This window comes from Neobacillus sp. BP17, from assembly GCF_059579525.1.
This window is the reverse complement of the sequence record NZ_CM184198.1, coordinates 3578753-3636423: the sequence shown is the minus strand read 5'-3', so window position 1 is coordinate 3636423 and position 57671 is coordinate 3578753. Positions and strand designations below refer to the sequence as shown.

Here is a 57671-nt window from a genome sequence, read left to right as displayed (position 1 = left end):
TGATTTTACAGGTGACTTTTCCTATAGAGTTCCAGGGAATCCTTTACGGGCGAAAAAAAATCTTAGCTTTTCAAGTAATACAATGAATCGGCTGGCTGCAGCTAAAGGAGGGGTCGAACCTCAATATTTACATGCTATATCGGAAAAATTCGCATTTAAAATTGAGGCAGCTGTGACGATGTCCGATTTAGATGCAATAAATTTCAGTATGGTGGAAGAATATTGTGATGCGGTTAAAAATTTTGCAGTTAAAGGATATAGTACTGTTGTCAAAAAAGCGTTAATGTATATAAATGTCTACTTTAAAGAATCGATCAATGTACAATCTATTGCAGATGAAATCGGTTTTAATCGATCCTATCTTGCCAGGAGATTTAAAGAAGAATTGAAGGTTAGTGTGATTGATTATATCCATAATAAGCGGATCAAAGAGGCAATATTTCTTATTGAACAAGGGCGGTTATCTATTACAGATATTAGTATTCAAGTCGGCTTTAGCAGCTATAATTACTTTTGTAAAGTATTTAAAGAAGTAAAAGGTATGACGGCTACAGAGTATAGAGATTGCAAATAGAAAGAAAGGTGGGGCATGATAAATTCATGTCCTTTTTTTATTTTAGGCGAAATGGCGAATGAAAAAAATATCATTAAAAGCACAATATTATATAAAAAATATCAATAGTGTGTGTGGATATGGCCTGAAATTGCTAAGATGAAGTTGTACTTACTATTACTAGTGCTTACAAGTTTAGGAGGCATTAAAATGAAAGAAAACCATAAACAGCCGATTTTAGAAGTAAGAGTCAAGAACATCATTGAAGTGGATGGATTAAAATTTAAAGATTTAAATAATAGTGGGAAACTAGAACCATATAAGGACTGGCGCTTAAGCCCGAAGGAACGTGCGGAGAATCTAGTTTCATTAATGATTATCGACGAAAAGGTCGGAATGATGCTTATAAATACGCGTCAAATGGGACTTACTCAAAAAGATAAGAGTAAAACAAGTCATGATGGCGTGTTAGATGAAGGTATTGTTGAAAAAGGCGAAACTATTTTTGCTTTGGCGAAAGTATATGGCACAACGCATACAATTGAGAACATGCATCTGCGCCACTTCATTCTCAGAGATAACTGGAGCCCGGCACAAATGGCCGAGTGGGTCAATACCATGAATGAAGTATGTGAGGGAACACGTCTGGGTATTCCTTGCTTAATCGCATCGAATTCCAGAAACGAAAACACAGAATTCATTTTTGGGATGAATGATGCAGCTGGGATTTTTTCTACTTGGCCAGGAACGTTAGGACTTGCAGCTGCAGCTAAAGGCGATATAAAAAATGGCGGCGATGCCTCCCTTTTTAGCCAATTTGCCGAAATCGCCCATGATGAGTGGGATGCTGTTGGGTTAAGAAAAGGATATATGTACATGGCGGATACTGTTACGGACCCGAGATGGCAGCGGATCTATGGTACCTTCGGGGAAGACCCGGAATTTATCTCGGATGCCATCGGCCGCATAATTGATGGCTTTCAGGGGAAGGCCATTGGAAACCATAGTATCGCGATGACCACTAAGCATTTTCCTGGTGGTGGACCAAGGGAAAATGGATTTGACCCACATTATGAAGAGGGGAAATGGAACCTATACCCAACACCTGGAAGCTTAGAAAAGTATCATATGCCTCCGTTTAGAGCAGCAGTAGAGCATGGGACTTCATCGATGATGCCATATTATTCAATCCCTAGCATCAAGAAAAGTGCAGTACAAGAATTCGAAGGTGAAAGCATTCCATTCGAAGAGGTTGGTTTTACCTTTAATGATTATTTCTTAAATTCAATCCTTAGAGAAAAATTAGGCTTCAAAGGCTATATCAATAGTGACAGCGGAGTCACAAGTAAAATGAGCTGGGGCGTTGAAACCTTAAGCGAGGCGGAACGTTTTGCAAAAGCAATTAATGCGGGTACAGATCTTATTTCTGATACGAACGATATTGAAAACCTTAAAAAAGCGATTGAAAATGGCTGGATTAGTGAAGAGCGGATTAATGAAGCAAATGTAAGACTGCTTACTGAAATGTTTGCGTTAGGATTATTTGATGATCGTACCTATGTTTCACCAGAGAATGCTGCTTCAGTAGTTAATAATCCTGCTTGCTGGGAAGCCGCATATGAGGCTCATAAAAAATCAGTAACCGTTCTAAAAAATACCAACCAGACCTTACCTTTAACAGCAGATATGCTTGGTACTAAGAAAGTTTATGTGGAAGTTTTCCACAAAGAACCAGAGCGGGCTGCAGCTTATACGGAAAATGCAAGAAAGGAATGTCAGGAGCTTGGTCAATTTATCTTGACGGATAACTATGAAGAAGCTGACATTGCTATTCTCTTCTTAAGTCCAAAATCCGGAGCATATTTCAATGCAACCCCAGGATTGTTAGAACTTGAAATCTGCGAAGATAAGACAGAAACGGCATTAGATGGTACTACCTATCAGGAAACCACCTTAAGTGGAATGGCCCATCTTAAAGAAGTGGCAGACAGTATCCATATCCGCGGCGGAAAAGTGATTATGAGTGTGAATGTCATTTTGCCATGGATCCTTGGAAACGTTGAGCCTTTAGCAGATGTTCTAATCGCGGGTTACGATACCTACTTTAAGGCACAGTATGAGGTTATGGCAGGTAATAGCCGACCAGTAGGTGTTTTACCGTTAACATTGCCAGCGAGTGAAGCCGTCATTGCGGTTGATGAAGAAGGTAATTGTGTGTCAAGAAATGATGTACCGGGCTATGACAAGGATAAGTATATGCCGGAAGGTCTCCGGTACGCTTATAAAGATAGTGATGGTAATATTTATAAGCTTGGTCATGGATTAACATTTTAAGATAGTAAAACAATTATAAATCAGAAACTCGCCCAAAAAGATTTGCGGCGAGTTTTTGTATTTTGATTGCTCCATTAAGGTTTTCTTTTGGTGATGCTGCTAAAATCAATTATAATACTAAGGAGAATAAAGATGGTTAAAGGACGGATACGATGACTTTTTTAGAAAAAATAGAACCACATGTAATTAGCCAGGATATCTTAATTCAAGAAATAGTGCTTCATGCCTTACACGATTATCCAAACGTTCCTGAAGAATGGACGTTAAGATTATTGAAGGAAGCGTTTACGAACGAGGACAAGCAATCGTCGATACTAATTTACATTGATAACATGAAGATCAATGAAGAGGGTGTCAAGCTTCTGTTAGAGAATATCCCAAAGATGGATAAGACCCAAATCCACTTGGCAGTGAAGTTATTAGAACGGATCGAACCCATGCTAAGCCTCAAATATAAAGAACCGATCCAGAAATATCTTAATGAAGAGCATTGGTCTTTAGCTGAACTGATCGTAAATGGGGACGAGGAAGAAGTTTGGGAAGAATTTGCACAAAGAATCAATGCTCTCGACAAAGCCAAAACGTATGAACATTCACAATTTATTGAAGCGAAAAAACTTGCTGCCTGTATCGTTCAAAATGGCTGGATCACAGAAGAGGATATCGAGGAAATTCTGCAAGAGGAATTAAACGAAAAATGGTTTTCGTTTCATGGTATCTTGGCTGTATATATGATTGGAATACTGAAACTAGAAAAGCATATCCCCCTCTTAGCTAGATTGTTGGACCGTGATGATGATATCTTGTTAGAAGAGGTTTCAGCCGCATTAATTGGTTTTCAATCGGATGATGTTGTGCAGGCGGTAGAACCATATTTAAAAAATTCCGATTCGATTATTTATGCGAGTTCCGTTGTTGAAAATATTAAATCTGACCGGGCAGTACAAGCTTTAATAAAAGCTTATCGGGGGACAGATGAACTAGATGAACAAGATATGCTGATTGAAGCCCTCTGTCATCAGCTATCTCGAAAAGCATTACCTGTAATAAGTAATCATATGAAAAATGAATACTTCTCTAGCCTAGTTGATATTGAACAGACTGTTTATGGGTATTATTCCATTTTAGGCGAGTCACACCTGGAACTATTGGATTGGAAACTTGCCGCACTTGCAAGAGAAATTGATTTCAGAAATGCTAGCAATCGGGGGGGCAATCCCCAAAGCAGTCCGATTCAAAAGGAAAATAAAGTTGGCCGAAATGATCCATGCCTATGTGGGAGCGGTAAAAAATATAAAAAGTGCTGTGGCAAATAAGGAGAGATGCAGGATGAAGTTGGATAAGGTTCGTTGGGGAATTATTGGATGCGGTGACGTAACGGAAGTGAAAAGCGGCCCAGCTTTCCAAAAAATCAATCATTCAGAATTGGTAGCGGTTATGAGGAGATCAGGGGAGCTTGCCGAGGATTATGCAAAACGGCATGGTGTCCCCAAATGGTACGATAATGCCGATGAACTCATTAACGATCCTGAGGTCAATGCAATTTATATTGCCACACCGCCAGGACCACATAAAGAATATACCATCAAGGCAGCAAAGGCAGGGAAACTTGTTTATGTAGAAAAGCCAATGGCTCGCAATTATGCTGAATGCCAAGAAATGATTGCGGCTTGTGAGGAAGCTGGCGTGCCCTTATATGTGGCGTATTATCGCAGGGCACAAGAGCGATTTTTAAAAATTAAAGAGTTATTGGAAGACGGTGCGATTGGAGAGGTCCGTTTTGTATCGTCTACCCAATATCAAAAGGCTTCTGAAGACGTGTTGGATCCGCAACATCTTCCTTGGAGGGTACAACCCGAATTGGCCGGTGGGGGACTTTTTTTTGATTTAGCCAGCCATACGCTTGATCTTTTAGATTTTCTGCTTGGACCGATTACGTCCGTTCAAGGTTTAGCTTCCAATCAAGCTGGGTATTATTCGGCGGAGGATATTGTAACGGGTACATATAAGTTTGAATCTGGGATCCATGGCGTAGGAAATTGGTGTTTCACGGCTTTTGAAGATGTCGATTTGAATGAAATCGTGGGGAGCGAAGGGAAAATCAGCTTTTCCACCTTCGGAAACGAGCCCATCGTTTTGACGACAGCTGGCGGAACAGAACAGTGGAGTTTCGAACGGCCACAGCACGTTCATCAACCACTTGTTGAAACAATTGTTGCAGACTTAACAACTGGTGGCTCCCAGTGCCCAAGTACAGGGGTTTCAGGTGCGAGAACGAACTGGGTCATGGGAGAAATGGTGAGGAATTATTACTAAACTAGTAATGAACTTTAGTTGAAAAGGATATAGACTCAATGAAGATGCAGTATGGTTTTAACCATGCTGTATTTTTGTACATATGAAAAATGACACGGGTACTTTTATTTATTTTTCCAGTGTTTTTCATGTATGTAAGCGCATACATTGGTAGTGAGCACTGGAGGTGATGTTGATGATCTATCCTTATGGGAATGATTATATCAAGTACTTAAACGATAAAGATTCACATGGCATTACGTATGAACAATGGAAATGTAAAAATGGGAAAAAATACTCAGACAATTGCAGACAATGCGGACATGGTAAAGACCGCTTTCAACCTTGTCCAAAGTGCAATTATTAAGCGCCTTTAGGCGTTTTTTTATTGATTTTTAAATGGATTTTTTGAAAATAATAGGATGGAGTGCATTTCTAGGAAGAAGGGAAGTTCCAGAATGGGAAATACAATTGATAAATTACAAAAGCTGCATGATTCTGTACAAAAATTAGAAGCAGTTTTACAAGAGGTTTGGAGTTTGGTGGATGAAATTGGTGAAGATGAACAGTTTACCGACCTTTTAAATAAAGCCAAAAAATTTCAATCAAAGAAACAAATGACAGATAAGAGTGTGGAGGAACTGGTGATTAGGCTTAATGAATATGAACAATGCATGGAGGAGATTCCTGAAGACGGGACGGCAGCAGTGGATTTTGAAGACGCAATTGCAGAACTAATCGATTGGATGAGAAATAATCAATAACAATAAAATTGGATTGTGAAACCAGGGGCTAACTAATGAGGTTGGTCCTTTTTTTGGGGATTTCACTAAATATCGACTTCGCTGATTTGACGTGGAAATTCGCTGATAGAACTAGGATTCTTTGAGAGAGATTTCGCTATTCGCTCATTGAAGGGGAGAATTCGCTCAATAGATGCTAGAATTCGCTCATAAAATGCAAATATTCGCCCAGTAAATCTAAAACCATCCAATCCTATAACTATAGAATTGGAAAATCATATAAATTTAAACTCAATTTCCCGTGTTTTTAAATAATTTTCTTTTATTGTCAAAAATGAGGTAACTTTTTCATCCAAATACATGATATTTTAAGAAAATCAGGATTTAGGAAATACTATTCAAGCAACAAATCGGAACAAGGAGAACATAAAATGAAAGATAAAATCCCTTCGTTATCGTCCAACTCATTTTATTTAGGCATGTTGTTAGCGGTGGTTGGAGGTTTTTTAGATGCCTACACGTTTATTAGCAGAGATGGAGTATTTGCCAATGCCCAAACAGGAAATTTGGTCCTCCTCGCTGTTAAAGCAGCAAACAGGGAATGGCACGGAGCCTTGCTTTATATCCCCCCAATTCTGGCTTTTATTTTAGGTGTTTTGGTCTCAGAAATTGCTAAAATTCCCCGGATAAGACATGTCCTGCATAGCTATAGAAGGTCTATTCTTATCTTGGAGTGCTTAGTTTTAATTATTGTCGGTCTATTACCAAGCAGTATACCGAATATCGTGGTAACTGTATGTATAGCGTTTGTCTCGTCTTTACAAATTTCCACTTTCAATAAACTCGACAAGTGGGTTTACAATTCAACGATGACAACAGGAAATCTTCGGACGGCTACACAAGCAGCCTATTTGGCTTTAAAAGAACATAATGAAGAAGCAAAAAAACAATTCAAAGAATTCTTTGCAATTATTATCTCATTTTTATTTGGTGCATTAACCGGGACATTTTCCACCACCTTCATAGGGAACACATCAATCTGGATTGCTTCGGGCATCTTAGTAGTCGCGCTTATTTTGTATCATCGGGACCGGGGATATGTAAGCAAGTCCTTAACGTTTAAATAGTTTTTTGGAGGAGGCTGGAACCCAAATTGGATCCAGCCTCTGCTTTTCTATTCAGATCTTTCTACTCTAGCATTTCCAATGTATGAATAACCTCTCTCAGTGCTTCAATTTCATCGTCCCCTGAAACTTCTAAGATAATTTCTGCTTGTTTAGGAATCGCTAAAGATAACACGCCGAGGACCGATTTTACATTCACCTTTCGTCCCTTGTATGTTAGAAAGATATCCGCATTAAATCGAGAAGCATTTTGAACTAATTGATTGACCGGCTGAGCATATAAACCTGCATTTCTGTTGATAGTCACTGTTTGTTGTATCATGATTTCCCTCCCTAGTGCGCTTTTGTAAAAATTCTAAATTATGCACTTTTCTTTATGTATGAAACTAGCTCATAAAAAATGCTCTGATTAATTCATTATGGGCCATTCTTTGTGGTAGTCCTCCTGACAACAGGTTTAATCCTCCTTTTGAATACCCCTAATCCGTTAGTTTAATCAACATTTTAGGCAAAGTATTAGGAATGTCCCAATAATATGGGCTTCTGAATCAGTAGCAATACCCAGCCATAGGTCATATTTTGATGAAGAGAGTACTTGAAGTTTTATGTACTAACACAAATTATTGATATTAAATAGATGGAGGTATGAAAATGAATCCCTTACAAAATGAACTCCAAATGTTAAATGTTGGCGACTTCCAAGCGAGTCAGGCAGTTCCTTTTGACCCAAACCAATACTATCTTGATCAGTCTCGAATTGGTGGTTTTGGCGGTATAGGCGGTATTGGTGGTGTTGGTGGTATAGGCGGTATTGGTGGTATTGGCCGTTGTTTTAGTTGTTTTAGTTGCTTTAGCTGTTTTAACTGCTTTAATTGCTTTAGTTGTTTCCGCTGCTCTAGTTGCTTTAATTGTTCGCATTGCTCTAATTGTGGCGGCGGGCATCGTTGCGGCGGCCATAATTGCGGTGGAGGCCATCGCTGCGGAGGTTAATCGCTCTCTTTTTCCAATGTAAAACTGGTCGGTTAATGAGAAGAGCTTTGTAAAGGCTCTTCTCTATTAGTTTAGACATATGGGACAAATTGCGTTACATAGAATTATAGTGAAGTCATCATACAGTTTGGAGAAAAGTTAAGGCTAAGGAGGAACGAAATGACAAGTTTGAACCCTTCTATGCGACTGAAAGTGAAAAGGGATACGTTTTTTCTCCCCGATTCAAACAGAGGTGTGTATTTCCGGAACAATATAAGCTCCTTTCGTATGGAAGGCAGTACAATCGAGCAATGGGTTGAGAAGCTAATTCCAATGTTCAACGGGGAGTATACGTTGGGAAATTTAACTGAAGGATTACCTGGACCATATCGGGATCGGGTGTATGAAATTGCAGAAGTGCTGTATCGAAATGGGTTTGTCAGAGATGTAAGTCAAGACCATCCGCATCAATTGGAGGATTATGTTCTTAAAAAGCATGCTGCACAAATTGAATTTGTGGACAGTTTTGTTAATTCGGGGGCGTATCGTTTTCAAACCTATCGTCAGGCCAAAGTGTTGGCAGTTGGCTCTGGTCCCTTTTTGGTTTCGTTGGTTTCTTCTTTGATTGAATCCGGATTGCCCAAGTTCAAACTGCTAATCACCGACACCGTACCGACTAATAGACGGCGGTTGTTGGAATTAGTGGCACATGCCCGTAAATCAGACCCTGAGGTGGAGGTAGAAGAGGTCAAATTAAAGGAAGATAGAGTAAGCTCTTGGCGGGAGAGTGTGCAGCCGTTTGATTCGATTTTGTTTGTGTCACAGGAGGGAAATCTAGAGGAACTGCGACTTCTTCATACGGTTTGCAGGGAAGAAAAGAAGCTTTTACTCCCTGCTATTTGCATACAACAAGTGGGTATTGCAGGTCCGTTAGTAAAACCAGACTCTGAGGCATGTTGGGAGTCTGCTTGGCGCCGCTTGCACCAATCTGTGCTTTTCAAAGATCAACAATTATCGGCATATTCTTCGACAGCAGGAGCAATGTTAGCCAATGTGATTGTATTTGAATTATTTAAGGAGGTTACAGGAGTAACTGAACAGGAACAACAGAATCAATTCTTCTTGCTTGATCTTGATACGTTGGAAGGAAACTGGCATTCGTTTATGCCTCATCCTTTGGTGATTGGACGAATATCGGCTAAATGGGTTGAAGATTTTAATAGCCGGCTTGAACAGGGATTAAACACTGTTCAGCAAAGTGAATTGCTTCTATACTTCTACCAGTTGACATCAAAAGAGACTGGGATTTTCCATCGATGGGGGGAGGAGGAATTAAAGCAGCTGCCGCTAGCTCAGTGTCGTGTTCAGGCAGTGGACCCGTTATCGGAGGGACCTGCTGAGCTGTTAAGTGAGATTGTCTGTTCAGGTCTGACACATGAAGAGGCACGCAGGGAAGCTGGTCTGGCGGGGATTGAAGCATATGTTTCACGAATGATCGATTTGAGCGGTACAAATCTACTTCCAAATCAGAAAGTTGAGGGTAGATTACTAGAATGGGAGGAATTTGTAGGAGTTGGTGCGGGAGAAACATTTGCGGAAGGTGTTTGCCGTGGGCTGCAAAAGTGTTTGGACAAAGAATTGAACATTCAACAACGTAATCAGAGAATAAAAGTCTCCCTGGTCCAGTTGAGTGCTGTGGAGGATGAACGCTGCCGGTTTTATTTGCAGGCGCTAACTACAATACAGGGAGCACCGCATATCGGGTTAGGAGATGAAGTGTCCGGTTTCCCTGTGGTTTGGGTCAGTACGAGTGACGGATGGTATCGCAGTGTAGATTTGAATATAACAATGGCGTTACGTAAGGCGTTACAACAAGCTCTTAGCAAAGTACAAAACCCGGAAGGCGGCTCCCTAGCTAGAGCATTTGATGTATCGTCCTTTCATCTGGAAAAAAAGGTGTCGCAAAGCCTTGTCATCCCTGCTTATGAAGAGTGGATACAATCCGAGAACTTGCGGTCCGCTATGGATGTCTTGAAACAAAATCATAAGCGGCTTTCGGTATTTGAACAAGAAATTGAACCATTTTTAAAAGAAGGTTTGGCTGGTGTGTTCGGCGTGTTGCTTCGAGAGGAGGAATTTAGTTGAGCGCTGCTGTCGTTTTGGTTATAGGAGAAGGGGTGGCGGCAGACATTGTATGCGAAGAACTTTTCGCCCATTACCATGTAGTTCGCCAGACCGAATTCGAGGCGGTTGTACCGAAAAAAACTGATTTGGCTCTGGTAGTGCAGGATGCCTGGAATCCTTCTGTTCATCAAAAGGCAGAAGAGATGTTTCGACGAACAGGGACGCCTTGGCTGAGGGGCTTCGTATCATTTGGAGAGGGTGTGGTGGGGCCGCTAGTTCGACCAGGGACACCGGGATGTTCTCAGTGCGCGGATTTGAGACGTCTCATGGCTGGACGCGACCGAAAAGAGATGTGGGGGATTCAACAAAGGCTGAAGGAGTACAGAGGTATTCAGCCTGAAGGATTTGTATCGAACACAGGACTCTTGCAACTGGCATACCAACTCAGGGCGGAGGTTAAACGAATTCTACAGGGTGATTATGCTCTTTCGGACGGCCAGGTATGTATAATCAATTTGAAAACATTATCGAGTTCTTGGCATTCTTTTCTGCCTGACCCGGTGTGTCCGATTTGCAGCCAATTACCCGACGATTCGGAGGAGGCTGCCCGGATTTCATTGCAGCCAAGTCCGAAAATCAGCCCTGACAGTTACCGCTGCCGTTCGTTGGAAGAGCTGAATAAAGTTTTAACTAAAGACTATTTAGATCATCGAACTGGCCTTTTGAATGGTAAAATGGTTAATTTAGTGCCACCCTTTGCCGATGTTAGTGTAAATCTTCCTTTGTTCGACGGGGATGAGGGAACGGCAGGCAGGACAAATTCATATGAGGTAAGTGAGTTGACTGCCATTTTAGAAGGACTGGAGCGGTACTGCGGTCTAGAGCCACGCGGGAAACGTACAGTCGTTTTTAATAGTTTCCGTAATTTGCAAAATAAAGCACTCAATCCTATGAAAGTAGGTGTACATGCAGAGGGACAGTATAAGCGGCATGGTTTTCCCTATCAACCGTTTAATCCTGAACGGCCAATGAATTGGGTATGGGGCCATTCGTTTTTGGAAGAGCGTCCAATACTTGTGCCTGAGCTGCTTGCCTATTATAGCCTGGGATGCGGGCAGCGTGGATTTGTCTATGAAACTTCCAATGGATGCGCGTTAGGGGGGAGTTTGGAAGAGGCTATTTTCTATGGAATTATGGAAGTGGTGGAGCGGGATTCATTTCTAATGACCTGGTACGCGCAGCTGAAACTGCCGAGACTTGACCCATCTTCTGCTGACGACCAAGAATTGCAGTTGATGATCGAACGTATGCGGGCAGTCGCGGGATATGATTTGTATTTGTATAATTCGACGATGGAGCACGGAATTCCGAGTATTTGTGCGATTGCTAAAAACAGGAAAGAAAAGGGATTGAATCTTATCTGTGCAGCTGGCGCACATCTTGACCCGGTAAGGGCTGTTAAAAGTGCGGTTCATGAGTTGGCTGGAATGATGTTAACGCTAGATGAGAAATTGGAATCGAACCGGGTAGAGTATAGCCGAATGCTGCATGATTCATCTCTGGTGCAGCAGATGGATGATCATGGCATGTTGTACGGTTTGCCGCAAGCGGAAAAGCGACTGGATTTTTTACTTGAAGATAATCGTCCATTAAGAACATTTGCAGAGGAATTTAAATGGAAGTCAAGGCATTCAGACCTTATAGATGATTTACAAGACATTCTTCATGTTTTTCGTCAATTAAATCTTGATGTGATTGTGGTAGACCAGACGGCACCAGAATTGAAACGGAATGGGCTATTTTGCGTGAAGGTGCTGATTCCGGGAATGCTTCCGATGACATTTGGACAACATCTTACCCGCGTAACTGGGCTAGAGCGGGTGCTCCAGGTACCGATGGAACTTGGATATTCAAAACAACCGTTGACACTTGAACAACTAAACCCACATCCGCATCCGTTTCCATAAGCGGAGACTAGGAGGCAAGGAGGATGAGTCTAAAGGAGTTTTTGCTTAATCTACATTTTGACATTGATAAGGCAAGCGTACCCAATTGGAAAGTGGATTGGGATGATGCGCCACTCCCTTATAAGCTTTACCGCGGCCTGCCAGAGGTACCATTTTCTCTTGAAGTACCGCTGACACTTGAGGAGCAAGAACGGCCCACTAATCCTAATCTTCGAAAAATTGGTCATTTTCTCTGGTTTGTTTATGGCCTTACTCAAGTTAGCCAAACAGTCTTTCCCTCGGATCCCACAGCTAAGACAGCGAACCTAGTACAGTCGTTTCGGCGGTTCGCTCCTTCCGGAGGGGCACTATATCCAAACGAATTATATGTTTATCTTAAGATAAAGGATTTGCCTGTTGGGATGTACCATTATGATGCGGCTCATCACCGCTTGGTTTTGTTGCGAGAAGGAAATTTTGATTCATATATAGCCCGCGCTCTTGGTAATCGTAATGATGTATCTGCCTGCTTTGGTACAGTATTTGTGTCGACTATGTTTTGGAAAAATTTCTTTAAATACAATAACTTTTCTTACCGTCTGCAAGGGTTGGATGCCGGCGTGGTGATAGGACAGCTACTGGAGGTATCAAAACGCTTTGGCTTTGCAACGGGTGTTTACTTCCAGTTTCTTGATCGAGCCATAAACCATCTAATTGGGCTTTCCGAACAGGAGGAAAGTGTTTATGCGGTTATTCCGCTTTCAGTTGAACCTACTATCTGGTCTACTAATGGGGGTAAAATAGAAGTCACTGCCTCAGAATTGTGCCGAGAGTTGACAGCGATTCAGCCCCGTCATTACGTCCGGTCACAAAGGGTCAAAGAGTATCCGATGTTAACTAAGATGAATGAAGCGTCCTTGCTGGATTCAACGCAAATGTTTCAGCTCATGGAGGCGAAGGAGAGTTTGAATTTTGACGGTCAAGCGGAAAGTCTGCCTCACGTGAACCAGCTATCTTATGATCTGGTGTCAGTCTGTCAAAAGAGATTTTCACCAGATATGGATTTTGTTTTGGGAAAGGTGAGTCAAACTCAACTAGCTGCACTAATGCAGGAAGCGACCGCTTCGTTCTCGTATCGAAATGATTTGGATGGTGCATATCAGAAGAATGAGCCTCGTGTTTCATTGTATGGCTGTTTATATAATGTTGAAGGTATTCCAAATGGAGCCTATTATTATGACAGCACTGCTCATGAGTTGCGAAAGGTACAGCTTGGAGATTATCGGCTCCAGTTGCAATCCGGAATGTCTTTAGACAATGTTAATTTGCTCCAAGTACCGCTCTGCCTGCATGTGGCAGGAGACAGGGAATCTTTCGGAACAGCACTGGGATACAGAGGATACCGCATCCAACAAATGGAAGCTGGCATGCTCGTGCAACGATTACTGTTAACGGCGTCAGCCCTCGGAATGGGGGGGCATCCACTTCTCGGGTTTGATGCAAACTTAAGTGATAAAATTTACAAAATGGAACCACATGGAATAACCAGTCTCATCCAAATTCCAATTGGCCCCTATCGACAACGTCCATGGTTAAAAGGAAGTTTGCAAAGTTAGGATTAATAGGTTCAATTTGTCCCATACAAAAATACCTGATCACAGAGAATAGAAAAGAGTCTCCCCATTCAAAAGGAGACTCTTATTTTTCGAAATAGAATCATATAAGGGGGTAAAGTAATCAGAATTATTCCTTTGCAAACTGTAATACCTTTGACTCGGATTCCGGTATGTCACAGGTACTTTCCATGATATAATGGGTTCCCTTTTCCGATGATTCAAGCAGTCCGTGCATCGCTTCTAAAACATGGTACGCTAATTCTCCATTTGCTCGATAGTTACCGCCTCCAAGGATCGCTTTTGCCATATCAGCGACACCGAGCCCTCTGCTGTTTTGGGCGAATCCAAATGACAGCGGGACCTCGGCAAATTCTTTTTCATCACATTTTCTTATGCGAACAGGGCCCCCAAACGTATTTGGATCAGGAACGAGAATCGTACCTTGACTTCCATAGATTTCGATAGGAGGCAGGGATGTTCCTCCAAAGGCATCAAAGCTTGTTGTAATCGTTCCGATGACACCTGAGGCAAAATCCATAACACCAGAAAGATGTGTAGGGGTAGAGACGAGAATCTTCTTTCCTTCTTTAGGATTACTCCTAATAGTTCGTTCTGGATAACTAATCCGAGCAGAACCAGAAATTCGTTTGATTGGTCCTAATAAAGCGACTAAAGCTGTTAAATAATAGGGTCCCATATCAAACATTGGCCCACCCCCGATATCATAGTAGAAGGCAGGATCTGGATGCCAATGTTCATGTCCGCGGCAAATCATAAAGGCTGAAGCACCAACAGGGACACCAATTTCACCTTGTTCAATTAAATGAATCGCTGTTTGAATACCAGCACCTAAGAAAGTGTCTGGTGCACTCCCGACGAAGAGGTTTTTCCTTTTCGCTGTTTCTAACATTTGTTTACCTTCTTCGCGAGTTATCGCAAGTGGTTTTTCTGAATAGACATGCTTTCCTGCTTCAAGGGCTTGGAGGGAAACAGACGCATGCGCTTTTGGTATTGTTAAATTAATGACGAGTTCAATCCCTGGATCAGAAAGCAGCTCTTCGACTGAACATGCTTTTGGAATACCAAATTTTCCAGCTTGAGCTTGGGCACGTTTTTCATCTAGGTCTGCACAGGCAACAAGTTCAAGGTGCGGGAACTTCGGACAATTTTCCATATAAATAGAACTAATATTTCCACATCCAATGATACCGATTTTAAGCTTTTTCACGATTAGGTCCTCCATTTTAATCATTTTGGTCTCTGAAAGTTCAAGCGGCTGCTTATTACTGGCTGTCGCCCATTCCTGTGTACATCCCTGCATTACCATAAATAGAGGTTGGACCTAATTCTTCAGATCGTTTCTTTCCTTCAGCAGCCCACAGAAATCCTCGCCGCATAATAAGGGAAACCTCTGGCATGGCGATAATGTTCGCTTGGTGGCCTAATGAACTATAGAATACATTTCCCTGGCCCCAGCGTTTTGTCCAAACCACAGGCATTTCAACTGGTTTATTGGCAGCATGAGGACCATTAACAATAGGGAAGCGAGTAGTAGCTAACACTTCCACAGCAGGATCATAATGAAGGTAATATTGCTCGCTGACTACTTTAAAATCAGCCATCCCCTCAAAGAGCGGACTGGTCGAATGTTTGATATTTACCATGTATTCCACACCGTCATTTCCAGGATGAGCGACCCAATTTCCGCCGGTCATAAATTGCCAGTCCACATTATTACGGAAAGAGTCACACATCCCTCCGTGGCATCCCGCTAACCCCACACCTTGAATAACAGCTTCGGATATATTTTGAACATACTTTTGTTCAATAGTACCCATCGTCCAGTGAGGGATGATTAAATCCAGGTTTTTTAGCTTTTCAGAATCTCCATAAGACTCAAGTATATTGGAAACCTCTACCTCAAAGTTTTCTTCCTCAAGGATGCCTTTAAAAATTTCTGCCACTTGCTCTGGTTGATGGCCATCCCATCCGCCCCATACAATCAATGCCTTTTTCTTCATTATGGAAGCACTCCCTTTCGATTTTTAGACGTCAGAAATACGGATCCATTGGCGTTTTTCGATTGATAAATCAACCGCTTCCAAAACTTCTTGACACTTGACGCCATCTCGGAAATTTGGAACCGGCTGCCGATCTTCACGGATAGCCTCCATTAACTCAACCATTTCATGAATAAACGTATGTTCATAACCAATCGTATGACCTGGAGGCCACCAGTTATGCGCATAAGCGTGGGAAGGGTCTGTCGCTAATACCCGGCGGAAGCCTTGAACATCATCTCTATCATCCGTTAAATAGACCTGAAGCTCATTCATGCGTTCAAAGTCAAAGATGACACTGCCTTTACTGCCGTTAATTTCAAAGGAATTCTTGCAGCGATGTCCAGTGGCAAATCGTGTAGCTTCAAAGCTTCCTAAAGCACCGTTTGCGAACCGTGCTAGGAATAGAGTCGCATCATCAACTGTGACCTCGCCTTTTTCAGCACTCTCGCTTCCCTTCGCAGATAAGCCAGTCATCTGAGCAGGAAGTGGTCTTTCCTTGATAAACGTATCATTCATTCCAATAACCTCTTTCATATCACCAATGAGGTAGTGTGCCAGGTCGATCAGATGGGCTCCAAGATCTCCATGAGAACCTGAACCGGCGATATCTTTCTGAAGTCTCCAGGCGAGCGGGAAGTTGGGGTCAACCAGCCAATCTTGCAAAAACCAAGCACGGAAATGATAGATTTCTCCTAACTTCCCTTCGTCAAGAAGCTTTTTAGCCAGCATGACAGCAGGGGCAAAGCGGTAATTAAAGCCAACCATATGTTTAACCCCAGCGGCCTCAACGACTTCAAGCATTTCTCTAGAATCCTCAATTGTAAGCGCTAACGGTTTTTCACAAAAAACATGTTTGCCTGCTTGGGCAGCAGCAATCGTTATTTCTTTATGTACATCACTTGGTGCATTGATATCGATTAAATTGATATCATCTCTTTGTAAAAGACTTTTCCAATCAGTTGTATATTCCTCCCAACCGAATTGCTTTGCTGCTACAGCAACAGCCTGTTGGTCACGACCACAAATCACTTTCATTTCAGGATGAGTCGTATTTGGAAAGAAAAGGGGAAGATCCCGGTATGCATGACTGTGGGCCTTACCCATAAATTTGTAACCGACCATTCCGATTTTAATTGTTTCCATAGTTAATCTCCCTTCTTATTTAAGCAGTTGTGAAGAGGCCCGTTCAATCTACGTAACCGCGTTCATTCTCTCTATTTTTCAAACAATTGTCAATATTAAAATTATTAATTTTCTACTTTGAGTTTATTTTTCATGGTCAATTTTTTAGTCACTTACTATTCAATAGGAACTCTGAATAATATGAATGGGTTGTAAATATAATTGATTGGATAGATTGACGAAAAATTAAGTGATCCTTCGAATGGATAAATTCATTTATGAATCCTTCACATGACTCTTTTTCATATTCACCAGAGTGTTTCAAAAATGAATTAATTGGATGGGGGATGTTTATGGCGACCATTGATATAGAGCCGTATTTGCATGTTCGTTTTGCCAACAATCCAGTATATGCACCAACTGGACACAAGCTTAGTTTCATTGCGGATTATACTGGTTTACCGCAAGTGTGGGAATTGAATCTAGGGGAAGGGAGTGATGGATGGCCTGTCCAAACTTCCTTTACAAAAGAAAGAATCACTTTTATTAGCTATCTAAATGGAAAATCAAATTTGATTATTGGAATGGATGTTGGCGGAAATGAAAATCAGCAATTGTACTTACTTAAGGAAGAAGGAAAACTAATTGAACTGACAAACTCACCAGACCATATCCACCGTTTTGGCGGAAGCTCTCCCGATGGAAAATGGATTGCCTGGTCGAGTAACCGCCGGAATCCAGCTTTTTTTGATATCTATCTTCAAAATTTGGAATCGAAGGATATTCGTCTTTTGAATGCTGGAAATGGGGTATTTTCAGCAGTGAAATGGGCTCCGGACGGTAATTCCATTTTGATTCAGAAGCTAAATTCCCCTTTAGATAATGATTTAGGTATCATCGACCTTTCAACGGGGGATATAAATTGGTTAACAGAACATACAGGGGAAGCTAGTTTTAGAGACGCCCATTTTAATAAGGATGGGGACCATCTATATGTATTATCGAATAAAGACAAAGAATTCTATGGGCTGGCTCTTATCAATTTAAAAACCAAACAACTCGAATGGCTAGAGCAGGGAATGTGGGATTTTGAGGATTTGACTATGAATAAGGATAAAAATTTGTTAGCTTATTCGATAAATGAGGGAGGAACTTCCAGGGGGGTACTTTTAGACATAAACCGTAGTTACCTATATACGTGGAAAACTCCAATCGGAGTCATTACAAATCTGAAATTTTCCCCTGATAGCCAAAAACTAGCCTATGTGTTTAAAGGAGCGGCAAATCCCTCAGATATATGGGAACTTGACTTAAAGACTATTCAGGCGGAGAGGCTTACATATGTTTCCCGTTCACCTGTACTGGAACATAAATTAGTGGAGCCGGAACTTATCTCTTTTCGTTCTTTTGATAACCTCGAAGTTCCTGCCTTTTTTTCTAGGCCGAAAAATTCCACAGAAAAGCCCCCAGTTGTTATTTATATCCATGGCGGGCCGGAGAGTCAAGCTCGTGCGGTATACAACCCTATTCAGCAGTATTTACTAAACCAGGGTTATGCCGTGTGTACACCAAACATTCGGGGAAGTACAGGTTATGGAAAAAGGTATACACATTTGGATGATGTTCGAAAAAGAATGGACGCTGTTAAGGATCTCCTTTTTTTAGTGGAATGGCTAAAGGTGAATGGGAATATAGATTCTAAAAAAATTGCAATCATGGGTGGAAGCTATGGCGGGTTTATGGTGCTTGCTGCCATCAGTCACTATCCACATCTTTGGGCGGCTGCTATTGATATTGTGGGGATGTCCAGCCTAAGAACGTTCCTTCAAACAACCAGTCCATGGCGAAAGAAGCATAGGGAGAGTGAATATGGAACAATTGAAAGAGATGGAGAATTTTTTGATCGGATTGATCCATTGAATTTTTCAGATCGAATTACCACCCCATTATTAGTTATTCACGGGAAAGGCGATCCGCGAGTTCATATAAAAGAATCTGAGCAAATAGTTGATAAACTTAAGAAACGAAATCACGCTGTTGACTTTATTCGCTTCGAAGACGAAGGGCATACCATCATAAAACAAAAAAATAAGATTACTGCCTATAAGGAAATGGTAAGCTTTCTTGATCGTTATATTGGTAATGGATCATAACTATAAGAAATAAATGGCCAAACTGCGTTAGATCAGTACTGAAAATTCGGCAAACAACTAGTTAAAAGGGTAGTGAAATAGGTGAGAGACAAAACGGCTCCTGTAATTCGGGGGCCGTTTTGTATTTGCAGGGCTGTTTAGTAAACAATTTCCAAAAAGTATCTGATTTTAATCTTCGATTTTGTGGGTATAACAAAGTTAATTGGCTTTTTAAAGGAGGCAAAAAAATGAAATGGAAAGGAAGACGGCAAAGTTCAAACGTTGAAGATCGAAGAGGAATGGGAATGGGTGGCAAGACTGTGATAGGAGGCGGGATCGGCAGTATAATAATCGTTCTTCTCTTTACACTGCTTGGAGGGAATCCAGGAGATCTTTTAGGCAACAATCAAGCTTCTGATACGGGTTCACAAGCTCCTGCACCTTATCAAGAGTCTGCTGGGGAGAAGGAATTAGCGGACTTTGTTTCTGTCGTTCTTGCTGATACAGAGGATGTGTGGTCAGATGAATTCAAGAAGAAAGGGCTGCAATACGAGAATCCTAAGCTTGTTTTGTATACCGGCAGTGTCCAGTCTGCCTGTGGATCAGCTAGTTCGGCGGTAGGACCATTTTATTGTCCTGGCGACCACAAACTGTACATTGACTTAAGTTTTTATCAGGAACTGAAACAAAAATTCCAGGCGCCTGGGGACTTTGCGATGGCGTACGTCATTGCCCATGAAGTAGGCCACCATGTCCAGACCCTCTTGCATTCAGGAGATCAAGCTTCACAGGCACAGAAGCGTTCTAATGAGTACTCGGTTCGATTTGAATTGCAAGCTGATTACTTGGCGGGGGTTTGGGCACACTACGCTCAAGGGAAAGGCTACTTAGAAAAAGGAGACCTTGAAGAGGCAGTGAATGCAGCAAGTGCTGTGGGTGATGATAATATCCAGAAAAAATCGCAGGGCTATGTGGTGCCGGAAAGCTTTACACACGGAACTTCTGAGCAAAGAAAACGCTGGTTCACTAAAGGCTTCAAAAATGGAACCATCGAGGGTGGAGATACCTTTAATGCAGCAAACCTTTAAATAGCGTTAACCGTGTGTTTCCATTTTTTATAAGCAAAAAAGCCGTCATTCAACGGCTTTTTAAACTTTATTTTGCAAAAACATGATCACCGATCGTCTTTACAACTGTACGTGTACGAATCCATTGATCTTCTGCAATTTCCGGGTTATAGAAATAGACGGAATTATTTAATCGGTTTTTTCTGGTAAGTGCTTTTTCTACGGCTCGTTTCGATTCATCTGAGGCTGGCTTATTAATTTCACCATTTTGAACTGGTGAAAAGGCATAGGTACCCCCGACGACTTGATTAATGACACCTGTAACTGTATCTGGGAAATCAGGAGAATCAACTCGGTTTAAGACGACAGTCGCTACGGCTACTTTTCCTTCAAAGGATTCACCTTTTGCTTCAGCATTTACTAATCGGGCAAATAAGTCTTTCTCTTTATTAGAAATGGTAACGGCTGGCTTCTCTTTTTCTTTTTTTGGCGTTTTTTTATTAGGTTTGGATGCCTTTTTTACTGCTGCTTTTGGGTGAATAGGATTTTCCAATTTTTTCTCTAGATCCACCCAATTTTCGGGACGATTATTCTCTTGTTCTATATTAATTGTATTTAATCCATTTTCTTTACCAAGTTCATAGAGGTTAACATCTTTTACAAGTGGAGATTGTGTAATTGCCTCTGCCGTATTATGTTGTAGCGTTATAAATGCAAATGTAGCTACACAAGCTACAATTAACTTCTTCATGGAATTGTTTTTCATGTTGCTACCTCCTGTAAATTCGTATGTACATACTTTAGCATGTGCTAGTACACGAATTACAGAACACCACTGTTACATTTCATTATAGTTTGTTGAACAACATTACAGGTAAAATTGATTTATGACAAATTTCCTGTATTAATGACATATTCAAGCCAATTTTACGAAATAGAGGAATATTTTACTGAGGATTTGTTGAAATAATAACGGAAAAGAAATAATAATTTGATTTATATGAATATTCTTTCATGTGGAAAGGGTAATCCAACTTAGTTATTCTAAAAGAATAATTAAGAAGGGTGGATACATAGTGTGGGCAAAAATCACGAAGGTGAAAAATTACAAAGAGGTTTAGACAATCGGCATATCCAATTAATCGCACTAGGAGGGGCCATTGGTGTAGGTTTATTCTACGGTTCAAGTGCAACGATTCAGATGGCTGGACCATCTATTTTAATCTCCTACTTAATTGGTGGTTTAGTTATTTTTACTATAATGAGAGCATTGGGCGAAATGGCTGTTGATGAGCCAGTGTCCGGTTCATTTAGTTCTTACGCGAATCGTTATTTAGGCCCGTTTGCGGGTTACTTAACAGGTTGGACCTATTGGTTTATGTGGGTTGTCGTCGGAATGGCAGAAATTACAGTGGTCGGCGTGTATGTAAATTACTGGTTTCCGGATATTCCACAATGGGTGACTGCATTGGCTACACTAGTGGTTATTACGATGATAAACCTAACTAGTGTAAAAGCATTTGGAGAGTTTGAATTCTGGTTCGCGCTGATCAAAGTGGTGGCTATTATTGGAATGATTGTGGTTGGATTAGGAATGATCCTCCTAGGTATCGGTAACGGAGGCCAGCCAATCGGTTTTAATAATCTATGGGCACATGGTGGATTTATGCCAAATGGAATGAATGGTATTTTAATGTCATTGGTTCTAGTTATGTTTTCATTTGGCGGGGTGGAACTGGTCGGTATAACGGCTGGGGAAGCGAAAAATCCTCGAAAATCAATTCCATCTGCCATCAACAATGTAGTATGGAGGATTTTAATTTTTTATATTGCTGCATTAGGAATCATGATGAGTTTATATCCTTGGAATGAAGTGGGAACGAAGGGCAGCCCATTTGTATTGATTTTTGATAAGGTTGGAATTCCTGGAGCAGCTCATATCATCAATTTTGTTGTGTTAACTGCAGCATTGTCTGCTTTTAATAGTGGTCTGTTCAGTACAGGCAGAATGCTTTACAATTTATCCCTTCAAAATAACGGTCCAAAATATTTTGGAAAGCTAAACAAGCATTCTACTCCAAGACGCGGAATCCTGTTTTCGTCTTCATTTTTACTAGTGGCGGTATTTTTAAATTATATTGTTCCGGAAAAAGTATTTATGTATATTTCTTCTGTAGCAACCGTTGCAGTTATTACGAGCTGGACCATTATATTGGTCACACAAATCAAGTTCAGACAATCAAAAACAAAAGAAGAAGTAAAAAAACTAGCATTTAAAATGCCGCTATATCCAGCTTCATCCTATCTAGCCCTTGCTTTCTTAGCAGTAGTCGTCGTTTTAATGGCCTTTATAGAAGAAATGCGAGTCGCATTAATAGTAGCACCAGTTTGGTTTATAGTCCTATATGTTGGTTACCGTTTTAAAAAGTAGTAGTGTCAAAAGGTGTCAGGCACCATGTTTTTGATATGCTCCCGATAAAGTAGACAGATGAAATAATAAAAATCTGTTTACTTTTTTGGGGGCTTTTTCTATGGGGAAATATTCATCACAAGAAAAATTTGAGATAATAACGGCTTATGAAAACAGAAAAATCTCAGTTTCAGACTTTTGTAAACAACACCACATATCTTCTAGAACTCTGAATGATTGGATTTATCAATTTCAGACATATGGAACTGAATGGCTTCAGGGTTCGGGGGAATGGAAGCGGTATTCGAAGAAAGTAAAAACAGCTGCGGTTAATGACTTTCTTTCGGGTCAATTCTCTCAAGTTGAGATTGTACGTAAGTATGAAATATCAAGTCGTTCAGTGTTACAAGGATGGATTAGGATTTATAATGATCATAGAGAAATAGAAGAGACGAAAAGGGAGAAGAACTCTATGATTAAAGGCCGATCCACGACATTAGAGGAACGATTTGAGATTGTTATGTATTGCATACAGAACGGGAAAAACTATCAACAAACATCTGATCACTTTAATGTTTCCTATCAACAGGTGTATCAATGGATAAAGAAGTTTGAGAAGGAAGGACCGGACGGTCTAGAAGATAAGAGGGGGAAGCGTAAAACGGAATCAGAGTTAACCCCTGAAGAGAAAATACAGCGCGAAATGAAGCGGTTAGAGCAGGAAAATGAACGCCTTCGGGCGGAGAATGCATTCTTAAAAAAGTTGGAGGAACTCGAAAGGAGGCGGTTAAAGAGATAAGCCAGGTCCGTTTGGCCGATAAATATACAGCTATTCAAGAACTTCATGAGAAAGAGAAATTCTCCATTGTGCTATTATGTGAAATTGCGAGAATTCAACGCTCTTCTTATTATAAATGGCTTAATCGCACCCCTCCTGAGAATGAAAAGATGAATGAGGAAATCCTGGAGGAGATAAAACGTCTATATAAGAAAGTGGACGGTATATATGGATACCGCCGCATTACGATGAACCTAAATCGTACCTTACCAAAGTCCATTAATCATAAACGAGTGTATCGATTAATGAGAATAGCTGGAATACAATCCGTTATTCGACGCAAAAGGAAAAAGTATAAGCCAAGCACTCCACAACATGTAGCTGAGAACATCTTGAACAGAGAGTTCCACGCAGAGAAGCAAAATGAAAAATGGTTAACAGATGTAACTGAATTGAAGTATGGAGTCTCACAAAAAGCTTATTTAAGTGCGATTTTAGATTTGTACGATGGATCCATTGTCAGTTATGTATTAGGCAATTCAAATAATAATCCATTGGTATTTAAAACCCTCGATTTAGCTTTGGAAACTAACCCAGGAGCAAAACCTATCCTCCATAGTGATCGAGGATTTCAATACACTTCCCCTACTTTTAAAAGGAAAATTGATAAGGCAGAGCTGGTTCAGAGTATGTCGAGGGTCGGAAGGTGTATCGATAATGGACCAATGGAAGCTTTTTGGGGAACATTGAAAAGTGAAAAGTATTATCTGAACAAGTACAGCACCTTTGAAGAGCTGAAGAAAGACATTGAGGAGTACATAAAATTTTATAATTATGAACGATTACAAAAAAAACTAAACGGCCTAAGCCCCTTAGAATACAGGGCTCAAGCCGCTTAGTGTCATTTATTTATTTCCACTGTCTACTTGACGGGTGTCACTTCATTTCACATGGTGCCTGACACCTTTTTTACTTTATCCACCTTTTTTACTATCTCTAAAACAAGACTATGGTCGCGGTTTGAAGTGGACAAGGATTGAATAACATGTAAGTAATCCTGAAAATTGCCATATTTATTTCGTTTTAGTTGAGGAGGTCAAGAATGATCGAATTTAAGCAGGTAAATAAGTTTTATGGGGATTTTCATGTTTTAAAAGATATTAACCTCACAATCTATCAAGGTGAGGTTGTCGTCGTAATCGGGCCTTCCGGTTCAGGAAAAAGCACCTTGCTCCGGTGCATTAATCAACTCGAGACAATTTCGGGAGGGACACTCACTGTTAATGGAATATCCGTTGGAGAGAAAAAATCAGATATCAATCAATTAAGACGGAATATTGGCATGGTCTTTCAGCACTTTTATTTATATCCGCACAAAACGGTTCTGAAAAATATCACACTTGCTCCAATGAAAGTGCTGGGCAAATCCGAAGAAGAAGCGACAAATACCGCCAGACATTACCTTAATAAGGTAGGGATATTGGAAAAGGCGAATGCGTATCCTTCTCAACTTTCCGGAGGTCAGCAGCAGCGAGTAGCTATCGCTCGCGGCCTCGCCATGAACCCGGAAATTATGCTTTTCGATGAACCCACCTCTGCACTGGACCCCGAAATGATTGGAGAAGTCCTCGATGTAATGAAAGCCCTCGCCAAGGAAGGGATGACGATGGTTGTGGTAACCCATGAAATGGGCTTTGCCAGGGAGGTGGCCGACCGAATCGTCTTTATGGATGAGGGGCGGATATTGGAAGAAGCAGTTCCGGCTGAATTTTATGCAAACCCGCGTGAAGAACGGGCGCGTCTATTTCTCAGCCGTATCTTAAATCATTAATTGGAGGTAAGAGGAAAAATGTTTAAAACTAAAAATTTCATGAAAATGGCGTTAGTAACCACAATGGCTGCCTTGTTTCTCGCTGGCTGCGGTGGGGACAAGGACTCTAAAGGGAGCAGCAAGGATGTCCTTGCTCAGATTAAAGAAGAGAAAAAGATTGTCTTTGGCGTTAAACATGACACTCGTTTGTTTGGCTTAAAAAATCCATCAACTGGTGAGGTCGAAGGGTTTGATATTGATCTATCTAAAGCCCTCGCCGAAGAAATGTTTGGCAAAGATGTGAAGCCTGAGTACGTCGAAGTAACATCGAAAACTAGGGTCGGACTTCTGAATAATGGAAAGGTGGATGCGGTTGTTGCTACGATGACCATTACAGAGGAACGGAAGAAAGAAGTGGATTTCACCGATGTCTATTTTGATGCCGGACAATCCTTGCTGGTGAAAAAAGGAAGTAAGATCCATAGCATCAAAGACTTAAAAAAAGGAACCAAGGTGCTTGCGGTGAAAGGGTCGACCTCGACGATCAATATTCGTGAAAAAGCTCCTGAAACAACGGTCCTTGAATTCGAAAACTATGCGGAAGCTTTTACCGCCCTAAAGGCTGGTAAAGGGGATGCCCTGACAACGGATGATGCCATCCTTTATGGTATGGCCGAAGAAGATCCGTCATATGGGCTAGTTGGAGGAACGTTTACAGAGGAGCCATACGGAATCGCTGTGAAAAAAGGTAATAAAGCACTTGTCGATGAATTGAATAAAGCCTTGAAAAGTCTGAAAGATTCAGGCAAGTACGATGAAATTAAGAATAAATGGATTAAAAATTAAACCATAAACACACAGTTTCTCTTCAGGATGGGTAGAGCCTGCTTTCAAGAGTATGGTCCTCCTCATCCTGTTTTATGAGGAGGTGAACATTTGCTGGATTTCTCGATACTAACCGATAATCTTGATGCATTTTTACAAGGATTAAAAATAACGATTATCTCGAGCCTAATCGCCCTACTATCCAGTTTCATTGGGGGTACATTGATCGCTGTCCTGCGCATGGCTCCAGTCAAACCCCTTAACTGGCTGGGCACAGCCTATGTTGAATTTATCCGTAATATCCCTGTGCTGGTGATTATCTTTTTCACTTATTTGGCTGGAAACTTTGGAGGGATGGCTGCTGGAACGATCGGTCTGACGATTTATACAGCTGCTTTCATTGCAGAAGCGATTCGTGCTGGAATTATGTCAGTCCCAAAAGGACAAATGGAAGCCGCCCGCTCGACAGGATTGAGTTATGGCCAGGCAATGAGACTGGTGGTTCTTCCTCAAGCTATTAAAATCGTCATCCCTTCACTTGGCAATCAATTTATCAATCTAGTGAAAAATTCATCCTTATTAGCTGTTGTCGCAGGAGGAGATTTAATGTATCAAGGGGATCTAATTTCGGCAAAGACATACGTCACCTTTGATACCTATATCCTAGTTGCTTTATTTTATTTAATTTTAACAATCCCCTTAAGTCTTGGTGTAGGATTTTTAGAAAAACGCATGGCTCGAAGTCATTAAGGAGGTGCAGAGTTGGAATTTCTAGCACCGTTCATTGAAGTATATACCCTGGACCATTTTAAATTTCTACTCGAGGGATTTGCGGTCACTCTAAAGGTTGCAGCCATTTCCATAGTGCTCAGCTTTGTGATTGGCGGTCTCATTGGGACGTTAAGATATGCGCGGATTCCCGTGGTTTCTAAACTATTGGCTCTAGTTGTCGAGACCATTCGGAACCTGCCGTTGCTGCTCATTATTTTCTTTACCTATTTCGCTTTGCCGGAAATTGGACTTGAAATGGAGATATCGACGGCGGCAATTGCGGCTTTGACTGTTTTTGAATCTGCGATGATATCAGAAATTATCCGAGGCGGCTTAAATTCGATTGAAAAAGGCCAGATTGAAGCAGGACGGGCATCTGGATTAACTTACATCCAGACTTTACGGTACATCATCCTGCCTCAGGCGCTGAGAAGGATGGTTCCACCCATCGTAAGTCAATTTATTTCACTGCTCAAAGATACATCGTTAGCTGTCGTCATTGCCTTGCCGGATTTATTACACAACGGACAAATCATATACGCGCAAAAGGGCTCGTATGTGATACCTGTTTTTATCATCATGGCGCTCATGTACTTTATTGTGAATTACGCCTTGTCACTAGTCGCTAGAAAGTTAGAATTAAAGCAATCGTAAGCGATTCGGCTCAGTAATGGGGCCGGATTTTTATTATTTAAAAATAATACTATAGTACTTTTTTCGACATATTAGCAAGAAATTTGTCGTATGAAATATATACTATATATTGATAGGAAAATATTGTATAATTCTTCTAGTATAGATAATATTTTCTATAAATCTAGTAAGAAGAGGTGCATGAATGAAGAAAAAAACACTTATATCTTTACCGGTATCAGCCTTTTTGTTAGCATCAACCATCTTCACAGGAACAGGGCAGGTGGCGGCGCAAACAGGACCAACAAAGGTCATAACGGGTGATAATCAGATTAACTCTAGTAAAATGCTCAGAAAAAGCCAAATGAAGAAAGTAGAGACAAAGAACAACAAAGTTTCTATTAGCCAGAAGACACAAAGTAAACTAGTAACAGAGATTAAGAGGAAATTGCAAAAGGAAGATTCACAGAGTAAAAATAAATACGAATCTGGCGAGTTAATTATTAAATATAAGAAAAAAGTGACTAGTGGGGAAATCAGTACACTTCAAAAGAAGTTTTCACTTAAATCAACGAAAAAATTTAAATCTCTAAATGCAGAGGTTGTAAAAATCCCTGCTGGTCAGAGTACGAGTGAATACATAAATACTCTTAAAAAAGATTCAACGGTTGAATCCGTACAACCAAACTACAAATATTATTCTTCTGACATCAATAACGCTCCTAACTATTATGATCAATTATGGGGCCTGGACAATTCTGGACAGCCTATAAAAGAGATAAATGGATTAAAAGATATAGATGTAGATGCACCTGAAGGATGGAACAAATTTGGTTCATCCCTGCCAGAAGTGGTTGTCGGTGTCATTGATACGGGCGTGGATATCAATCACCCTGACTTAGCAGGGGAAATTTGGACAAACACAAAAGAGTTAAATGGTGCACCAAATGTAGACGATGATCACAATGGTTATATTGACGATATCCATGGGTGGGATTTTTATAATGATGATAACACGGTCTATGATCCACTTGATGGGGATGAACACGGCACACATGTCTCCGGGACGATTGCTGCTGCTCTAGAAGGAACAGATCCTAAAACTACTAATAAAGGAGTTGTGGGTGTCGCTCCAAACGTGAGAATCTTACCGATAAAATTTTTAGGTCCTGATGGGGGAACAACAGCGGATGCCATCGAGGCCATTGCCTATGCGAAAACGATGGGCGTAAAAATAACCAATAACAACTGGGGCGGGGAAGAATACGACCCATTACTCGAAGAAGCCATCGCAAATAGCGGTACTTTATTTGTCGCCGCTGCAGGGAATGATGGATTGGATAATGATGAGGGTGGAGCATATCCTGCAAGCTTTGAAAGTGCAAATATATTATCGGTTGCTGCAGTCGATAACAAGGGAATCCTAGCTCCCTTCTCCAATTATGGATACGAATCCGTGGATGTGGCTGCACCTGGCGTGGACATTTTAAGTACAGTCCCTAAATTCCCATTGGATGAACTGACAAAAGCATTGAATATTACTCAGCCAGGCGCATCAGCACAAGTCGCCGGGGACAACTATAAGGCGATCTTTGATGGAATCGGGTACGAAAAAATTTCCGATGCACAAAGGCAGGAAGCTTTTGACAAAGCCTTAAGTTATTTAGAATTGGGGGATACGTCTAGTAAGATTCTTCTTGTCCAAGATGATGAAAGTGATCTGGCAGACATATTTAAGGACGAGCCTGAACTTCGCGCCTTATTTAAAAACTATTTGCCTATTTATCAAAAACTAGCAGCTAATCATACTTCAGTCCAAACGGTTAAGGTTAGTTCTAATTCTTCTCTATCTGATAACCTGAACAGTAGTGACTTATCTGCCTATGATGGGGTCATTTGGTTTACAGGAAACGGTCTAGGTTTCTTCTCTGAGGATGGAACCACCTTAACACCCAAAGATACCGATCTGTTAAAAACATACCTATCTGGTGGCGGAAAATTGCTATTAACTGGACAGAATGCACTTTCTGGTCAAGAGAAATCCCCATTCGTTAAGGATTATTTGCATTTAAATGTTTTTGCGGATATAGGGCCAGGTTTGGATGTGGAAGGTTTATCTGGTGGTATCTATGAAAATAGTAAATATGATGTGGATAGATTTGATACGCCTTACTACTTTGCTGATTTTGTTACTTCCAATGATCTAAATAAAACAATCATCAACACGAAATATGTTTCTGATTATACACAGGCATATGATTACTATAGCGGAACGTCTATGGCCGCGCCTCATACAACTGGCACCGCGGCTATGCTACTTGGATTACGTCCAAGCATGTCACCAGAAATGTTAAAGCTGTATACTAGTACAAAAGGAAAGAACCAAAATGCACTAAAAGGATTTGTGAAAAGTGGGAAACTTGTGAGTACTGTGAATCTTGATAACTTTGATGATAGTGAAGCTCCAGGAATTCCGTTGGAAAAAAGCGTTACAAACGACACCCTGAATGCGGTAACAGATAAAAACGATGTGTTCGCATTGTCCTTAAAAGAAGGGGAGGCACTTTCACTCTCTCTAAATAGCAAAACAGGTACCGATTTTGATTTATATGTGTACGATGAATCAGCCATTAGTATAAATAATACGAATGGAATGGTTGCCTTCTCAGAGAATGTAAATACATCCAATGAATCAATTAAATTTACTGCACCTAAAACAGGAATTTATTTTGTTAATGTTTACGCCTACAAAGGTGCAGGAGACTATAAGTTATACACTGGTAATTTTGGAGGATCATATGAAGATGATTCAAACTCCATGACTTTCTTGGGGGAATGGATGCCTGTATTTAACCCAGAATATTCAGGGGAATCGGCAATGGCTCTAAATACAAAAGGCGAAGTTAACTTCTCTTTTGTGGGATACAGCTTTGAGTGGCAAGGATTTAAAGATCCAACACAAGGGATTGCCGATGTTTATATAGACGGTACAAAAATTGCCTCTCCATCGCTTTATGCAAGTGCGTTTAAAGCAAAACAATCAATCTATAAAAAAGACTTTTTATCCTATGGCAGACACACGGTAAAAATTGTCTGGACCGGAAAAAGCGATCCTGCTTCCAGAAAAAGTGCTTCCGGGATTAATCTAGATAAGTTAATCGTAAGTAGTAATCCTGTTACATTACAAGCGTCATATGATAGGAACAAGAAAGCACCTGTTATTTCATGGGGTGCTGTAAAATGGGCACAATCCTACAGCATTTATCGCAAGGAGACCTCCCAAGCAGACTACGTACAAATTGCAAAGTCTGTAGCTGGAACAAGTTTTACGGATACCACTGCAATGCCAAGAAAATCCTATAACTACACAGTAGTCATTAATACAAATGATAAAATGGAAACTCCTTTCTCACCGGCTATCTCTTACGTTTACGATGATGATATCAAAGGAAGTTTACCAATGGCAGGTTCCGTAAAAGGAAGTTTAAATACGGTAACTAAAGATGTTAATGATGTTTGGTCCAAACGATTAGATCAGGGAAAAACCTATGAAATTACTTTAACGGGACCTGCAGGGACCAATTTTGACCTTTCGTTATTCAATATAGGCACATCTACTATTTATGGTACATCTGCCTTGAAAAAATCAAATGGTACTGCATCCGTTGAAAAAATCGTATTTAAACCAACGAAATCAGGACTGTATTATATCGTCCCCGCTGCTATAAAAGGGTCCGGTCAATATAGCATAACTGTTTCGGTCCAAACAACGAAATCAATTGAAAATACAGTTTCTACTATTAAATATTCAGGTTCTTGGATTAAACCAAAGTATACGAAAGCTTCCGGAGGCACGATTCATCAAACAAAGGGAAATTCTGGATCACTTGAATACTCATTTACTGGAACTGGAATTGCACTTTATGCGTTAAAATATAAGAATATGGGAAAAGCTGATATTTACATTGACGGTGTGAAAGTAAAGCAAATCGACCTGTACTCTGCAAGCCACAAGTACAAAGCGAAAGTTTTTGAGAAGCAAAATCTTGCCAATAAAGCACATAAAATAAAAATTGTAGCAACGGGCAAAAAGGCTAAAGCGGCAAAAAGTGCATATATTAATGTTGATGTATTTAAAGTCACACAGTTTACACCCGTTAAATAATTGAAACAATCCGGCTCAGAATTGAGCCGGATTGTTTTAGTTTGAAAATGTCTTTTAAAAAAGAGCGAAAAAAAAGAAGGTGAATTTCACCTTCTTCATTGATTAGTATATTTAATTTTAGCTTCGCTGAATCGTAGAGGTTGAGAAGTTTTTAACCATCTTTTGTAAGTTTCGATGTCCTTCTCTTAATTTTATTGTTTCTTCGATAATTTTTTGGAAGCCTTCCAAATCCCGATCCGTTGCATTTAATAAAGACTTTGGTAGACCTTCGACGATCTGTTGTAGGGTTAATTCCATATTCAAGCAAAATGACCACCTTTCAACTTATTCGTTAGACATCCGTTTCGTCTTCTTTACTATTTTTGTAACGAGAGGTATTTTTCCTGCTATTACGTTAAAAAACTTATCTACATTAATCCTCAAATTTCATGAAGAAATGGAAAATTCCTTCTTTAAAGGACAAATTAAGACGGTAAATCAAATATTACAATTCCTATTTGTAGAAAAATATTTGTGTTAAAAGTTTAATTTTGGGTACTATACATAAAACTTTTAAGGTTTGCGATCACATTACATTTGATTAAAAGTTAATTTCAATCGTAACAAAAAAGGCAACTTTTTGTCTTTTATTAAAGGTGACTGACAATTTCTTTAAAAGTCATTAAATACACGCTCAATCGACAAATTATTAAAAATTGTCATTTATAATTGCATTTGTGGAAAGGAGTTGTTAGCCTTCTTTATGAAAAAAATCAAACGAATTTCTGCTCATCAAAAAAGGCAATATTTAATAAATGAACTCATTAGGTTCGGAATTTACAAAAAAAATAATAAACATCTCTATGAATGGACTTTGAGTGAATTAGAAACGGAGTATCAAAATATTGATGCAAGTGAGCTGGAACTTAGCAGCAATCTACAACTGAAGTGATAATAAATACATTATTTGGAATTTCCGCAAGCAAGAATGTTGTAGAAAGATTTACGATTAACTATAGTGAAAAATATGATAATTAATAATACTTTGGAGGTTTATCATGAAAATTGTGGCAATTGTAGGTAGCTTAAGAAAAGAATCGTATAACATGCATCTAGCAAAAACAATCCAAGACCGTTACGAGGATAAAATGGAGATTGAAATTGCTGATATCCGTTCTCTCCCATATTTTGACCAGGACGAGGAGAACAACCCACCACAATCTGTAAAGGAATTTAAGGAGGCAATCGCAAGTGCTGATGGGGTTCTCATTATTACTCCAGAATTCAATTGGTCCATTCCTGGTGTGTTAAAGAATGCGTTAGATTGGGCTTCAAGAGTAGACAAGGTTTTCATTGGTAAACCTGTGATGGCATTAGGAGTGACCATGGGCCAGCTCGGAACGGTTCGTGCTCAAATGCACTTACGTGAGATTCTAGCAGCACCTGGTATTCAGGCTAAGATCCTGCCGCCAGGTGGAAATGAAATATTGATTGGCCAAGCGAGTCAGAAGTTTGATGATCAAACAGGTCAGTTGGTGGATGAAGGGACACTTAGTTTCTTAGATAGTAAAGTTGATACATTTATTGATTTTGTAATATCGATCTGAAATGACTGGAAATCACTTAAAGCAAAAACCGACCACTCTTTAATCGTGAATGGTCGGTTTTTTAATTAGTTTCAAATAACCTGTTTAAGAGATACTTTTAACGATCTGAGTTAAGCCCACACTAATTGGTGTAGCAGGACGTCCAAGAAGTTTCTCAAAATCGTTGCTCTCCACTGCTAGTGTACCTTCTCGAATGCCTTTTTGGATATCGACAAGAAAAGGAAGAAGGAATTCTGGTACGCCAGCCCCTTTCATAATGTCAGCGTAAGTGGAATCATCGACTTGGTGCACAGGGACTTCTTTACCCAATACAGATCCAACTGATGATGCCATTTCTTCCTGGGTCAATAACTTGCCAGAAAGTTCGTAAATAGTGTTTTCGTGCCCTTTACCTGATAAGACCACTGCTGCTGCTTCTGCATAATCTTGTTGCAATGCCCAGCCAACTTTTCCTGATCCTGCTGAAGTAACCCAAGGGGCTCCTGCAAGTACGCCCTGAATACTTGAACTTTCATTCTCTAAGTACCAATTGTTCCGTAAGAAAGAATAAGGTATGCCTGTTTTTAATATAGCTTCTTCTGTTGCTTTATGCGTTGGAGCAAGGAAGTTTTTACTTTCTACTGCGTTGGTTAGGCTAGTATAAGCAATAAATTTAACTCCAGCACGCTCTGCTGCAGCAACTGCATTCGTATGCTGTCTAATTCTGGTTTCATTGTCCCCGTCTGCAGAAATAATTAATAGCCGATCAATTCCTGAAAAAGCGGCATCCAATGTGTCTGGGCGGTCAAAATCTCCCTGACGAACCTCTATTCCACGAGCCCGTAATCCTTCTGCTTTCTCTGGGTTACGAACACTTACAGCTAGTTGATTTGCTGGTACATTTTTCAATAATGCCTCGACCACTTTTGTCCCCAATTTACCTGTTGCTCCAGTAACTAATATTTTCATTGATCGTTACCTCCAATTATTTTTAATAGCTTACCTAAAATCAATGTTTGCTTGTATCTAATTCAAATACCTGTATTCATAATAGATACATCTAAGATTTTTGTCAACGATTTTATCTACCTTTTTTATTTTTTATGAATTTTAAGGTATAATAAGCTGTAATCAAATTAAATACATGTATTGTGCAATAATTGTGATCAAATAGTAAGAAGGTGAATGAAATGTCAATCAGCACCCGATTTTCCGTGGGTATTCATATATTGGCTCTTATTGAATTAAATAAAGAGGGGACCAGCTCATCGGAGTTTTTAGCAGACAGCGTAAACACGAACCCAACCTTGATAAGAAAAATTATGGGGATGTTAAAAAAAGCTGGGTTAATTGTCGTACAACCGGGTATTGCAGGAGCAAAACTAGCAAAGGAACCATCATATATAACATTGCTTGACGTTTATAAGGCGGTAGACGTAGTCCAGGAAAAAGAATTGTTTAGTGTCCATGAAAACTCACACCCCAATTGCCCTGTGGGAAGGAACATTCAAGATTCTATTACTCCTATATTGACAGCAGCTCAATTAGCAATGGAAAAGGTACTCGGAAATGTAACTATTGAAGACATTGTTAAGGATATTGTTGAAAAAGAAAAATTTAATGTCTAATAAATATAAAATGAACATATCTTCATTTTATAATCTTAAAGACGCCAGCTCATTGAATTATTTCAATGGGCTGGCGTTTTTTCTATCTTGAGAGGATGGTTTGATGGTTGTTATGATTAGGGGGCACCATTGGATAGACGTTTTCTTCTTCCCAATCTCTTCAACAGCGCAGCGCTTGTACGGAAATCAACAGACAAGTATAACACAACCTATAAATAAAAGATTATCTAGACGATAATAATGACATAAAGTAAAATTAAAAAATATGTAAGTTTAATAGAAAGATTTAGCGATTGAAATATTCTATTTTTTCCAATAAATATAATTCGATAAAAAATTAAACAGTTAAAAGACGTTAGGAATTAAGGAGGTCTTATGAAATTTAAAACAAAGCTCTATACAAGCATTGGGTCATTACTAGTGTTATTTTTTATCATCGCGGTTATTTTAATGAACATGCTCAAACAAACGACAGTTAATATGAACATTGTTGTAAATGATTTAAATGAAAGAATCGAAATGGCTTCCGAGATTAAATACGAGACTTCGAGAATAGGTCTAGAACTAACCTCGATGTTAACTGTTCGAGGTAAAGATATCCAATTAGATGCAGCGAATTCTTGGGAAGATTCCCATACAAAATTGCAATCTGCGATAGAATCACTAGAAAAAATGGACAAGCAGGAGAAATCGAAGGAACTGATTGCAAAATTTAAAACCTTGCATGACCAGTATTTATATATGGGTCAACAGGCTTTGACAGCAAAAAAACTAAATCGGGAAATGGAAATTCCGGCTGATTTTTGGACGGATTCTGAACTGATTAGTCAAAGAATGATTCAAATTGCCGATCTTCTCTATGGATTGCAAGAACAAAAGATGAAAGATGAACTATTAAGATCTAAAGACACATACAACTGGGCTGTCACCATCATATACATTTATCTTGCCATTGCCTTATGTATTGGGATTGTGTTCACGATTTGGATTATTAGAGGTATCACAAATAATCTTAACAAAATAACAGAAGTTATGAAAAGTGCGATCACAAGTGATTTTAGTTCATTACCCCGAATTAAGATTTCCTCTAAAGGTGAATTGGCTGAAATCGCTGTTTCATTTAATAAAATGGCCCATGCACTAGAGGAACAAAGTAAACTAGAGAAACAATTAAAAGAAGAAGCAGAAGATCAAAGTTGGCTCAATGCGAAAATTGCTGAAATAGCCACCATCTATCCTGAAGTAGAAACTGTTTCTATGTTAGCAGAATTATTAATTACTAAGCTTGTTCCAATGGTGGGAGCAAGTTGCGGAGTTTTCTATGTTAAGGAAGTGGAAGAGAGAGAGCAGTATTTAAAGAAGATATCGGCCTATGCTTCTCTAGATGATAATAAAGATTATATGCGGTTTCGTATTGGAGAGGGACTTATCGGACAATGCGCCCTTGAAAAACGTTCTATTTTACTCACCAATGTTCCAGACCATTACGTAAAAATAGGATCAGGCACAGGAGCAGGATCACCCAAAAATATTATAATTTTACCGATTCAATTTGAAAATGAAGTACAAGCTGTCATGGAAATTGCTTCATTTGAGTCGTTTAGTCCTCTGCAGGTAAAGTTATTGGAAGCAGTTATTCATAATATTGGTATCAAAATAAACAGTATTGTTAGCCATATGAAAGCAGAAAGATTATTGCAAGAATCACAAGCATTGACAGAAGAACTCCAAGCTCAATCAGAAGAACTGCAGTTACAACAAGAGGAATTAAGGACGACGAATGAAAAACTTGAGGAGCAGTATATAGCCTCTGAACAAAAGAACAGGGAAATTGAAAAGGTGAGAGAGGATCTTGAAGAAAAAGCGCAACAATTAGAGCTCAGCTCACAATATAAATCCGAGTTTCTAGCCAATATGTCACACGAGTTAAGAACGCCACTTAATAGTTTACTAATTTTAGCGCAAATACTTTCTGAAAATGGGGATGGAAATCTTACCGTTGAACAGGTGGAGTATATCCGGACGATCTACTCATCTGGTAATGATTTACTTCTATTAATCAATGATGTTTTAGATTTGGCGAAAGTGGAGTCAGGAAAATTAGATGTAAATCCAAAAGAGGTAAATCTTCATGATGTTCAAGATTTTATCGAAAGACAATTTGCCCCTCTTGCGATTCAAAAAAATGTACAGTTTTCAATTAAGATGCAACCGAGTTTAGCAGGGACAGTCTATACAGATGAACAACGGTTACAGCAAATTTTAAAAAACCTCCTTTCTAATGCGTTTAAGTTTACTGAACGTGGCAGTGTATCATTAGATATACGGAGGGAAAGAAAAGACGTCAGTGGGGAGCTTATTGAGGGAGGTTCCCGAGAACAAGCGATGCTTGCTTTCTCCGTTATTGATACAGGCATCGGCATTGATAAAGACAAACAAAAAACGATATTTGATGCCTTTAAACAAGCAGATGGAACGACAAGTCGTCAATATGGCGGGACTGGATTAGGACTTTCCATTAGTCGCGAAATGGCCCAGCTATTAGGTGGATATATAGAGGTAAGTAGTACGAAGGGATATGGAAGCACCTTCACTTTATATTTGCCATTCATTCAAACAAACAGCCATATAGTAGAAAATACTGCTTTTGAAGAAGCCGCCATAAGTCTTTATGAGGATGATTCTCTGAAAGATATAGAAGGCCCAATAAAACAAGAGGGGATTTCTTCTTTGAAAAACAAGAAAATTCTCATTGTGGATGATGATATACGAAATGTGTATGCCTTAACCATCGCGCTTGAGAAGTTTGAAATGGATATCATTGTAGCAGAAAATGGCCGTGAGGGAATTGAAGTATTAAAGGAAAACCCAGAAACAGACCTCGTTTTAATGGACATTATGATGCCTGAGATGGATGGGTTTGAAGCAATGCGGCGCATTCGACAAATGACTGAATTTCAAACCATACCAATCATCGCTCTTACGGCTAAGGCAATGAAACGCAGCCGAGAAGAATGTTTAGAGGCGGGAGCAACGGATTATATCAGTAAGCCAATCAACTTAGACCAGTTATTTTCCTTAATGCAAGTATGGTTATATAGTAAGGAGGGGTAGAGATTTTGATAAAGAAACCTGATATTCTACAGATGGATACAGATGAGATAGAAAGAATAGAAATCGATTTACTGCTTGAAGCCGTATTTCGATTTTATGGTTATGATTTTCGAAACTATGCCTTTCCTTTCATCCAAAGGAGAATTAACCATCGTGTTCGTAAGGAAAATCTGCCTAGTATATCTGCGCTTCAGGAAAAGGTACTTCGTGATCCAGTTGTCATGGGGGAATTGCTTTCGGATTTCTCGATTAATGTAACAGAGATGTTTCGGGATCCTTCATTTTTTAAGACATTCAGAACAAAGATCATCCCGTTAGTAAGGGATTATCCTGAAATTCGAATTTGGCATGTTGGCTGTTCTACAGGAGAAGAGGTCTATTCTATGGCTATTCTTTTGCATGAAGAAGAGATTTACGAAAAAACGAGAATATTTGCTACTGATATTAACAAATGTGTTTTAGAAAAGGCGAAGCAAGGGACCTTTCCATTAGACAGGATGCAGCTCTACACTAAAAATTATATCGAGGCAGACGGGAAAAGGGCCTTTTCGGAATATTATAAGGCAGTAGATGATAAAGTATTTTTCCATCCCTTTTTGCAAAAAAATGTAGTCTTTGCCCAGCATAATTTAGTAACAGACCAATCATTTAACGAGTTTGATATTATTATATGCCGTAATGTCTTAATCTATTTTAATAAGGATCTTCAAAATCATGTCCACACGTTACTATATAAAAGCCTAAGCCCAGCAGGGTTTCTTGGGTTGGGTATAAGAGAGGGGATAAAATTTACAAGTTATGAACACTGTTACGGAGAATTTGACGGATCAGAAAAACTCTATCGAAAAGTTAACTAGTCCCCATTCTAATAAGGTAAATATATTAATGGTGGATGATCATCCTGAAAATCTATTAGCATTGAAGGCTGTACTTACATCTCCCAATTATCACTTGGTTAGCGCGAATTCAGGTAAAGAAGCGTTAAAGTGTATGCTAAAACAAGATTTTGCTGTTATTTTACTGGATGTACAAATGCCTGGGCTAAATGGTTTTGAAACAGCGAAGCTTATTAAGGCCAGAGAAAAAACCAGACATATTCCCATCATTTTTATAACAGCGATTAGTTTTGATATGGAACATGTGCATGAAGGGTATTCAGTCGGGGCCATCGATTATATTATGAAACCCTTTAATCCCAAAACATTGAAATATAAAATTGAACAATTTGTAAAAATTCATCAAAATCATCAAGAAAATATCGTTCAAACCGATCGAGAACGTATAGTTGAACTGAATGAAATGAATAAAAGGCTAGATAGAACCACCTTAAATTTACGTCGGACAGAGGCATTATCTAAAGCAATTGGTGAAACCATTGTTGATACGATCCTCACGTTTGACGATCAAGGGTTTATATTATCAGTAAATCCTGCTGTAAAAAGCATGTTTGGATACAGTCCTGAGGAATTAATCGGCAGCCATGTAGTGGGGCTTTTTAAAGAGTGGATGGGAACGGGTGTCCAGGCTTCTTCGTTTTCATTCTTCACTTCAATAAAAGAATCTGTAGGAAGAGTGATAGAATCGGTAGCTGCTCGGAAAGATGAAAGTCACTTTTATGCGGATATTCTAATTGGTGAAACCACCATTGAAAAGCAACACCTCTTTGTTTGCAGCATTCGAAATGTCACAGAAAGAAAGCAGATTGAAGAGATTAAGAAACTTCAATTCAATAATATGGAACAAATGGTAGAAAATCGAACGGAAGAACTGTTAAGGGCTAATGAGAGGCTGCAAAATGAGATAGAGGAACGAGAAAGGATTGCCAGCCATCTGTACCGTTCCCAAGAAAGATTTCGTAAAATCTTTGAATCTAGTCCCTGTTTAATGGCGATTTTTTCTCAGAAGAATTTAACCTTTATTGAAGTAAATACTAGTTGGTTAAACTTTACAGGTTATAGCATGGAAGAGTTGGAAAATCACAAAATAAATGTTAAGAATTTTATCGATGAATCCACAGGAAAACCTATCAATCTAGATTTGAAAATTCGTAATAAGAAAATTAGCTATAAGACGAAAAACGGCGATATTCGCGACGGACTATTATCGACTGAAATGATTGATATCCATCCTGAACCATGTACACTCATTGTTTTAACAGATATTACAGAAACCGTTCACCTAGAGAAAGAGATGTCTCGCTTAGACCGATTGAATTTAATCGGTGAGATGGCAGCAGGAATCGCCCATGAAATTAGAAATCCCATGACTACTGTTCAAGGGTTTTTACAATTATCAAGGAATGACAGCGCAAATTTATCAGCAGAAATCATTGATTTGATGTTAGAAGAATTAACAAGGGCGAACTCCATTATCACAGAATTTCTTAATCTAGCCAAAAACAAGGTCAGTGTGAAGAAAAAGCAAAACTTAAATACGATCCTTGAAGCATTATCTCCATTAATTCAAGCAGAAGCCTTTCGGGCTAGCAAACATGTTAAGCTGGAGTTAAATCAGTGTCCGGATATATTCATCGATCAGAAAGAAATTCGTCAACTGGTTCTAAATATTGCTTTAAATGGGCTGGATGCCATGTCGTCTAACGGAAAACTTACGATCAAAACATATACAGAAAAACAGGCCGTCATTTTAGAAATAAAAGATCAAGGACATGGCATTAGCCCGGAAGTACTACAAAAATTAGGAACACCTTTCTTTACAACAAAGGAGACAGGAACTGGATTAGGTTTGGCGATCTGCTACAGTGTTGCCAAACGACATCATGCCGAAATAGATATAAAAACCGGGGATGAGGGGACTGTTTTCTCAATCCGCTTTCAACTAAGTGCCAGTCCTAATCAGTGATTGTTTCTTTTCTTATATGAAAAGAGAGGGGAGGATATAGTGTTCAAAAATGGAAGACTAGTATTTCTTGTTGGAATAGTTATTGCTGTCATTATTATTTTCATGTTTATTTCTAATTCATTTGCAGATAAGAGACCGAGAGTTGTTGTTGTTTTTAAAAATTTAAACTCACAATATTGGGAAATTATGAAAGCAGGAGCTGAAAAAGCGTTCAGTGACTTTGGGATGGATGGGAAAGTCATTGCCCCTGTTAATGAATCTGCTATAGAACAAAGTAGATTATTAGAAAAGACCTATCAAGAAAATCCCGATGTATTGATTGTCTCACCTACTGATTCCACAGTTATACCTATACTGGAAAAGTTTACTGAAAACAAAAAAATACCTGTATTACTAGTAGATAACGATTTTCCATGGGAAAATAAGACTTCCTATATCGGAACCAATAACGAAGAATTAGGAATAAAAGCAGGCGCCCTCTTAGCCTCACAGCTACAGCCTGGAAATAAAGTGGCCATTATCGGTGGAGATTTGTCCGTCTCCGTATTTAAAGAACGGATCAGTGGAGCAAAAAAGGCTTTAAAAGATGCAGGGATTATTGTAGCGTCTGAAACAGCAGGGATATCGGCTGATTCCAAGAGCATAAAAAAAGAAATGACAAAGATATTGCGTGAACATCCTGATATTAAGGGGATCTTTGCAACTCATGACCTCTCCGCATTGCTTGTAATAAAGGAATTGAAGGAACAAGGTGTTACCATTCCAGTCATTGGAGCAGACGGCATACCCGATATGCTGAAGTTAATCAAGGATGGAACAATATCTAGTACAGTGGCCCAAAACCCTTATGATATGGGATATTTGGCAGTTGAAACAGCATTGAAAGTAACAAAAGGTAAAAATGTTAAAAAAGTCGTTGATACCGGTGTAGATATCATCATTAAAGAGAATGCAACACAGAGATTAGACTTCTATAAATTTTTAAAATAAGTAAATGGGTGTCAGGCACCATCCATTTTTATGGATGGTGTTTATTTTTTCAAACGAAGTGAAAGCAACTTTCAATTATCACCTAGGAATTTATTACCATTTTAACGTTGGGACAAAGAATGACTTCGTACGTAAGGACCTATTTCACCTTTAAAACAAAACATATGTTCCTATTTTTAAGATTACATGATAAAATAAAAGAGCAATAGAGTAGGATTTCTCAAGGGTGATTGGCACATTCCCATCAGAAAGGGGGTGATGCTGATTGACAGTATTTGAAACTTTTATGATCATGTTTGGATTTGGTAGCCTTATCCTTGCAGTTCTATCATTTAATCAAAAAAAATAATCCACCCTAAAGTTAGCTGCCCAAGGTGGATTACTTACACTTAATGCTGATTCCCTTGCATCGGAACCTGCTATTGCATGACCGTTAGGTGTTACCAGCACCCACGGTCATTTTAATTTATGCGATTATATAGATATATTATAACTAAAATACAAGTAAAAGAAAATAGAGTATGAGTTTAGGTTTTTAATGAATTTATTGATGACCAGAGGAACCAATTCTATTCTTTCCATGGAACTATCAACTAGTCGGTACATTCAGTGCCGTTTTAAGTAGCAATTTTATTGATCTTTATAAGCTGGTCGATCAAAAGCTGCTGATTCTCGCATCTAGGATCAAGAGGGTTCACACTTATTGGTTGGGGGATCAAGTGAAGCGACCGGGTTGATAATTAGACGGAAAAATTCCGCTTAATTATGAAATATTATTAAAAAAGGCTTTAATAGACGGAGAAATTCCGCCTATTAACTCGAAAAATTCGAAAATAGGGGATTTTGCTTTGCATAAGCGGAAAACCTTCCCTTATTTACCCCGAAACGAGATTAAGCCCATATAATTGTGTAAAAAGAAAATGAGTCAAATTAATTCCTCATGGTTACAATGTTAACGGCTAATTAAACAATGTGGAGGAAGTAATTATGACTCAAGTACAGTTTAACCTAAATATCGATGATTTAAAAGATTCTGTTATGAACTCTAATATAGACGCTGTCATCAAAGCGTCCATCGTTTTGGTATTAAATTCTTTTATGGAAAAAGAACGTGATGAGTTCTTGCAAGCAGAATCCTATGAACGTTCTAACTTACGACGTGACTACCGCAACGGATATTATGAACGTGATCTAATTATTGGCATTGGAAAAATTACTCTTCGAGTACCACGTACTCGCAGTGGAGAATTTTCGACTACCGTGTTTGAACAATATGCTCGTTGTGACCAAGCTCTCGTATTAGCCATGCTTGAAATGGTTGTGAATGGAGTCTCTACAAGAAAAGTTTCAAAGATCGTGGAACAACTCTGTGGGCAAAAGGTGTCTAAATCATTTGTATCTACACTCACAGAAAAACTAGATCCTTTAGTGAATCAATGGGCAAGTCGACCTCTGAATACGATGTACTATCCCTATATCTTTGCCGATGCCATGTATATCAAAGTAAGAGAACATAATCGTGTTGTATCTAAAGCTGTATATATCGCAACGGCCGTTGACCAGAACAATAGACGTGAAATTCTAGGTTTAAGAGTAGATCATGGGGAGAGCACTGAAGCCTGGCAACGATTTTTCCAATACCTAAAGTCAAGAGGACTACAATCACCTAAGCTAGTTATATCTGACGCACATCAGGGGTTAAAGTCTGCCATTGGTACAGAGTTTGTTGGATCCTCTTGGCAAAGATGCACAGTGCATTTCAAAAAGAATATCATTACGCATATGCCCAAAAAAGGCATGGACGAAGTGAAAATGGGTTTAAAAAGAATATTTGAGGTAACGACCGTTGAAGAGGCAAGAAAATATAAAAATGAGTTCATTGGGCAATTGGGAGATAATCCAAAACTAGAAAAAGCGATAGAGATATTAGAAGAAGGCTTCGAAGATGCCATTCAATATTTAAATGAAAAACCAAAATACCATACACATATTCGAAGTACGAACTCGTTAGAAAGAATCAATGAGGAAGTCCGGAGAAGAGAGAAGGTAATTAGAATATTTCCTAATACACAATCCGCATTCCGATTAATTGGTGCGGTTTTAATGGACTATGCTGAGGAAGTAAGAAGAAGAATAATTCGGGACCAAGAAGAGAAGAAATAGCAACCGCGAAGCGCGAATTTTTGGTGTACTGGAAGGGGGGTACCCCCCTTCCAGTACACCAAAAATAAATCAGCTGCTTAACATTGTTTTTCATCAGGAATGAATTTACACATAATAATGGGCTTGACTCGAAACGAGCTCCATTCTGCATATAACCGGAAAATCTCCGTTTATTATACTTTTGCTGGTTACTCGATTAAGGACAAACTGCCAACCGGCAGCCAATAACAATGTAAGGGTTGTAGATATCGAACTTACTTCTGAAGATTTGGCTCGTATTGATGCTGTATGTCCAAAGGCATTTGGTAGACGTTATCGGGGATGATGTAACCGGTCAGTTTGGTACAAAAATCTCAGGTTGGATGAGTATAGCATACGCTTATGTAAGAAGGAATTTTCCCTAACTTACATTTCCCATATAAAGACATCAAACCCCTAATTTTCTTTCTGCTTAGCCTAAGAAAATTAGGGGTTTATTTTCTAAAAAACGGTGCCAACTATTCCTTTTTTAATCTTCCGGCCTTTTTAGCGGCTTCTTTTAGGATGACTTCGATTTGTGCATTAACACTTCTTATTTCATCTTCGGCCCATTTTTCCAGCACTTCATATAACTTCGGATCAATCCGAAGTGGAAATGATTTTCGTTTGCTCATTTATTACACGACCTTAATAGATGCTTCCTGTATTAATAATGGGCTGTGTTCCCTTTTCAGAGACAATGGCGACCATCAGGTTATTGACCATCTGCGCTTTTTTCTCTTCATCCAGTTCAACTATTTCTTGCTCTGCGAGTTGGTCGATCGCAGCTTTGACAAGTCCTACGGCACCGTCGACAATCACTTTTCGAGCAGATAATACAGCTTGAGCTTGTTGTCTTTGCAGCATGGCAGAAGCAATTTCAGAAGAATAGGCAAGATGCATGATTCTTGCTTCGATGACATCCACGCCAGCTACATCCAATCTTTTTTGTAAATCATACATAAGCACATCCGCGACTTCATCGCTATTTTGACGAAGGGTTAATGGATTTTCAGCATGGTCGAACGAATCATAGGCATATCTGCTTGCAATATGACGCAGACCAGTTTCACTTTGAATTTGGATGAATTTATTATAATTTTCAACGTCATACAATGCTTTTGCTGCATCTCTTACTTTATATACAACAACCGCTGCAATCTCAATGGGATTTCCTTCAAGATCATTTACTTTTAGTCTCTCACTGTTAAAGTTTGTCACTCGTAAGGAGACACTTCTTTTGAATGTAAATGGAATGGTTGCCCATAATCCTTGGTCTCGGATGACACCCAGATAGGTACCGAAGAAAGTTAATACTTTTGCTTCGTTAGGCTGAACAATGGTCAAACTTGTTGCAAGGATTAACCCTAAAATCATGAAGATGACGCCAGTAATTTTCTCTGTGATCGTTCCAGTTACGATTAAAAAGATGCCAAAACCAATACAAAAAAGAGCAATGACCAGTGCAGCAAACCCATTCATTTTAAAAATTGATTTTTCCTTCATTACGTTCCCTCCATCGTGAATAAGTGATATAAAAGTGATATCACAATTATATCATATTCGGTTGTCAAAAGTGGAAATTCTTTTCAATTTAAGAAAATATGGGGGAGAGTATCGAAAGGAATATTTCAAGCTCTTGTAAAATATTTATATAAAAAACTAACTGTCCCTGTAGAGCTTTAAGAAGGGAGTAAATTCCTTGAATCGAAATCGAAATAAAAATGTACAATTAACCATTGTAATACTGGTTTGCTTATTGGCCATTCTGATTGTCCATGCGCTTCTGAATATTAGAATTTACTTTGTATACAGTACCGGTCTTGGTCCTATTTTTTTAATAGGATTGATTCTTTTCCTCATTGCTTTACTTTATTTCAAAGGGTAAACAAGAATATTGTATTATCACTTGCCAAATGGTAAAATATAACTCCATTGTGAAAGTAAGCATCTGCAAAAAAAATTGTAGATGTTTCTTTTTGTGCGTGTTCCATCCCTATAAACTCTATTGAGAGGTGACGGATTAAGAGAATGAGTTCAAACAAACAAAAATCAGTTCGGGAACATAAAGATTATCAAGAAGAAGTGGAACGCTTAGAGTTTACGAAAGAATTTATTAAAAGCGTGTTGGAAATGTCAAAGGGGAATAAAGAACAGTTCGTGGAGAATTTGAAAGAAGCCTTTGCGGAATTGGATACGTCAGATAGTAGTTTAAGCTACATGACCCTCCTGACGAATGCTCAATTTTTAGAATTAGCCGAGAGTGAATTGGAAAGGTTAGAGAGCATCATCGGCAAACCGTACTTCTCTCGAATCAATTTTACGAGCAGTGGTGACACCAACGAAGAGATTTTATATATTGGAAAAGCCTCATTGTTTGACCGTGTCAATCAGATCCCTATTATTGTCGATTGGCGGTCACCGATTGCCAATGTTTACTATGATGGCCGTCTTGGGAATGTAACGTATGATGCTTACGGAGAAACGCAAAGTGGGTATTTATCGCTAAAGAGGCAGTATGAAATTGAGAATGGATTTTTAAAAGATATTAGAGATATCGATTTAACCACGCATGATGAATTATTACAAAAATCCTTATCAGGAAAAGCAGATAATCGCTTAACCGAGATTGTGGCGACCATCCAAAATGAGCAAAATGAAGTCATTAGAGCCTCACTTAAACATCCCATTATCGTTCAAGGAGCTGCTGGAAGTGGAAAAACAACCATTGCTCTCCATCGAATTTCCTACTTTCTATACTCTTCTGGATATCGATTTCCTCCAGAAAAATTGATGATTCTTGCACCTAATAAATTATTTATTGATTATATTTCCGCGGTCCTTCCTGATCTCGGGGTAAACAAGATTAAACAAACGACTTATATTGAATTTATGAGTAAGTGCTTAGGGAAGAAAATGAAATTAATCTCTCCTAATTCAAAATTAATGGCACTCATTAACGGAAACGAAAAATCAAACATGATTCAATGGGTTTCCAGTTATAAAGGATCTCTGGAATTTAAGGAGGTAATCGACCATTATTTAAAAGAAATTGAGTTTAATTTGGCCCCTTCCGAGGATTTTATGATTGAAAAATCCCGCCTGATAAGAGGGGGGAGACTCAAAAAACTATTTATCCAAGAATTTCAATACTTACCTATCTATAAGAGACTGGATAAAATTAAAAATATCTTAGCAAATGATCTAAGATTAAAAAAATCACTGATTCTTTCTAAAATTAATAACAAATATGACGAGGCTTTAGAAAAACTCCTTTTTAGCGGCCGGCCGGAATCAGAAAAAAGGAAGGAAAAAGTAATCAGTTTCATGGATTCAAAAGAAAAAAGAATCAGTTCTGTGGAGAAGGAGTCGAAGGTCGCGATAAAAAATTATATGGCGCCTTTTGTTAAGAAAGATATTTTTACTTTATACAAGGAACTGATGACTTCGCCTGAACTTTTACAAAAGTATTCACGTACACTTTCAGAGAAAGAATGCAGAGCGTTAAGTAAATATTGTCAAAGAAATTTTGATAAAAAAGCACTAGAACTGGAGGATTATGCCCCGTTATTCTATATGAAGGCAAAATTAGAAGGAATCGAAGAACCATATAAAATGAAGAGTATTTTCATTGACGAAGCCCAAGACTATAGTTATTTTCAATTTGCCGCACTTAGAGCGGGTTTTGAAACAGAATTATTTACGATTGTGGGAGATTTAGCGCAAGGGATTCACTCTTATCGAGGGTTAAAAAGCTGGGAACCGTTAGTCAAGGAAATATTTCCAACTGCGAATTATCAAACATTACAAAAGAGTTATCGAACCACGGTCGAGATCATGCAGTTAGCCAACGACATACTATCCATTATGAATCAAGACTTGCCAAAAGTGGAACCAGTCATCCGCCATGGGGACAAACCCCGCTTTACGAAAATCGATCCTGCAAATTTAGAACAAGTAAAACAAATCCTTGAAGATGATATTCAGTTGATCAAAAAGGAAGAGTTGAACTCGATTGCGATTATTGGAAGAACCGACAAAGAGTGCCTACGAATACATAACATGCTGGAAAATAGCAATCTTCCAATACAGCTATTAGAAGAAAAAGAAGATATGAAAAAGGGCAGTGTCGTGATCTTACCTTCATACCTTTCAAAAGGATTGGAATTTGATGCTGTACTAATTGTTTCTCTGGAAGAATCCTACAGTGACGAAGAGTTAGACATCAAATTGTTGTATGTAGCCATGACAAGACCGATGCATCGATTGTATTTGTACGCAAGTTCACCATCGGACTTATTATTGGATCGAGTACCACCGGGACAATTCTAGTTGTCAGTTAAAAAGCTGTGGAGTGCAAAAAAAGTACTGGAGGGAGAAGGGAATGCAAAACCTTACAACCTTATTTCATAAAAGAATAGGTATGCCGAATATCGAAAAAATTACCTTTGAAAAGTTACCGGAGGTTCTTGAAAAAACAGCACGTAACATCCCATTTGAAAATTTATCAATTATTGAAAACAAAACAGGTAAGATTACAAAGGAAAACGTAATCAATAAAATTGTGGCAAGAAACGAAGGCGGCCTTTGTTACGAATTAAATCCGCTTTTTTATTTTTATCTCATAGAAAATGGCTTTAACGCAGTCCTAACAGACGGTGTTGTTTATAATCATGCTGCTGAAGAGTATATTCAACTTGGAAGGACGCATGTAACGGTACTTTTAAATCACGAGGGACAGACGTATTTAATTGACACAGGCTTTGGGGGGAATTTACCTTTAAAACCTGTGCCTTTATCGGGTGAGACTGTTACTTCTGATAATGGAGAGTTTAGGGTTAGAAAAGTAAATCATGAACTAGGGGATTATTGTTTAGAGATGAAACTAAAGCATAAGGATACTGAGTGGAAAATAGGCTATACTTTTGATTCGCAGAGATCTATTGAAGATGCGAATCTGAATGAAATCCAATCGATTATTGCCGAACACCCGAAATCCTCATTTAACAAACACCCATTAATCACCCGACTAACCAAAAACGGAAATATTACCCTAACCGATACCACATTTACCCAATGGGAAGATGGAATTCTATCTAAAGAGACCATTGATAACAAGAAATTTTTAGAGCTGGCAAATCAACATTTTGGGCTATAAATTAAAATACGAAGACAAAAAACACTGATGACAGTAACAATCGCTGTTCATACAGTGTTTTTTCTTTCGTACTTTTTATATTCCTAATATTTCAGCCAATTTCGTTTGATCAAATCCTAGGATTACTTCTTCTTTATCCCCATCTTTGATAACGGTTGCAGGGGTAGCAACAGCCCCAAGTCCAATCAGTTCATGCAAATATTGATCGTTTTTCCGAATGTCTCTTTCTTCAAACTCAATCCCATTTTCTTTAAACCATAATTTTTCCGCATGGCAAGGCGGGCAAGTTTCTTGTGAATAAATAATTACTTTTTTCATTTTTATTACCTCCATTTCATTATAGCCATTGTACAATGAATTCTGTTTCTATGTGTACCATTTTATACTGAAGTAGTAAAAAGGATTAAGGTTTAGTTGGGGCGCATTAGAATTAGATTCATGTTTTTTCATTTCGAAAAATGTTACTAATATTAATTATGAATTAAGCAGTTCTTTTTCCATCATTCTCAATTTTTCCCATTGTATCCTTTTCAATATATCTAGCAATCAAAGTACCTATCAATAAGGACCAAATAGGAGAGCTTATATTTAATAATGTAATATTGGATAATGCAATAATTAAGGCGAATGTTGTGCTTATTTTCATTGATGGACCAGAGAAACTTTGATGGATATTTTTGCTGAACACTCCAAGAAGTGAAAATCCAACAATGATGGAGATAAATTCTTTTGGTAAGGCTTGAATAAAAGGAACGAGTTTCCATGAAAATAGGCCATAGATTAATAAGAGAGCACCTGAAACAACTGCTCCCATGAATCTTTTTTCCTTCGGACCTGCCTCTTCATCCGAACAAATGACGGTTGCCATACCGGCAATATTTGCCGATTGCCCCCCAAAGAAGCCCGAGATCACAGAAAATACTCCACTAAAGGAAACTATTCGATTTATGGGAGTATGATAATGATTTTGTTCTAATGCACCTATCCCAACTGCCACATCGTTACTTAAAATTAGTAATGCAAGTGGTATTGATACAGAAAGAAAGCTAGCTGTATTAAAATTTGGTAGTTGAATTTGTGGAAAAAACTCTCCTGGAACCAAATTACCTATATTTATGGGATAGGTTAGGGATAGTACAATCGTCCCAATGACAATTGCTGCAATCACAGGAGGAATTTTTGTCTTCCATCTACTAAAAACAAAAAAAGTGATCAGAGAAATACCCCCAACTAGAAAAAGTTGGGTTGTGGAAACAATAAAATTCACCATATATTTCATAATCATTCCTGATAGCATCGCCGAAATAATTTCCCTAGGTACCAAATTTACTAATCTTGAAAAAAAACTTAGTAATCCAACGAGTAACAACAACAGCCCTGAAACTATGTATGCCCCTATTAATTCATTGAAAGTAAACTGGTTTGTCATAGTGGCAAGAAATGCAACTCCTGTTAAGGAGTGACCCCCGACAATAGGAATTCGATAGTATAATGGTAAGAAAATTCCTAATAAGCCTCCAAATACATAAACGGAAAATATCCATAGGATGGTATGTGCTGTACTAAAATTTCCATTTGAAGATGCTTCTAGTATTAGAGCTGATGGTCCTGTTATCACGAATATTCCTGCAACTGTCCCCGCAGCTATATTTTTGGTATTTAGATCTAATAAAATATTCCTTCTCCATTTGTTTTTTTCTTGGGTACGATCCATAAATTTTGCCCCTTTTTAGTTAATAGTTCTTCTATTAGTTCCTTTCGCATGTATTTGTACCTTTATATAATGGTTGCAATAGAAGCTGTTCTTTAATCATAGATGATTTCGAAGTTTTTAAAAGGTCCAATTTGAATCTTTTATTCTCATCCACTTTTTTCAATATGAAAGATTCTATCCAAACCTTTGATCCACTAAAACAAGGGTCGCTATAACTTTCAGTGAACTAGCCAAGGGAAAAAAGAAAAGAAAAAAGAAAAATTGTATAAAAGAAGTTACACCCAACAAAGACTATCAACATAATCTTTTGAAGGGGTTTTTAAACATGAATAGATGGGAAAAATTAAACGAAATAATTGAAAGAATACCAACAATGTCTGATGAAGAATTAATTTCATGGAGTGAAGATTGTTCCAAAGAGTTAGAAAGAAGGAAAATGGTCAAAAAGCAAAAACTCATGAAAGCCAAAAAGGAAAAAAGAATGAAACGAATAAAATAAGAAGGTGCTGTTTTATGAAATCTGTTGATCAAACTGGATTACATCCGCATTTACTAAGGATGCAAAAGCGGATATTTCTCCATTTGGTCCAATGAATGGGCAAAGGGAATGTCAAGAATATCAATTAGAGATTCAATTCATTTTCGGCAATTGCTAATTGCATATTTTCAACAAAAAAAGTTTTATTAAAAACTGTATTCAGGTTTAACAGGAATTGAAAATATTTTCTATTGTCCTGATTTCACTACCATGCTATAATTAAGAAGATAAATGTGAACAATTTGTGAAATTTACGATGTATTAAATATGAGTTTCTTTTAATACGAAACAGCGAACCTGTTGATCGGTTAAAAGGTTTAACTCATATGACAAGGGAAAAATATTATAACAGTTGGTGCGTAACAGCGAACCTGTTTGAGGCGAACCGTTGTAATGATTCAATTGGGATTCCGCCTTTTTTAAGGAATCTTCAAAGAATCTATTACAATGGTTTTTATTTTTATTCCGTTATATAGTATACTTATAGAATAAACATCATTAACATAGTGATAATATTGAGTAAAAACAAGTGAGTTGAGTCATGTGAATAAATATGAAGCAGAATTCAGTAATATTGTTCGCGCTTACAGAAAACGACATATGGGTAAAGGCCCTAGTCAAGTTCGTACAAAGTTTTGCAAAAACTGGGCAATTTGTGAATTGGAAGGTAATTTATCTCCGATTGAAAAATTTATTGCTTCCGCTGAAGATGGGAAACAAATGTTACGATCTGCTCGTACAGAAATGGTCAAAGAGATTTATAAAAAAAACTACCCTCAGGAAATGGAAGAACTACTGGGCGTAAAATTCATTCGTGTCTTTGTGGATATTGATATTGAAGACGATATGGGGATGTCAATCTTCGTGTTTGATCAAGATATTGAGGAAAAGTTTAGCTAAAAAGTTGATTTTGATAAAACATCATTCAACTACATATTGTTGGCACTTGACAGCGACCCTGTTAAAGACTAACCACCTAGAGCTATTTGTCCGTTTTAACGGATGAATATTTTCTTAGGTGGTTTTTTATTCGAAAAATAGCAATTGACATAATTAAGGAGGAAATGAAAATGGGGAAAACGCAACATCCAGGACCACAAAAAAAGGCAAAGTTACCTGCTCCTAAATACTGGGTAAGTCCGATTCCATTTGGACTAGGGAAGATTAAGCCGCAGCATATCCGCGATACAATGAAAATCGCATGGGATAATAAAGATAATATCGGCTATGCTACACGGATTATTACGAAAGGGGTTTGTGACGGTTGTGCACTTGGTGTGTCTGGGTTATATGACCAAACATTGGATGGACCACACGTTTGCACCACACGTTTGAATGTGCTTCGATTAAATACAATGCCTGCGATTCAACCTGAAATCCTGCATGCAGACATTGATGAACTAAAGAAATATGACAGCACTGAACTTCGTAAGCTGGGGCGGATTCCTTATCCGATGATTCGTCGCAAAGGGGAACGTAAATTTTCACGGATTACTTGGGATGACGCCATGGATCTCATTGCAGAAAAAATGAAAAAGTTGGATCCAAAACAATATGCTTTTTATTTAACCGCTCGAGGGATTACAAACGAAAGTTATTATGTTGCAGCGAAAGTCGCGCGTTTTCTTGGGACGAATCATATTGATAACGCTTCCCGTATTTGTCACGCTCCCAGTAAAACAGCTTTAAAACGTTCGATTGGTGTGGGAGCATCTACAGCCAATTATCTAGATTGGATTGGAACAGATGTCTTATTGTTTTGGGGAAGTGTTGCTTCGAACTCATCACCGGTATCTTCAAAATATATGCTTGAAGCCAAGAAAAAAGGAACCAAAATTATTGTGGTTAACCCATACCGCGAACCAGCCATGGATCAGTATTGGATTCCTTCAAACCCTGAGTCCGCCTTATTCGGAACAAAAATTGCCGATGATTTCTATCAAGTCAATATCGGCGGGGATATTGCCTTTATGCATGGAATTATGAAGCATTGGTTTGATATGGAAGTAAAAGCATATGGTTCGGCAATTAATCATGAGTTCGTAGAGGATCATGTAAACGGTTACGAAGAATTGAAGAAGAAGGTCCAAGATCAATCTTGGGAAGATATCATTGAGTCATCAGGCGTTTCAAAAGATAGAATCATAGAATTAGCTGAACTTCTAGCAAACAGCAAAAATGCGGTATATGCGTGGGCGCTTGGACTGACGATGCACTCTTTTGCGACAGACAATATTTCTCAAGTCGCAAATTTGGCCCTCCTGCGTGGACACTTAGGGCGAAAGCACGCTGGTCTTATGCCGTTCCGTGGACACTCCAGTGTGCAAGGCAGCGGAGAAATGGGGGCAGATCCGTTTGTTTTACCTGGCGGAGGCTGGGACGAAAAAAATGTAGAACGAATCGAACAGCTTTGGGGATTTGACCTGCCAAACTGGCAGGGGGATATCGTTGGCGTTACTCTAGAAAACATTGTCCTTCCAGAAGATCATGAGCGGAAAGTGAAATTATATTACCTTTCTGGTGGTAATTTCTTAGAAACGATGCCAGACCCTGACTTTATTGAGAAGGCCTTATCCGAACTGGAGATTCGCGTTCATCAAGATATTATTTTAAACACATCTACGTTAGTTGATGCGAAAGAAGCTGTCATCGTGTTACCGGCGAAAACCCGTTATGAGCAAGAAGGAGGCGGCACGAGTACATCAACAGAACGGATGGTTTACTTCTCTCCTGAAATTACGGGTAACAAAAATATGATTGAAGAAGCACGTGCGGAATGGAAGATATATCTTGACCTTGCGAAGCGTGTGAAACCAGAAACAGCCCAATTGGTAGATTTTGTTGACGGTCAGGCCATTCGTGAGGAAATTGCCAAAGCAAACCCTGATTACAATGGAATTCAGCATTTGAAAAAGCAAGGAGACGTGTTCCAGTGGGGTGGTGCTTGGTTATGTGAAGATGGAGTTTGTCCAACTCCAGATAGCAGAGGTGCTTTAATTCCGGTTGATATCCCGGATTTAAATAAAAAACCGGAACAATTTATTATTACCTCCCGCCGTGGCAAACAGTTTAACTCGATGGTGTATAAAGAAGTGGATCCGTTAAACGGTGCCGGTCGTTACGATATTTTAATGAGTCCTGTTGATGGGCAAAAATTAAGCATTGCTGAAGGTGAAGGCATTGTTGTTTATAACGGCTTTGGTGTCTTCCAAGGTACGGCTAAGTTTGTTGATATTGCACAGGGAAATTTAGAAGTTCATTTCCCAGAAGGGAACTATTTGCTGCCTCGCGGTCGTTATGAGAAATTTGCCGGCATTCCGGATTATAACATCACTGTTAATGTAGAAAAAGCAGAACGATATCATGCACGGAAAGATACTCAATATTTAGAAAAGCCAATTGCTGATCTCGAAACAGAGGTTGGTTAAGGGTAAGAAAATCCATGGAAAGGGGTACTTCATTTGTTAAAGGAAATTACTACTTCTCAAAATATTGTCAAGTACAATGGACAAAACTTCATCGAGGAAGAGGATGACATTGCCGTCGAATCTGCCCTAACGATTATATTAGATGGAACGGAGTTTGCCACCATGGTGTGCACCCCTTCTGAATTGAAAGAATTGGTGGTCGGGTTCCTAGCTTCTGAAGGTGTGATTCGAGTCTACCAGGATATTCAATCGATCCATATCGATGAAGAAAAAGGTTTTGCATACGTTGATCTTGTAAATAAACATTCTATCCAAAAAGATTTCCATTCGAAGAGATTTATTGGATCTTGTTGTGGAAAAGGGCGGCAATTTTACTTTCATAACGATGTAAAGACAGCGAAAACGGTTATGACCAAATTGACGGTTACACCAGAACAATGCCGTGAGTTAATGAAGCAAATGCAAGAAAACTCTTCACATTTTCAACAAACCGGCGGGGTCCATAATGCAGCTCTATGTACGAGGGATGGAATTGTGGCAGCACGAACGGATATCGGTCGACATAATGCACTCGATAAACTTTTTGGCTATTGCTTGATTAACCGTATACCACTTAAGGATAAAATCATTGCTTTCAGTGGCCGAATTTCATCCGAAGTGTTACTAAAAGCAGCCAAGATTGGAGTAGGAATTATTCTATCAAAATCTGCACCTACCAATCTTGCTCTAGATTTAGCAGAAGAACTAGGAATTACAGCAGTTGGCTTTATCCGAGCTAACGGATTTAATGTGTATACCCATCAGGAGCGCATACAAGGGATTGAAAATAACCGTTCATCAATATCTGTTTTATAGGGATTTTGAAAAATTCATTTAGTGGACAGATAATAGTGTCAGGCACCTCCATTTTGAAGTGACACCCGTCAAGTAGACAGTGGAAATAAATAAATGACACTAAGCGGCTTGAGCCCTGTATTCTAAGGGGCTTAGGCCGTTTAGTTTTTTTTGTAATCGTTCATAATTATAAAATTTTATGTACTCCTCAATGTCTTTCTTCAGCTCTTCAAAGGTGCTGTACTTGTTCAGATAATACTTTTCACTTTTCAATGTTCCCCAAAAAGCTTCCATTGGTCCATTATCGATACACCTTCCGACCCTCGACATACTCTGAACCAGCTCTGCCTTATCAATTTTCCTTTTAAAAGTAGGGGAAGTGTATTGAAATCCTCGATCACTATGGAGGATAGGTTTTGCTCCTGGGTTAGTTTCCAAAGCTAAATCGAGGGTTTTAAATACCAATGGATTATTATTTGAATTGCCTAATACATAACTGACAATGGATCCATCGTACAAATCTAAAATCGCACTTAAATAAGCTTTTTGTGAGACTCCATACTTCAATTCAGTTACATCTGTTAACCATTTTTCATTTTGCTTCTCTGCGTGGAACTCTCTGTTCAAGATGTTCTCAGCTACATGTTGTGGAGTGCTTGGCTTATACTTTTTCCTTTTGCGTCGAATAACGGATTGTATTCCAGCTATTCTCATTAATCGATACACTCGTTTATGATTAATGGACTTTGGTAAGGTACGATTTAGGTTCATCGTAATGCGGCGGTATCCATATATACCGTCCACTTTCTTATATAGACGTTTTATCTCCTCCAGGATTTCCTCATTCATCTTTTCATTCTCAGGAGGGGTGCGATTAAGCCATTTATAATAAGAAGAGCGTTGAATTCTCGCAATTTCACATAATAGCACAATGGAGAATTTCTCTTTCTCATGAAGTTCTTGAATAGCTGTATATTTATCGGCCAAACGGACCTGGCTTATCTCTTTAACCGCCCCCTTTCGAGTTCCTCCAACTTTTTTAAGAATGCATTCTCCGCCCGAAGGCGTTCATTTTCCTGCTCTAACCGCTTCATTTCGCGCTGTATTTTCTCTTCAGGGGTTAACTCTGATTCCGTTTTACGCTTCCCCCTCTTATCTTCTAGACCGTCCGGTCCTTCCTTCTCAAACTTCTTTATCCATTGATACACCTGTTGATAGGAAACATTAAAGTGATCAGATGTTTGTTGATAGTTTTTCCCGTTCTGTATGCAATACATAACAATCTCAAATCGTTCCTCTAATGTCGTGGATCGGCCTTTAATCATAGAGTTCTTCTCCCTTTTCGTCTCTTCTATTTCTCTATGATCATTATAAATCCTAATCCATCCTTGTAACACTGAACGACTTGATATTTCATACTTACGTACAATCTCAACTTGAGAGAATTGACCCGAAAGAAAGTCATTAACCGCAGCTGTTTTTACTTTCTTCGAATACCGCTTCCATTCCCCCGAACCCTGAAGCCATTCAGTTCCATATGTCTGAAATTGATAAATCCAATCATTCAGAGTTCTAGAAGATATGTGGTGTTGTTTACAAAAGTCTGAAACTGAGATTTTTCTGTTTTCATAAGCCGTTATTATCTCAAATTTTTCTTGTGATGAATATTTCCCCATAGAAAAAGCCCCCAAAAAAGTAAACAGATTTTTATTATTTCATCTGTCTACTTTATCGGGAGCATATCATTTTAGAAGGTGCCTGACACTATTTTAATAACGTGAAAAAACCCAAGTGATTTAATCCTCACTTGGGTTTGATTTTTTTCGCGGAGTGCGATGGTCTTCTTACGTAATTGTTTTAACCGTTTGCAGTATTTTATTTACCAAGCTTTCAGCATCATCAGCCTCGATGGTTGTTAATTGAATACGGCAGAATGGTCTTACCCTGCATTCTAAACACCTTCTAAAACAGTCTACAATGCTAACATCTACATCATTTTGATAATGCAGTCGAAGAAGGTCAATGACTTTGTCCGCATCAGTTTCCTTAATATTACGCTCACAAAACTTAGCCACTCTCATTCTACTTTTTCTTCTTTTATTAGAATACTCCTATTCCTCATCATAATGAGTAAATTGGATATCCAAAGTACGAAGGTATGTTTGTAGACCCGCATCTT

General features: G+C 38.9%; 50 protein-coding genes (2 of these 50 running past the window's edge). 36 read left to right on the top strand and 14 right to left on the bottom strand.

The features are described 5' to 3' along the window. The 7 genes from AC4QJR_RS17530 to AC4QJR_RS17500 all read left to right on the top strand — a co-directional run. Positions 1-574, top strand: partial view of an AraC family transcriptional regulator gene (locus tag AC4QJR_RS17530; RefSeq protein ID WP_496523696.1) — the 3' end only. It extends 626 nt beyond the left edge of the window; only the last 574 of its 1200 coding nucleotides appear in the window; its start codon lies off the left edge, out of view; it ends in the stop codon at positions 572-574. A gap of 189 nt (positions 575-763) precedes the next feature. Further along, complete coding sequence (locus AC4QJR_RS17525) at positions 764-2887, top strand: glycoside hydrolase family 3 protein (RefSeq protein WP_496523695.1); 2124 nt, start codon at positions 764-766, stop codon at positions 2885-2887. Between the two features lie 152 nt (positions 2888-3039). Beyond that, positions 3040-4203, top strand: coding sequence for an SEC-C metal-binding domain-containing protein (locus AC4QJR_RS17520; protein ID WP_496523694.1), 1164 nt, complete (start codon positions 3040-3042; stop codon positions 4201-4203). A 13-nt stretch (positions 4204-4216) separates the two neighbouring features. Further along, the gene (locus tag AC4QJR_RS17515) at positions 4217-5203 is read left to right on the top strand and encodes a Gfo/Idh/MocA family protein (RefSeq protein ID WP_251463562.1); all 987 of its coding nucleotides are present in this window, start codon (positions 4217-4219) and stop codon (positions 5201-5203) included. A gap of 175 nt (positions 5204-5378) precedes the next feature. Beyond that, positions 5379-5549: a hypothetical protein gene (locus AC4QJR_RS17510; RefSeq protein ID WP_180230078.1), complete on the top strand. Its 171-nt coding sequence runs from the start codon at positions 5379-5381 to the stop codon at positions 5547-5549. Between the two features lie 91 nt (positions 5550-5640). Continuing rightward, positions 5641-5946 (top strand): hypothetical protein, encoded by a 306-nt coding sequence (locus AC4QJR_RS17505; RefSeq protein ID WP_496523693.1) that lies wholly within the window; start codon positions 5641-5643, stop codon positions 5944-5946. 410 nt (positions 5947-6356) lie between these two features. Beyond that, positions 6357-7052, top strand: coding sequence for a YoaK family protein (locus AC4QJR_RS17500; RefSeq protein WP_098573133.1), 696 nt, complete (start codon positions 6357-6359; stop codon positions 7050-7052). A gap of 61 nt (positions 7053-7113) precedes the next feature. Here the strand turns inward: AC4QJR_RS17500 and AC4QJR_RS17495 are convergent, their stop codons facing one another. Further along, positions 7114-7371, bottom strand: a complete 258-nt coding sequence (locus AC4QJR_RS17495; protein WP_098573136.1) for an HPr family phosphocarrier protein — start codon at positions 7369-7371, stop codon at positions 7114-7116. A gap of 323 nt (positions 7372-7694) precedes the next feature. Here AC4QJR_RS17495 and AC4QJR_RS17490 point away from each other — a divergent pair, with 323 nt between their 5' ends. The 4 genes from AC4QJR_RS17490 (at position 7695) to AC4QJR_RS17475 (ending at position 13704) form a co-directional block, all read left to right on the top strand. Next, on the top strand, positions 7695-8039 hold the full coding sequence (locus AC4QJR_RS17490) for a heterocycloanthracin/sonorensin family bacteriocin (RefSeq protein ID WP_496523692.1): 345 nt from the start codon (positions 7695-7697) through the stop codon (positions 8037-8039). Between the two features lie 159 nt (positions 8040-8198). Then, positions 8199-10163 (top strand): putative thiazole-containing bacteriocin maturation protein, encoded by a 1965-nt coding sequence (locus tag AC4QJR_RS17485; protein ID WP_496523691.1) that lies wholly within the window; start codon positions 8199-8201, stop codon positions 10161-10163. Then, positions 10160-12109 carry a TOMM precursor leader peptide-binding protein gene (locus tag AC4QJR_RS17480; RefSeq protein ID WP_496523690.1) on the top strand — a complete coding sequence of 650 codons (1950 nt, stop codon included), beginning with the start codon at positions 10160-10162 and terminating at the stop codon, positions 12107-12109. The genes AC4QJR_RS17485 and AC4QJR_RS17480 overlap by 4 nt, the downstream gene beginning before the upstream one ends. Before the next feature lie 23 nt (positions 12110-12132). Continuing rightward, a complete protein-coding gene (locus tag AC4QJR_RS17475; protein WP_496523689.1) occupies positions 12133-13704 on the top strand; it encodes a SagB family peptide dehydrogenase in 1572 nt (523 codons plus the stop codon). A 127-nt stretch (positions 13705-13831) separates the two neighbouring features. Here AC4QJR_RS17475 and AC4QJR_RS17470 read toward each other — a convergent pair whose 3' ends face one another. From AC4QJR_RS17470 to AC4QJR_RS17460, 3 genes are read right to left on the bottom strand one after another with little or no spacing between them, the layout of a single operon-like run. Continuing rightward, on the bottom strand, positions 13832-14932 hold the full coding sequence (locus AC4QJR_RS17470; protein ID WP_496523688.1) for a Gfo/Idh/MocA family protein: 1101 nt from the start codon (positions 14930-14932) through the stop codon (positions 13832-13834). Between the two features lie 55 nt (positions 14933-14987). Beyond that, positions 14988-15725 carry a ThuA domain-containing protein gene (locus tag AC4QJR_RS17465; protein ID WP_496523687.1) on the bottom strand — a complete coding sequence of 246 codons (738 nt, stop codon included), beginning with the start codon at positions 15723-15725 and terminating at the stop codon, positions 14988-14990. A gap of 24 nt (positions 15726-15749) precedes the next feature. After that, positions 15750-16910: a Gfo/Idh/MocA family protein gene (locus AC4QJR_RS17460; protein WP_496523686.1), complete on the bottom strand. Its 1161-nt coding sequence runs from the start codon at positions 16908-16910 to the stop codon at positions 15750-15752. Between the two features lie 332 nt (positions 16911-17242). On the opposite strand from AC4QJR_RS17460, the gene AC4QJR_RS17455 reads away from it, so the two are divergent. Further along, entirely contained in the window at positions 17243-19042 is a 1800-nt protein-coding gene (locus AC4QJR_RS17455; protein ID WP_496523685.1) for a S9 family peptidase, read from the top strand. Between the two features lie 227 nt (positions 19043-19269). Beyond that, complete coding sequence (ypfJ, locus tag AC4QJR_RS17450) at positions 19270-20109, top strand: KPN_02809 family neutral zinc metallopeptidase (protein WP_496523684.1); 840 nt, start codon at positions 19270-19272, stop codon at positions 20107-20109. Positions 20110-20176: 67 nt separating this feature from the next. Here the strand turns inward: ypfJ and AC4QJR_RS17445 are convergent, their stop codons facing one another. Continuing rightward, positions 20177-20854, bottom strand: a complete 678-nt coding sequence (locus AC4QJR_RS17445; RefSeq protein ID WP_496523683.1) for a cell wall hydrolase — start codon at positions 20852-20854, stop codon at positions 20177-20179. Positions 20855-21166: 312 nt separating this feature from the next. Here AC4QJR_RS17445 and AC4QJR_RS17440 point away from each other — a divergent pair, with 312 nt between their 5' ends. The 7 genes from AC4QJR_RS17440 (at position 21167) to AC4QJR_RS17410 (ending at position 31480) form a co-directional block, all read left to right on the top strand. Continuing rightward, positions 21167-22519, top strand: a complete 1353-nt coding sequence (locus tag AC4QJR_RS17440) for an amino acid permease (RefSeq protein ID WP_496523682.1) — start codon at positions 21167-21169, stop codon at positions 22517-22519. Between the two features lie 100 nt (positions 22520-22619). Next, positions 22620-24175 (top strand): IS3 family transposase gene (locus AC4QJR_RS17435; protein WP_496523681.1). Its coding sequence is split into 2 segments (ribosomal slippage): positions 22620-23265 and positions 23265-24175, totalling 1557 coding nucleotides; the frame shifts between segments, so codons are not numbered across the junction. Between the two features lie 203 nt (positions 24176-24378). Beyond that, positions 24379-25107: an amino acid ABC transporter ATP-binding protein gene (locus AC4QJR_RS17430; protein ID WP_496523680.1), complete on the top strand. Its 729-nt coding sequence runs from the start codon at positions 24379-24381 to the stop codon at positions 25105-25107. An 18-nt stretch (positions 25108-25125) separates the two neighbouring features. Beyond that, positions 25126-25932 (top strand): transporter substrate-binding domain-containing protein, encoded by an 807-nt coding sequence (locus AC4QJR_RS17425; RefSeq protein WP_098573170.1) that lies wholly within the window; start codon positions 25126-25128, stop codon positions 25930-25932. Positions 25933-26022: 90 nt separating this feature from the next. Then, positions 26023-26661, top strand: a complete 639-nt coding sequence (locus AC4QJR_RS17420; protein ID WP_496523679.1) for an amino acid ABC transporter permease — start codon at positions 26023-26025, stop codon at positions 26659-26661. A gap of 12 nt (positions 26662-26673) precedes the next feature. Next, the gene (locus AC4QJR_RS17415) at positions 26674-27336 is read left to right on the top strand and encodes an amino acid ABC transporter permease (protein ID WP_375376432.1); all 663 of its coding nucleotides are present in this window, start codon (positions 26674-26676) and stop codon (positions 27334-27336) included. Between the two features lie 184 nt (positions 27337-27520). Further along, on the top strand, positions 27521-31480 hold the full coding sequence (locus AC4QJR_RS17410) for a S8 family serine peptidase (RefSeq protein ID WP_496523678.1): 3960 nt from the start codon (positions 27521-27523) through the stop codon (positions 31478-31480). A 117-nt stretch (positions 31481-31597) separates the two neighbouring features. Here AC4QJR_RS17410 and AC4QJR_RS17405 read toward each other — a convergent pair whose 3' ends face one another. Further along, on the bottom strand, positions 31598-31783 hold the full coding sequence (locus AC4QJR_RS17405; protein ID WP_026565153.1) for a hypothetical protein: 186 nt from the start codon (positions 31781-31783) through the stop codon (positions 31598-31600). A gap of 439 nt (positions 31784-32222) precedes the next feature. On the opposite strand from AC4QJR_RS17405, the gene AC4QJR_RS17400 reads away from it, so the two are divergent. After that, the gene (locus AC4QJR_RS17400; protein ID WP_098573182.1) at positions 32223-32411 is read left to right on the top strand and encodes a Fur-regulated basic protein FbpA; all 189 of its coding nucleotides are present in this window, start codon (positions 32223-32225) and stop codon (positions 32409-32411) included. A gap of 106 nt (positions 32412-32517) precedes the next feature. Next, complete coding sequence (locus AC4QJR_RS17395; protein ID WP_496523677.1) at positions 32518-33066, top strand: NADPH-dependent FMN reductase; 549 nt, start codon at positions 32518-32520, stop codon at positions 33064-33066. An 84-nt stretch (positions 33067-33150) separates the two neighbouring features. Here AC4QJR_RS17395 and AC4QJR_RS17390 read toward each other — a convergent pair whose 3' ends face one another. After that, entirely contained in the window at positions 33151-34014 is an 864-nt protein-coding gene (locus AC4QJR_RS17390) for an SDR family oxidoreductase (RefSeq protein ID WP_496523676.1), read from the bottom strand. 221 nt (positions 34015-34235) lie between these two features. Between AC4QJR_RS17390 and AC4QJR_RS17385 the strand changes: the two genes are divergently transcribed. From AC4QJR_RS17385 to AC4QJR_RS17355, 7 genes are all read left to right on the top strand, one after another. Then, a complete protein-coding gene (locus tag AC4QJR_RS17385; RefSeq protein WP_098573191.1) occupies positions 34236-34673 on the top strand; it encodes an Rrf2 family transcriptional regulator in 438 nt (145 codons plus the stop codon). Positions 34674-35048: 375 nt separating this feature from the next. Continuing rightward, positions 35049-37787, top strand: a complete 2739-nt coding sequence (locus tag AC4QJR_RS17380; protein ID WP_496523675.1) for a hybrid sensor histidine kinase/response regulator — start codon at positions 35049-35051, stop codon at positions 37785-37787. Between the two features lie 32 nt (positions 37788-37819). Continuing rightward, a complete protein-coding gene (locus tag AC4QJR_RS17375; protein WP_098573327.1) occupies positions 37820-38644 on the top strand; it encodes a CheR family methyltransferase in 825 nt (274 codons plus the stop codon). Beyond that, a complete protein-coding gene (locus AC4QJR_RS17370; protein ID WP_496523674.1) occupies positions 38586-40649 on the top strand; it encodes a PAS domain S-box protein in 2064 nt (687 codons plus the stop codon). Before AC4QJR_RS17375 ends, AC4QJR_RS17370 begins: the two co-directional genes overlap by 59 nt. 39 nt (positions 40650-40688) lie before the next feature. Continuing rightward, entirely contained in the window at positions 40689-41639 is a 951-nt protein-coding gene (locus tag AC4QJR_RS17365; RefSeq protein WP_496523673.1) for a sugar ABC transporter substrate-binding protein, read from the top strand. Positions 41640-41904: 265 nt separating this feature from the next. After that, complete coding sequence (locus tag AC4QJR_RS17360; RefSeq protein ID WP_373561686.1) at positions 41905-41988, top strand: putative holin-like toxin; 84 nt, start codon at positions 41905-41907, stop codon at positions 41986-41988. A 638-nt stretch (positions 41989-42626) separates the two neighbouring features. Continuing rightward, a complete protein-coding gene (locus AC4QJR_RS17355) occupies positions 42627-43802 on the top strand; it encodes an IS256 family transposase (protein ID WP_496523672.1) in 1176 nt (391 codons plus the stop codon). Positions 43803-44299: 497 nt separating this feature from the next. Here AC4QJR_RS17355 and AC4QJR_RS17350 read toward each other — a convergent pair whose 3' ends face one another. Together AC4QJR_RS17350 and AC4QJR_RS17345 are read right to left on the bottom strand one after the other, a co-directional pair. Continuing rightward, positions 44300-44455 (bottom strand): type II toxin-antitoxin system antitoxin, encoded by a 156-nt coding sequence (locus AC4QJR_RS17350; protein ID WP_098573206.1) that lies wholly within the window; start codon positions 44453-44455, stop codon positions 44300-44302. A gap of 13 nt (positions 44456-44468) precedes the next feature. Further along, positions 44469-45326: an SPFH domain-containing protein gene (locus AC4QJR_RS17345; protein ID WP_496523671.1), complete on the bottom strand. Its 858-nt coding sequence runs from the start codon at positions 45324-45326 to the stop codon at positions 44469-44471. 196 nt (positions 45327-45522) lie between these two features. Between AC4QJR_RS17345 and AC4QJR_RS17340 the strand changes: the two genes are divergently transcribed. From AC4QJR_RS17340 to AC4QJR_RS17330, 3 genes are all read left to right on the top strand, one after another. Beyond that, positions 45523-45708 (top strand): hypothetical protein, encoded by a 186-nt coding sequence (locus AC4QJR_RS17340; RefSeq protein ID WP_098573213.1) that lies wholly within the window; start codon positions 45523-45525, stop codon positions 45706-45708. Between the two features lie 143 nt (positions 45709-45851). Further along, the gene (helD, locus tag AC4QJR_RS17335; protein ID WP_496523670.1) at positions 45852-48152 is read left to right on the top strand and encodes an RNA polymerase recycling motor HelD; all 2301 of its coding nucleotides are present in this window, start codon (positions 45852-45854) and stop codon (positions 48150-48152) included. Positions 48153-48204: 52 nt separating this feature from the next. Next, positions 48205-48978: an arylamine N-acetyltransferase family protein gene (locus tag AC4QJR_RS17330; RefSeq protein ID WP_098573218.1), complete on the top strand. Its 774-nt coding sequence runs from the start codon at positions 48205-48207 to the stop codon at positions 48976-48978. Between the two features lie 75 nt (positions 48979-49053). Here AC4QJR_RS17330 and AC4QJR_RS17325 read toward each other — a convergent pair whose 3' ends face one another. Next, a complete protein-coding gene (locus tag AC4QJR_RS17325; protein WP_251462429.1) occupies positions 49054-49296 on the bottom strand; it encodes a glutaredoxin family protein in 243 nt (80 codons plus the stop codon). A 163-nt stretch (positions 49297-49459) separates the two neighbouring features. Continuing rightward, on the bottom strand, positions 49460-50692 hold the full coding sequence (locus AC4QJR_RS17320) for a benzoate/H(+) symporter BenE family transporter (protein WP_496523669.1): 1233 nt from the start codon (positions 50690-50692) through the stop codon (positions 49460-49462). A 325-nt stretch (positions 50693-51017) separates the two neighbouring features. Between AC4QJR_RS17320 and AC4QJR_RS17315 the strand changes: the two genes are divergently transcribed. The 4 genes from AC4QJR_RS17315 (at position 51018) to fdhD (ending at position 55513) form a co-directional block, all read left to right on the top strand. Further along, positions 51018-51191 carry a hypothetical protein gene (locus tag AC4QJR_RS17315; protein WP_251462426.1) on the top strand — a complete coding sequence of 58 codons (174 nt, stop codon included), beginning with the start codon at positions 51018-51020 and terminating at the stop codon, positions 51189-51191. A gap of 582 nt (positions 51192-51773) precedes the next feature. Next, the gene (locus tag AC4QJR_RS17310) at positions 51774-52130 is read left to right on the top strand and encodes a Na-translocating system protein MpsC family protein (RefSeq protein ID WP_375376420.1); all 357 of its coding nucleotides are present in this window, start codon (positions 51774-51776) and stop codon (positions 52128-52130) included. Between the two features lie 170 nt (positions 52131-52300). Beyond that, positions 52301-54658, top strand: coding sequence for an FdhF/YdeP family oxidoreductase (locus AC4QJR_RS17305; RefSeq protein ID WP_496523668.1), 2358 nt, complete (start codon positions 52301-52303; stop codon positions 54656-54658). A 33-nt stretch (positions 54659-54691) separates the two neighbouring features. Beyond that, on the top strand, positions 54692-55513 hold the full coding sequence (gene fdhD, locus AC4QJR_RS17300; RefSeq protein ID WP_496523667.1) for a formate dehydrogenase accessory sulfurtransferase FdhD: 822 nt from the start codon (positions 54692-54694) through the stop codon (positions 55511-55513). Between the two features lie 99 nt (positions 55514-55612). Here the strand turns inward: fdhD and AC4QJR_RS17295 are convergent. From AC4QJR_RS17295 to AC4QJR_RS17285, 3 genes are all read right to left on the bottom strand, one after another. Beyond that, a protein-coding gene (locus AC4QJR_RS17295; protein ID WP_496523666.1) for an IS3 family transposase occupies positions 55613-57168 on the bottom strand; the annotation gives its coding sequence in 2 pieces (ribosomal slippage) (positions 55613-56523 and positions 56523-57168; 1557 coding nt in all). 168 nt (positions 57169-57336) lie between these two features. Further along, complete coding sequence (locus AC4QJR_RS17290) at positions 57337-57573, bottom strand: DUF1450 domain-containing protein (protein ID WP_496523665.1); 237 nt, start codon at positions 57571-57573, stop codon at positions 57337-57339. 30 nt (positions 57574-57603) lie between these two features. Beyond that, a protein-coding gene (locus AC4QJR_RS17285) for a cupin domain-containing protein (protein ID WP_375376416.1) crosses the window boundary here: on the bottom strand, positions 57604-57671 show its end. Its footprint extends 901 nt past the window's final position; the window shows 68 of its 969 coding nt (coding positions 902-969); its start codon lies off the right edge, out of view; it ends in the stop codon at positions 57604-57606.

Coding starts and splice junctions, on each gene's coding strand:
- AC4QJR_RS17525 (WP_496523695.1), top strand. CDS start 764: ATGAAAGAAAACCATAAACAGCCGATTTTAGAAGTAAGAGTCAAGAAC.
- AC4QJR_RS17520 (WP_496523694.1), top strand. CDS start 3,040: ATGACTTTTTTAGAAAAAATAGAACCACATGTAATTAGCCAGGATATC.
- AC4QJR_RS17515 (WP_251463562.1), top strand. CDS start 4,217: ATGAAGTTGGATAAGGTTCGTTGGGGAATTATTGGATGCGGTGACGTA.
- AC4QJR_RS17510 (WP_180230078.1), top strand. CDS start 5,379: ATGATCTATCCTTATGGGAATGATTATATCAAGTACTTAAACGATAAA.
- AC4QJR_RS17505 (WP_496523693.1), top strand. CDS start 5,641: ATGGGAAATACAATTGATAAATTACAAAAGCTGCATGATTCTGTACAA.
- AC4QJR_RS17500 (WP_098573133.1), top strand. CDS start 6,357: ATGAAAGATAAAATCCCTTCGTTATCGTCCAACTCATTTTATTTAGGC.
- AC4QJR_RS17495 (WP_098573136.1), bottom strand. CDS start 7,371: ATGATACAACAAACAGTGACTATCAACAGAAATGCAGGTTTATATGCT.
- AC4QJR_RS17490 (WP_496523692.1), top strand. CDS start 7,695: ATGAAAATGAATCCCTTACAAAATGAACTCCAAATGTTAAATGTTGGC.
- AC4QJR_RS17485 (WP_496523691.1), top strand. CDS start 8,199: ATGACAAGTTTGAACCCTTCTATGCGACTGAAAGTGAAAAGGGATACG.
- AC4QJR_RS17475 (WP_496523689.1), top strand. CDS start 12,133: ATGAGTCTAAAGGAGTTTTTGCTTAATCTACATTTTGACATTGATAAG.
- AC4QJR_RS17465 (WP_496523687.1), bottom strand. CDS start 15,725: ATGAAGAAAAAGGCATTGATTGTATGGGGCGGATGGGATGGCCATCAA.
- AC4QJR_RS17460 (WP_496523686.1), bottom strand. CDS start 16,910: ATGGAAACAATTAAAATCGGAATGGTCGGTTACAAATTTATGGGTAAG.
- AC4QJR_RS17455 (WP_496523685.1), top strand. CDS start 17,243: ATGGCGACCATTGATATAGAGCCGTATTTGCATGTTCGTTTTGCCAAC.
- ypfJ (WP_496523684.1), top strand. CDS start 19,270: ATGAAATGGAAAGGAAGACGGCAAAGTTCAAACGTTGAAGATCGAAGA.
- AC4QJR_RS17445 (WP_496523683.1), bottom strand. CDS start 20,854: ATGAAAAACAATTCCATGAAGAAGTTAATTGTAGCTTGTGTAGCTACA.
- AC4QJR_RS17430 (WP_496523680.1), top strand. CDS start 24,379: ATGATCGAATTTAAGCAGGTAAATAAGTTTTATGGGGATTTTCATGTT.
- AC4QJR_RS17425 (WP_098573170.1), top strand. CDS start 25,126: ATGTTTAAAACTAAAAATTTCATGAAAATGGCGTTAGTAACCACAATG.
- AC4QJR_RS17410 (WP_496523678.1), top strand. CDS start 27,521: ATGAAGAAAAAAACACTTATATCTTTACCGGTATCAGCCTTTTTGTTA.
- AC4QJR_RS17400 (WP_098573182.1), top strand. CDS start 32,223: ATGAAAAAAATCAAACGAATTTCTGCTCATCAAAAAAGGCAATATTTA.
- AC4QJR_RS17395 (WP_496523677.1), top strand. CDS start 32,518: ATGAAAATTGTGGCAATTGTAGGTAGCTTAAGAAAAGAATCGTATAAC.
- AC4QJR_RS17390 (WP_496523676.1), bottom strand. CDS start 34,014: ATGAAAATATTAGTTACTGGAGCAACAGGTAAATTGGGGACAAAAGTG.
- AC4QJR_RS17385 (WP_098573191.1), top strand. CDS start 34,236: ATGTCAATCAGCACCCGATTTTCCGTGGGTATTCATATATTGGCTCTT.
- AC4QJR_RS17380 (WP_496523675.1), top strand. CDS start 35,049: ATGAAATTTAAAACAAAGCTCTATACAAGCATTGGGTCATTACTAGTG.
- AC4QJR_RS17375 (WP_098573327.1), top strand. CDS start 37,820: ATGGATACAGATGAGATAGAAAGAATAGAAATCGATTTACTGCTTGAA.
- AC4QJR_RS17370 (WP_496523674.1), top strand. CDS start 38,586: ATGAACACTGTTACGGAGAATTTGACGGATCAGAAAAACTCTATCGAA.
- AC4QJR_RS17355 (WP_496523672.1), top strand. CDS start 42,627: ATGACTCAAGTACAGTTTAACCTAAATATCGATGATTTAAAAGATTCT.
- AC4QJR_RS17350 (WP_098573206.1), bottom strand. CDS start 44,455: ATGAGCAAACGAAAATCATTTCCACTTCGGATTGATCCGAAGTTATAT.
- AC4QJR_RS17345 (WP_496523671.1), bottom strand. CDS start 45,326: ATGAAGGAAAAATCAATTTTTAAAATGAATGGGTTTGCTGCACTGGTC.
- helD (WP_496523670.1), top strand. CDS start 45,852: ATGAGTTCAAACAAACAAAAATCAGTTCGGGAACATAAAGATTATCAA.
- AC4QJR_RS17330 (WP_098573218.1), top strand. CDS start 48,205: ATGCAAAACCTTACAACCTTATTTCATAAAAGAATAGGTATGCCGAAT.
- AC4QJR_RS17325 (WP_251462429.1), bottom strand. CDS start 49,296: ATGAAAAAAGTAATTATTTATTCACAAGAAACTTGCCCGCCTTGCCAT.
- AC4QJR_RS17320 (WP_496523669.1), bottom strand. CDS start 50,692: ATGGATCGTACCCAAGAAAAAAACAAATGGAGAAGGAATATTTTATTA.
- AC4QJR_RS17315 (WP_251462426.1), top strand. CDS start 51,018: ATGAATAGATGGGAAAAATTAAACGAAATAATTGAAAGAATACCAACA.
- AC4QJR_RS17305 (WP_496523668.1), top strand. CDS start 52,301: ATGGGGAAAACGCAACATCCAGGACCACAAAAAAAGGCAAAGTTACCT.
- AC4QJR_RS17290 (WP_496523665.1), bottom strand. CDS start 57,573: ATGAGAGTGGCTAAGTTTTGTGAGCGTAATATTAAGGAAACTGATGCG.